Genomic DNA, 57,671 nt, shown 5'->3' with positions numbered 1-57,671 from the left:
TTCTTGTTTGATCTCCACAACTGTCATCGAAATCAACCCTTTCTGGATCAATCTCATTGTGATTTTTTGCATAAAAAAGCCCCTGTTTTTTGTCATTCTTTAACAGGGGAGAGTGTACGTTGCAGTGCATCCGGATCGTAAATCAAGATGCCTTTTCGATTGATGTCAAGCAACTGATCTTTTTTTAGCTGATTGAGCACACGGTTGACCGATTCCCGTGACATTCCCAACATATTGGCAAAATCTTGATGGGTTAACGGAATGGAAACAAAAACACCATCCTCCCTCTGAGTCCCGTATTCCTCTGCCAGCCGTAACAAGGTCACCACAACTTTTTGATGGACATCTCCCGAAATCACATCTTGCAAGCGTCTTTGCAAATAAAGAAGCCTTTGATCCATCATTTTCATGACTGATTTTGCGATGAGCGGATTTGAATCCAACAATCGATCGAAATCGTCCATTGATATCGCTAACAATTGGCAGTCCGTGACAGTTACGGCCGTTCCGGGATACGGTGAATCGCCGAAAAATCCCACGTGGGGAAACATATCCCCTTGTCGCAGAAGGCAGATGACCTGCTCGTTTCCGTTTTTCTCTACCTTTGTGACCTTGACGATTCCCGATTGAATGAAGTAAACCGTGCTAAATGGCTGCCCTTCCACAAAGATCGTTGAATTCTTTCGATAGTGCCGTAAAACCGCAATACGAACGATTTTTTCCAAATCTTCATCTGTCAATTCACTGAACAGCGGGACATATTTGAGAATCTCGAATTTACGGTCCATCCATACCGCCTCACTTTTTTGGGGGAGTGGCAGCAAAGTTGCAACCAGGTATCGTTCTTCCAAACAAATTTTTCCCAATAAAATTCAATACGATATCCCTCTGTGTAGTCAATGACAAAACTCCAACCGTAATGTTGACTTTCTGTGAACGATCGTGAAACATATCACATTCGCATTTTCCGATACCACTTACGTTAAGTATATCCGTAATGTAGATTTTCTGTGAACGACCCATTTTTTGTGAAATCCATCACATTACCTTTCTCCAACTCGGCTTACGCTGATGTACACAGGCAACATTTTCAGCATGATGATGGGAGTGTGAAACCTTTGAAAAACACATGGGGCCCTAATTGACGAGAGTGAGGGGTTGGCCGTATCCATCGCGGATGGTGACCGTGGTCATCTTCGCTGATATCCGATACGCCCAACCATTCTCCCGTCGCCCTAATGGCACAATCTTGGCGATCATGCTTTTTTGGGAGGTGCGATCTGAAGAGATGGTTAAAAAAATACTGGCCGCGGTTATACGGGACTTTGCGGAACCGGTTCGCATTGAGGAAGTGAATATTCCGGAACCCGGAGTGGGACAGGTTCGTGTAAAAGTCGAAGCCTCAGGATTGTGCCACACTGATATTCACGCGGCCAAAGGGGAGTGGCCGGTCAAACCGAAATTGCCCTTTATCCCGGGACATGAAGGGATCGGTATCGTGGAGGCGGTGGGAAAAGGAGTAACGGGGATCAAGGAAGGGGACCGGGTGGCTCTCCCTTGGCTGGGTTACGCATGCGGAAATTGTGAATATTGCAACTCCGGCTGGGAGACGTTGTGCCAGTCCCAGTTTAACACCGGTTACTCCATCGACGGCACCCACGCCGAATACACCATCAGCTACGCCAAACACATCGTCAAGGTGCCTAACGGCATCAACCCGCTGGATGCGGCGCCCTTGACCTGCGCCGGGGTGACCACCTACAAGGCGGTGAAGATGTCCGGTGCCAGACCGTCGGACCTCGTGGCCATCTTCGGCATCGGCGGGCTCGGCCACCTGGCCCTACAATACGCCAAAGTGACAGGGGCGACGGTGGTGGCTGTCGATCTCTTCAATAAGAAGTTGCAACTGGCCAAGGAGCTGGGAGCGGACTATGTGGTCAACGCCCGGTACCAGGACCCTGTGGAAGAGATCAAGAAACTGGGTGGCGCCGATGCAGCCATCAGCGTGGCTGTCTCGCCCAAGGCCTTTGAGCAAGCTTTCCATTCTCTGCGCCGCGGCGGCCGCCTCGTCCTTGTTGCGTTGCCAGCGGACAACTACGTGCAGCTTCCCATTTTTGAGACCGTTTTCAACGGTATCCAGGTGATTGGGTCCATCGTAGGTACCCGCACCGATCTGGAGGAAACGTTCCAATTGCATGCGGAGGGGCGGACAAAAGTCATCTATGAGACCAGACACCTTCATCAAGTGCACGAAGCCTTTGAAGAAGTAGAAAAAGCGCAAGCGAAAGCACGACTGGTCTTCAAATTTTAATTACCCCATCGCACCGTGTGACGGTGAAGATACGAGAAGGAGGTTATTTAGATGAAATACCGCAAAATGCCTGGCATTGATACGCTCGTCTCTGAAGTTGGTTTCGGCGTTTGGTCCGTTGCCACACCATGGTGGGGTGTCAAAGACGATATGCTCGGAAAACGCCTGTTGCGCATGGCATATGAAGATTACGGCATTACGTTTTTTGACACCGCGGACGTGTACGGCCAAGGCAAAGGAGAAACCCTCTTGGCGGAAGCGTTGGAAGGACTTCGCGACAAAGTGGTGATCGCCACCAAATTCGGCTACGATATCTATGCCAAACGGGGCGACCGACACGGCAGACACTCTGAATTGCCTCAGCGGTGGGATGCCGCCTCGATCCGTCAATCCTGCGAAGAGAGCCTACGCCGATTGAAGACCGACGTGATCGACATCTACCAATTGCATAACGCACGAATGGAAGCGATCCAGAGTGAGGAAGTGCTGGAAACGCTGGAACGTTTGAAGGAAGAAGGAAAAATCCGCACCTACGGTGTCGCTTTGGGACCGGACCTTGGCTGGCGGGACGAGGGATTGGCCACGCTCCGTGACAAGCGGTATGACATGGCGCAAATCATTCACAACTTGCTGGAGCAAGATCCTGCCCGTGATCTGATCCGGGAGGCCGAAAAGCTGAACAAATCCTTGATTGTCCGCGTTCCGCATGCATCAGGTCTCCTCGACGGCACCTATGATCCGGACAAGCATTTCGATAAACGAGACCACCGCTCCCACCGACCGATCGAGTGGATGAAAACCGGACTGGACGCGGTTCGACGGTTGAAATTCCTGTACGAAGGAACGGACCGGACCATCGGTCAAGCAGCCATTCTCTTCTCTTTGGCTAGCCCTGTGATCAAATCGGTCTTGCCCAATATCACCAGTGAAGAGAACTTGCGCGAATTTGCGGAGGCGACGGAGAAAACGCCGCTTACAGAAGAGGAACTGAAGATGATCGAAGAGTTGTGGGAAACTGGCATGAAAGAGCAATTGAAACAGCCGTTCTCCAACAGCAAAATCAAGCCGACACCCGTGGCGGCCCGTTAATCACTGCAGCGGGAAACGCAAATATCTTCTTGAGTTCGGGCGTGTCTGTTTATTCCGTGATAGGGAGAGGTTTTCCCGGATGAGCGAGTCTTGAGCCCAACCGAACGATGAACCGGTAAAGCGTGAGGATCGAATCACGGGTCATTTCCTCTATGAAGCGCACTTTGTCTTTCCGGTTCAGAGGCCATGGTCTGCTTCCGGGCAGGGTGCGGGCGAGCAAGCTGGGAAAACAATGCGGACACGCCCTGTTAAGTGACAAAATTGTAACCGCAATGTCGATATTCTGTGAACACCTCTTTCTTTTGTGACATCCATCACAATAGCTTAGCCCGATAACGCTTACACTCTTTTACACAGACAAAATTCAGTTTCACTATGAAATATGGTTTATGAGTGGTTAAGGACAAAACGATAACGAACGCCGGTATTCTGTGGACAGCCTTTTTGTGAAATTCATCACATTCACTTCGTCTGATACCGCTTACATCATTCCACAGACAAAAATTCAGTCTGACTATGGGAGTGTGAAACCTGTGAAGAAAACGGGGATATCAAGTCGGCTAAAACAAGTTCTTTTCAGCTTCGCTCTGTTATTCCTGTTGACCGGATGCAGTGACCGATTTGTCCTTCTCGATCCTGCCGGTCCTGTCGCGCGAACTGAAAATTGGAACATCATGATTACCTTTCTTTTGTCTATGCTAGTTGTGATTCCCGTCCTGGCCATTATGGTGTATGTGGTGTATCGTTACCGGGATCGTCCCGGGAACAAGGCACCTTACACTCCAAATTGGGATGATAGCAAAATTCTGGAAGTAATCTGGTGGGGCATTCCCATACTGATCGTCGCCATTCTTGGAGTATTTACCGTTCGTGATACATTTGCCCTGACCCGTCCGCCATCCAATCAAAAGCCAATGACCATTCAAGTGGTTTCGTTGGATTGGAAGTGGATGTTTTTCTATCCTGAATCGAACATCGCGACGGTCAATTACGTTGAAATTCCTGCTGGAGTACCTGTGCAATTCGTGTTGACGGCAGACGCACCCATGAACTCGTTTTGGGTACCGCAGTTGGGCGGACAGATGTACACCATGCCGGGAATGGAGATGTACCTGTGGCTGCAGGCAGACCGTCCCGGAGTATACGACGGTAAAGGAGCCAACTTTACTGGAAAAGGATTTGCGCACATGAACTTTCAAGTGGTCGCCAAACCGCAGGCTGAGTTTGAGTTGTGGGTGAAAAGTGTCAAAGCATCTGCACCTCCTTTGACGAAGGAAAAATACAATCAGCTCGTCAAGCCAAGCATTGCCGACAAACAGCTTTATTCCTCGTATCCGGCAACACTGTATAGAGAGATTGTCGATAAAAACGGTGGAATGTACTGGCGCATGCATCATGGAGAGCATGAGAGCCATGAGCACCATTAATTGTTTGTAGAAGAGAGGAGAAAGGTGGGAAATCAGGATGATCAATCAGATTGTGGAATATTTGCGGAATGCTGACCCGTTGATTCAGATGTCAGCGGTTGCCGCTGTTTTGACACTGCTGGGCATCATATTTGCGTTGACGTACTTCAAGAAATGGGGATGGCTGTGGCGCGAGTGGATTACCACCGTTGATCATAAAAAGATCGGGATCATGTATCTGATTTGCGCTCTGCTGATGCTGTTTCGAGGCGGCGTAGACGCTCTTCTCATGCGAACCCAACTTGCCTTTCCAAATATGAACTTTTTGGATTCACAACATTACAATGAAATCTTTTCTACGCACGGAACCATCATGATTTTGTTCGTGGCGATGCCTTTGATTTTTGCCATGATGAACATCGCGGTTCCTCTGCAAATCGGAGCACGTGACGTAGCGTTTCCTTTCTTGAACGCAGTAAGTTTTTGGTTGTTTTTCTTTGGCGCTCTGTTGTTTAACCTTTCCTTTATCCTCGGGGGTTCCCCCGATGCAGGATGGGTAAGTTATCCGCCACTCGCAGAGTTGTCACATAGCCCTGGTCCCGGAATCAATTATTACGTTCTGTCTCTGCAAATTTCCGGGATTGGAAGTATTGCAACGGGGATCAACTTTATCGTTACGATTCTTAAAATGCGTGCGCCCGGCATGACGCTCATGAAGATGCCGCTGTTTTGTTGGTCTGTTCTTGCATCTTGTATTGTCATTATCTTTGCCTTTCCCGCTTTGACTGTCGCACTTGCGCTTTTGGGAATGGACCGGATTTTCGGAACCCATTTCTTTACGATGCTTCATGGCGGAAATCCGATGATGTACGTCAACCTCTTTTGGGTTTGGGGACACCCGGAAGTGTATATTGCGATTCTTCCTGTTTACGGCATTCTTTCTGAGGTCGTCAGCACATTCAGCCGGAAACGGATTTTCGGCTACAAATCGATGGTTGCCTCTCTCATGTTGATCAGCGTGATCAGCTACTTTGTCTGGGTACACCACTTCTTTACGATGGGTGCAGGTCCGGGGGTAAATAGTTTCTTTGCGGTTGCTTCCATGGCTGTTGGCATCCCTACAGGGGTAAAAGTTTTCAACTGGCTGTTTACGATGTTTCGAGGTCGGATTCGACTCACATTGCCGATGCTCTGGTCGCTTACCTTTATCCCCTGTTTTGCGGTCGGTGGAGCAACCGGGATTATGTTGGCGTCGGCACCTGCAGATTACCAGTTTCACAACAGTTATTTTGTGATCGCTCACTTCCACCAGACCTTGATTGGTGGGGCGGTATTTGGGTTACTTGCAGGGATGTATTACTGGTGGCCGAAAATGTTTGGCTTCAAACTCAACGAAACCCTCGGCAAATGGGCGTTCTGGTTCTTCAACATCGGATTTTACGTTTGTTTCATGCCGCAATACGCGCTGGGATTCATGGGAATGACCCGACGTGTGTACACGTATCCCGCTGAAACAGGGTGGGGAACACTCAATTTTGTTTCAACCATTGGTGCGTATTTGATGGGGATCGGATTTCTCTTTATCGTCGTTCAAATCCTTTACAGCATCCGCTATGGGGAACGCGATACGACAGGGGATCCATGGGATGGCCGCACATTGGAATGGTCTCTTCCGTCACCTGTCCCACACTATAATTTTGCGCAAATCCCCACAGTAAATGAACGTGATGCCTGGTGGGAGATGAAACAACAGCGGAAAGAAGGCATTCTGCCGCCGACGAAAGAACCATTGAAACCCATTCACATGCCGAACAATTCATCTCTGCCTTTCTTCATGGGATTGGCGTTCTTTGTCGCCGGATTCGGTTTGGTCTTTAACCAATTCATAATCGCTACAGTCGGGCTGATCGGTGTGGTGGTGTGCATGCTGTGGCGTTCGCTTGAAAAAGATACGGGCCACTGGATTTCCGTTGACGAAATCAAGCAAATGGAAGCGTCATAAGGGGGTTGTAATATGGCTGAAGTAACCGGAAGCCCGATCTCCAATCAGCAGTTATTTGAACATGGCATGGAAGAAGAAGAAAAACACATCCTTGGTTTCTGGATTTTCTTGGCTTCTGATCTTGTGCTGTTTGCTTGTCTGTTTGCCACCTATCTCTTACTGCGCACGCATACGGATGGGGGGCCAACGGAGGCGCAGCTGTTTGACATTCCGATGTTTACGCTTGAAACCTTTATCTTGTTAACCAGCAGTTTTACCTGTGGACTGGCTGTGCGTGAAATGCGTAATGGCCATTTAGGACGGCTCATGGGGTGGCTGGCTGTGACCATCTTGCTCGGTCTCGCGTTTGTCGGGATCGAGGTCTATGAATTTATCACTTATTCGTTGGAAGGGGCCACGATGCAGCGCAGTGCGTTCCTGTCCGGGTTCTTCACTCTGGTGGGCACACACGGTCTTCATGTGTCCCTGGGGATCGTCTGGATGGTCTCTGTCGGGATCCAGCTGATTCGTGATCGGATCCAACCCACGACAGCCCGGAAATTATTCAACGCTGGATTGTATTGGCACTTCCTGGATGTGGTATGGGTGATGATCTTTACGGTCGTTTATCTCATGGGGGTGATGAAATGATGAACAAAGAACATTTATCAAAGAAGACTTTCCCTTGGGCGCATGTGATCGGCTATGTCGGATCCATTGTGCTGACGGTTTTGGCGCTGTGGTTCACTGTGAAAGCTCCCTTGTCCCAAGGGAGCATCATTACCATCTTATTGGCACTGGCCATCCTTCAGATCCTGATACAATTGATCTTCTTTATGCATATCACAGAAAGCCGCGGTCCGGCTTATCATTCCATTGCGATCGCACTCGGGTTTTTGTTTACGTTTGCCGTTGTTGCCGGATCGTTATGGGTCATGACTTTTAATTCCCAGGTTCAATGATCCCCAGTGAGGAGTGGGAAAGATGTCGGCTCCGTTGTTGGATTCTGTTCAATCACCGCCACGGACCTTTTTGATAGTGATGAAGAAATTTAAAGCATACCTTGCATTGACCAAACCGCGGATTGCGATCTTCATGATTTTTACGGCGATCTGCGCAGCAATCGTGGCCAAAGGAGAATGGCCCGATGTCTGGACAATGGCCGCAATGTCAATAGGTCTGGCTCTGTCTGCCGCAGGGGCGTCAGCGATTAACATGTGGTACGACCGTGACATTGACAAAATCATGAAGCGAACGATGGGTCGACCGCTTCCGACCGGACAGCTCCGGCCGCGATCTGCGCTGTTCTTCGGCATCGGATTGGAACTGTTGTCTCTGATTTGGCTCTGGGTGTTTGTTAACGGTCTGTCGTCGATATTGTCACTCGCCGGTTTTTTGTATTACACAGTGATTTACACCATGTGGCTGAAAAGAAAAACACCGCAAAATATTGTGATCGGGGGTGGGGCCGGCGCCATTCCGCCCATGATTGGCTGGTCGGCAGTGACGGGGAATATCGGCTGGCCGGCCGTGATCATGTTCGCGATGATCTTCTTTTGGACCCCTCCCCATTTCTGGCCGCTGGCGATCGTGAAAAATGACGAATATGTACGTGCAGGCGTTCCGATGATGCCGGCCGTTCGGGGCAAAAGGAACACGAAAAGACAGTGCTTGTTTTACACCTTCGTTCTTTTACTCACTACTTTCAGCCTGTATTTCACCGGTGCTGTGGGTGGATTTTATCTGACAGTCGCAATCCTGTCCGGCTTGTACTTTTTGTACTATCACTTGCGCATGTGGTATGAACCAGATGATCGCACCATGTGGGCGAAACGAACATTTTTCGCTTCCCTGTTTTACTTGGCGGTTTTGTTTGCCTCTATGGCGATTGATTCACTGCTTTAGTTCTTCGTTTTCTCCTGAAAAGGGGAGGGGGCTGTTAAGTTATGATAAAATCTGATGAGAAACCGACCAACCTCTTTCCATTGGCGCTCGTCACTCTTGTAGGGTTGTTTTTAGTCAATATCTTAGGTTTTATTGACACCCAAACCGGTTCAGAGCTAGGATGTGGGAGAGACTGGCCGTTTTGTAAGGGAGGGATCATTCCTGCCGAGTGGGATCTTCATACGGCTATTGAGTTTATCCATCGATTGATTGTGGTCATTGATCTCGTTCTTTTGGTCTTTCTGACTGTAGCCACATGGAAACGATACCGAACAAGAAAAGAGATCCGGGTTCTTATGGGAATCTGTTTTGCTGGCTTTGTAGGGGAAGCTGCTCTGGGAGCGATGACTGTTTTATTTGATAATCCCCCTTCAGTGCTAGCCCTTCATATGGGATTGTCACTCGTCTCATTTACCGCTTTGTATTTGTGGACGGCTATCCTTCGGCAGATCGAAACCGGAAAAGACCAAATGCTTGTCGTACACAAGACCGACCGTGTGAAACAGTTGGGTAAATGGGCATGGGGAACGTTCATCTACTGTTTTTTGGTCATCTATTTTGGTGCGTATGTTTCGTTCACTGGATCGGGAGTCTATTTCCAGGGATGGCCCTTTCCAACGGAGTCCTATAGTCAAGTGCGTGAAGCCTTGTTCATTGATTTGACTCACCGACTTATGGCTTTTGTGTTGCTGTTACTGATTTTAAGATTAAACCTCTTGGCTTATCGGATACGCTTAGAAAGAAAAGATTTATGGGCCGGGAGCCGTCACACTCTTCTTCTAGCTGTTCTGCAAATACTCAGCGGTGCATTGCTGATTATCACAAAGTTACACTTAATGGCGTTTCTCCTCCATGTATCGATCGTGACCCTTTTGGTGTGCTCGTTAAGTTTGCTGGGATTCAAAACAATGCTTTCCACAAGGGGGCTGACCACCCATCCGAGCGGGTAACCCTCAATAGGTTCATAACGAAAAATCAATCTCGAAAAGGAAGTGAAAAAAATGAGCCAAGCTGTAAGCACCTACGAAGGATGGTATGTCTACCATGATTTTCGCAAGATCGATTGGAACAAATGGAAATCAATCAACCCCTCAGAACGGGAACAAATGATTCAGGAGTTGCTTGAGACCATCCAGAAATGGTCATCGGTTGAGAACAACCGTAAAGGCAGCTTTGGTCAATATGCCATCCTTGGGCATAAAGCGGATCTTTTGTTTGTCCATCTTCGCCCCACAATCGACGAATTAAACGAAGTAAAGTTGCAGTTTGATAAACTGGATTTTGCTGATGTCACATCAACTCCCTATTCCTTTACTTCCGTTGTTGAACTCAGTTCTTACACGATTCCCCCGGGTACCGATCCTTTTAGTGATCCTGCTTTCCGGGAACGTCTCGAACCAATCCTGCCAAAGACGCAATATGTATGTTTCTATCCCATGAATAAACGGAGACTGGGGGACGATAACTGGTATATGCTCTCAGTGGAAGAACGCAGAAAAATGATGAAAAGCCACGGAATGATCGGCCGTTCGTATGCGGGAAGGGTTCGGCAGATCATTACAGGCGCAATCGGCTTCGATGATTGGGAATGGGGAGTCTCCTTGTTTTCTGACGACCCCTTGACTTTCAAAAAACTGGTAACTGAAATGAGATTTGATGAGGTAAGTGCGCGATTTGGAGAATTTGGCCCCTTTTATGTCGGTTGCAGGTTGACGAGTGACGGATTGACCTCTTTGCTCAGCGACAATATCAAGTGATCCATTTGAGAGAGGAAGCGAAACCCTCTTCTTGAAGTGATGGACAAACCCTCGACTTTTTCGAAAGAAATGGCCGAGGGTTTGGTATCTCAGGGAAACGAGCGACAATACCTAAGCCTGACGAGCATCGATTTGGAAAGCGCAGGAGCAAGCTCGCGGGCAACTTTCCTTATGAAGCGTAATTTGCCCGCGACCCGCTTCCTGTAGTACCTTTTTGTTTCCTGGCAGACACAGGAGAAGCGAGCGAGGATAGATTGCCCCTCTCTTAACTCCTTTTTATCATTTTAGTATATTTATGTTGACCAAAGTTCATATCTCCACCTCATGTAAGGAAACCTGATCGTTCATTTCGTTTTCGCAAGGAAAGGAAGGATGATCATGGGACTCCTTCATCATGACGTGACGTTGTTGAACTTTGGCGACGCTTATCCCTGGCAACGTAAACTGTCAGGTTTTGCTGACGAATGGATTGAGCTTACGGACATCTCGGAGGCCAATCTGTTTTGCGCAAAAAAGGCGTTGAAAGAAATTGGCCACAGGTTGTCCGACCGGACCAGTCGCGGGATCACGTTTATCGGAAACGGAAATTATCACTATGTCACATATCTTTTGCTCAGCGAAATCAACCGGCCGTTCAGCCTCGTCTTGTTTGATAATCACACCGACGCGAAGCTTTCGGACGACATGTCCGGGCTGTTGTCGTGCGGATCGTGGGTGGCCGAGGCGGCAGCGCGTTTACCGCATCTGCGGAAAGTGCTGATTGTCGGGGTTTGCGCGAAGCAAAATCTCGATTCCCCTGAATCGCATGGTAAAATCGTCCTCTGGCCAGACACAGGTGAACCGCAGAAGCTGCTTTCCTCGATTCCGACCGAAGACGTTTACATCAGTATCGACAAAGACGTATTGGATCGTGCTTTTGCCGTAACCAACTGGGATCATGGAAATATGCATCTGCGGGAGCTGATCGTATCACTGCAAACACTTGTTCGGCAGAAGAACGTCATTGGAATCGACGTCTGCGGCGAACTGCCGGTCCCCCCTGCTGATGTCTGGCGTCACACCGATCAACTCCGGCTGAACGAACAGACCAATCTGGCGATCCTCCAATCTGTACTGTGCGCGTAGTCCATCCCCCAAAATAAACACCACGATACGGACGATGAAATGAAGTTCGTGATAATATAATATTGGAATTGCGGCGGATACCCATTTTTCGAAAACTTTCATGGGAAGGTGATCGAAAATGAAGTACCGTCGACTCGGAAACTCCGGACTGAAAGTGAGCGAAATCAGTCTGGGAAGTTGGCTGACGTACGGTGGCTATGTCGGTAAGGAACAGGCGATCTCCATCATTGACAAGGCTTACGAACTGGGAATCAACTTCTTCGACACGGCCAACATTTACATGCACGGCGAAGCGGAGAAGATCGTTGGCGAAGCCCTGCGAAAGTATCCCCGCGAATCGTACGTGCTGGCGACCAAAGTTTGGGGACCGATGGGCGAACGTCCCAACGATCGGGGATTGTCCCGCAAACATATCATGGAACAGTGTGAAGCCAGCTTGAAGCGGCTTGGCCTCGATTATATCGACGTATACTATTGCCACGCATTTGACTATGATACCCCCATGGAAGAAACGCTGCGGGCGATGGACGACCTCGTCCGGCAAGGCAAAGTGCTGTACATCGGCATCAGCAACTGGACAGCGGCGCAAATCGCCGAAGCCGTATCGATTGTCGACAAATATCTGCTGAACCGGATCGTGGTGAATCAGCCGCTGTACAACATGTTTGCGCGGGAGATTGAGAAGGAAATCATCCCGCTGTGCGAACGGAACGGTATTGGACAAGTTGTCTACTCGCCTCTTGCCCAAGGCGTACTTGCCGGCAAGTACAAAGCAGTGAACGATGCGCCTGCGGGCAGCCGGGCGACCGACAAACACGGTACGGAAACGGTAAAATCCTGGCTGAAAGAGGAGAACTTGCGCAAAGTGGAACGTCTGCGTCCGATCGCAGAAGAACTCGGACTCTCCTTGGCTCAGCTTGCACTGGCCTGGACGCTGCGTCAACCGAACGTTTCCAGTGCGATTATCGGGGCGAGCAGGCCCGAACAGGTGGAAGACAATATCAAAGCCTCGGGAGTTGTGATCCCGGACGAGGCACTGGCGAAGATCGACGAGATTTTGCAGGCATCCTAATACCCAGACTCAGACAGTATCGGGCAGTTCAACAAATGCAACAAGCCGGTTCCCCTATGAAGAGGGGAGCCGGTTTTTTCGTTGTAAGTCTGGATATGGAAGACGAAATATTTTTCGTATTTCGGTAACGAGAATCTGCAATCCGCATCTATCTTTCGAGATATGCCGTGCATTGGCCTTCTTAACCGACTTGTGTTTTTCCACGAATTAGTATATAATGAGATTGTCGTTGTTATCAGCCGCTTGATGTGAGTGCTAACAACCTGCTGTCAGTCGGTGATTTCGGCAGAAGACTTGAGCAGCGCTGCAAACTGTCTTGCTGTCCGGGATGCCACTCTCTTTCATTTACCATTCTTCTCGCTTTGGTCATAGATTCCATATCTAGCCAAATGGGGGGATGTAAATGAAAGCACTGTTGTTAGCTGGCGGATTGGGCACACGTTTGAGACCTCTGACTGAACGCCTCCCCAAGCCCATGGCTCCGGTCGTCAATCGGCCATGGCTGGAACACCTCATCCTACACCTCAAATCACAAGGCATTTCTGAGTTCGTCATCGCTGTCAAGCACAATGCGGATATCATTCGGAAACACTTCGAAGACGGGTGCAAATTCGGCGTTCGCATCGAGTACAGCCAGGAGCCTGAGCTGCTAGGTACAGCTGGGGCCATCAAGCATGCGGAACAACTGTTGACGGACCGGTTCATCGTCGTGAACGCCGACATCATCAATCATGTTGAGCTCTTGCCGTTGCTGGAGTTCCATCAGACGAACGGCGCGCTGGTCACGATTGGGTTGACGGAAGTGGAAGACCCCTCTCACTACGGCGTAGTCCAACAAACCATGTCGGGACGGATCATTCGCTTTGTGGAGAAACCGCCCCGTCACGCCGCACCTTCCAACCGTATCAATGCTGGAATTTACGTGATGGAAAAAGAAGCGTTGAAATGGATCCCGGCCGGTCGCGAGGTGTCGATCGAGCGTGAGACATTTCCGACACTGATTCGTAAGGGTTTCCCCGTCTACGGCTGGCTCGTGCGTGGCTACTGGCTGGATATGGGGACGCTCGACCGTTATCTCGCGTTGCACCGGGACGTTCTCGATGGCAAGTGCGCTCTTCAACCTTCTTACCCTGCGCAAAAAGAAGGAATTTGGACAGGCGAGGACATCGACATATCGGACGACGTGACGCTGGTTCCACCCGTGGTGATCGGAAACGGCGTAAAGGTTGGGCGTGGTTGTGTCGTTGGGCCCTACACGGTACTGGGTGATAAAGTGACGGTTGAACCCGGCAGCTCTTGCTCTCACTCCGTCGTCTTGCCCGGTGCTCGCCTCGAGGGTAACCGTACAATCAGTAATGCTATCGTCGGCCCGGACTTTTCCGTCGAAGTGCAGTCTCCTGTTTATGAAGCGAAAAAGAAGGTGGTTCATAGATGAGTCATGTTGCGTATGTCAGTACGTATGTACCGAAGCGGTGCGGCCTTGCCACCTACACCAGCCATCTCCGTCAGTACGTCCAGAACGCGGAGCAAGGGTGCAAGGCTGACACCGTGATCGCGATGGTCGACCAAAGCGAAGACTTGCAGGCGTACGACCCGTCACTATGGTTCCTCCGCCGCGATGTCCGCGAGGATTATCGCAAGTTGGCCCAACGCGTAAACAACAGCCCAGTCACCGTGGTTTCGCTTCAGCACGAGTTTGGGATATTCGGTGGAAACGCCGGCGAATATGTACTGGATTTTGTGCGTGAGTTGCGCAAGCCGTTGGTCACCACGTTCCACACGGTGCTTGAGTCTCCCCAAGATCCCCTACGCAGTGTGCAAGAAGAAATCGCGCAGCGCAGCGACCGCATTGTGGTGATGAGCCGACGCGCTATTGATTTGTTGGCCAACCAGTACCGGTTGCCGAAGAGCAAGATCGTGTACATCCCGCACGGCACCCCGGTACCATCGCCGGACCGGCGTGAACCGATGCGCAAGCAACTCGGCTGGTCTGACAAGCGAGTCGTGATGACGTTCGGGCTGCTCAGCCGAGGCAAGGGCCTTGAACTGATCCTCAAAGCCTTGCCGGAAGTGGTTCGCCGGGTTCCGAACGTTCTGTACGCCATCGTTGGCCAAACCCACCCGGAGGTGAAAAAACACGAAGGCGAGGCGTATCGGGAACAGCTGAAAGAGATGATCCGGGAGCTCAACTTGGAGCAACACGTTGTGATGATTGACCGCTACCTCTCCGAGGACGAGTTGGTCGACCACATTATGGCTTGCGATCTGTATGTCACACCGTATCCCGGCATGCAACAGATCACGAGCGGAACGCTGGCCTACGCGGTGGGACTCGGCAGACCTGTTTTGAGCACGCCGTACGTGTACGCGCAAGACTTACTCGGTGAATTTGAGGATCTGCTCATCCCGTACGGAGACGTGGACGCTTGGGCGCAGACCATCAGCCGTCTCTTGTCCGATACCACCACTTTGCAGCAATGGGAGCAGCGAATCCAGCAGATTGGGCGTGAAATGTCCTGGCCTCGAGTCGGAGAGTCGCACGCCCGGTTGTTCGGTGAGCTGTCACAGAAACACCGGAAGATTGAATCTGAAGGAAATGCCGTTGGGTCCGTTTCCCGTTAAACTGACCCACCTGCGCCGGCTCACCGACGACACGGGAATCATCGAACACTGCATCGGGAAAATCCCACGTCGAAAGGAAGGCTACTCCACGGACGACAACGCCCGGGCACTTTGGGCCTGTGTCGAATGGAGCCGATACGCCCATCGCACCGGGAACAACGAAGCAGGCGAACAATTGGCCAACCTGGCCGACACGTACTTGGCGTTCTTGGCTTGGGTACAAAAAGATGACGGCCACTTCCACAACAACGTTGCGTACGACCGCCAATGGGAACCTGAGCAGCCGTCAGATGACTGCCTGGGACGCGTGCTGTGGGCCACTGCAACTGCTGCGGTGTGGGATCTCGACCGCGATCGTGCCCGTGTAGCCCAACGTTTGTGCCAAAACGGGTTTCGTGCGATCGGCAGTCTCCGGTTTCCGCGCGGCATGGCGCACGCGCTGTCAGCGGCAAATCTGCTTGTGCGTGAAGCGGAAGCGAATCCTGAACTGGAGCAACCGTTCCGAGACTGGGTGCTGCGTGAGCTGCCGACTGTTGCTCAACAGCTCGGCGAACGGCTGCTCGATCAATACCGGCGCCACGCCCAACCGGAATGGCGGTGGTTTGAGGACACCATGACTTACAGCAATGGCGTCTTTCCCTGGGCGTTGTTCCACTTGCATGCAACGTTCCCGTCCAGCGAGGCGGAACAGACGGCCAAGGACAGCCTCGATTTTCTGATCGAAAAAATGACGGGATCAAACGGCGTGATCCGGCCGATCGGCAACCGCGGATGGTGCACGCCGCAAGGCATCAGCCAGTGGGATCAGCAGCCGGTGGAAGTGATGAAGTTGGCCATGGCCTGCCAACAAGCGTACGAAGTCACCGGGGATCAGGGTTACCGGACGGTGCTGAACAAGTGCCGGGCATGGTTCCACGGCGATAACGACCTCGGTGTACCGATGGCCGACGTGTCGGACGGCTCCTGTTGTGATGGACTGACCGAGAATGGCCCCAATCGCAACCGAGGTGCCGAATCCACATTGGCCTACTTGATCACGGAAGCGATTTTCCATCAAACCAAGGAGGGGGATGACGATGAGTGTGCTGACGAATAAGGATAACGCGATTGCTTCGCATGTATTTCGGGAGTATGACATCCGGGGAATCGTCGGCGAAGAAATCCACGAGTCATTCGCCTACTGGTTGGGTCGGGCGTTTGCCCGCCGGGTGCGCGCGGCTGGCCAACGAACGGTGGTCGTCGGCCGTGACAACCGGCAGAGCTCGCCCGCGCTTGCCCGTGCGGTTGCCGCGGGGCTGAGTGACGAACAGTGTGAAGTGCTGGACATCGGGGAAGTTACCTCGCCAATCTTCTACTTCAGCCTTGAACACCTCGATGTCCCGTCCGGCATCATGGTCACGGCGAGCCACAACCCTCCCAACGAGAACGGATTCAAAGTGGCGCAGAACAAGACGACCCTGTTCGGCGAATCTGTCAAAAGCCTGTACAAGGAAATGGTGGCTATAGCTGAAGAAACCGGCGCCAAACCGGTCATTCGGCAGGACGTTCCGACGAAAGCGGTTGACATTCGCACCCCGTACCTCGACATGTTGCAACAAAAGATCCAATTGGGCGACCGCAAGTTGAAAGTGGTCGTAGACTGCGGTAACGGTACCGCGTCTTCGTTCGCGCCGGAGGCACTGAAGCGTTGGGGATGTGAAGTCGTGCCCCTGTACTGCACGTCGGACCCGACGTTCCCGAACCACCATCCAGACCCCGTCGATCCAAACAACCTCAAGGACCTCATCCGGATGGTCAAGGAGACAGGGGCGGACCTCGGGATTGCATTTGACGGCGATGGCGACCGCCTCGGCGTGGTGGACGAGACGGGCAGCATCCGCTGGGGAGACCAGTTGATGATTCTTTACTGGCGGGAAATTCTGCCCAAATATCCGGGATGTGATGCATTCGTCGAAGTCAAATGTTCGCAGGCGCTGGTCGAAGAAATCAAGCGGCTCGGCGGAAAGCCCCAGTTCCACCGTACGGGTCACTCGCACATCAAGGCCACTCTGCGCAGGACCAACGCGCCGTTTGCAGGGGAAATGTCGGGGCATCTGTTCTTCAACGATGAGTTCTACGGCTTTGACGATGCGTTGTATGCAGCAGGGCGGCTTTTGCGGATCCTGTCTCGGGACACGCGGCCACTCTCCGCTATGTTTGCAGACGTTCCGCAGTACCACGCGACACCGGAGACGCGCGTAACCTGTGAGGAATCGCAAAAGTCGTTGGTAATCGAGCGGGTGAAAGAGCACTTTGCGAAGCGGTACCCGATCGTCGACGTGGACGGAGCGCGTATCCAGTTCCCGTCCGGGTGGGCGTTGGTGCGCAGTTCGAACACGCAACCCATTCTTGTGTTACGGGCCGAAGCGGACAGCGCCGAGAGCCTGGAGGAGATTAAGCGTGAAGTAGAGGACGTCGTGCGGGCCAGCGGCATCACCTCCACCATCCCGTGGTAATGCCGCCGGCATGCACAGTGGACAACCTTGGATCGGGCATGATGGTAGGTGAATCTGATGAACAAATATGAACCTGTCAAATTCACCCCCATCGCCGTGCCGCGGATCTGGGGTGGACACTCGCTGAAATCTTGGTTCGACACCGACACCGACCAACCGATTGGCGAATACTGGGTGGTTTCCAGCCATCCGCATGGCACGAGCGTCGTTGAACAGGGGGCGTTCAAAGGGAAGACGTTGAACGACTTGGTGCGGGAGCACCCGGAAGCATATCTTGGCGACAGCCCGCAACCGCGGTTCCCGCTCCTCATTAAATTTATCGAGGCAGCACAAGATCTTTCCGTTCAAGTGCATCCGGACGACGAGTACGCTCGCAGGGTGGAGTCGGATTTCGGTAAGACCGAGGCGTGGTACGTGCTGGATTGCCCGGATGATGGGCGCGTCATCTACGGTCATCAGTTCAAGTCGCGCCAAGAGTATATGCAGGCTGTCGAAGAGAAGCGCGTAAAGCCGTATCTTGAGTACGTGCCGATCTCGCCGGGGCGGCTGGTGTTCGTACCGTCGCGGACGTTGCACGCGCTGTTGGCCGGTACGATGGTGCTCGAGATCCAGCAAACCTCCGACGTGACGTACCGCGTCTACGATTGGGATCGCGTGGATGAACACGGACGGAGCCGTGAGTTGCACGTAGAAAAAGCAGCCGACGTCCTGCTGTATGGTCCGCAGCCTACTCCCTTCCCAGCGGCACAGGAAATTACTGCTGCAAATGGCATGCGAGGGTCTCGCTTGGTCTCCTGCCCATACTTCACCATTGACAAGTGGAACTTGCAGTCTGGACGACACTCCTTGGAGCATGGGCGCAAGGGCAATCCGGACATCGTGATTGTGACGAACGGGCAAGGTACTCTGCACTGGCCTGACGGTGACATGCCACTGAGTCGCGGAGACGCCGTAATCGTCCCCGCCACGTTGTCCGACTACGCAGTGTCCTGTGCGGGCGAGATAGAAATGATTCGCGTGTTTTATTAAGAGCGAGCGGGAATCAGGGTTGGTATGATAGCGAGTGTCGGATACGGGAGGGTTTCAGCCCTCCCGCATCCTACATTTTTTGTATAAAAATCCATTATCAGGTTTTCCAAGACGTAGCCAAGCGGTTGGACAAAGCATTTCAAGCGTTTTTCCGTCGTCTCGACCGCGGGGAAAAACCGGGCTCCCCTCGATTTCAAGGTAAGTACCCATATAACAGCTTCACCTATCCTCAAACTGGATACAAACTGGATGGGAAAGTATCTGAAACTCTCCAAAATCGGCGATGTGAGAATCAAACTGCACCGCCAGATCGAAGGAAAGAGCAAAACTTGCTCCATCAAGCGAAAAAACGGCAAGTACTACGCTTGCTTCACATATAAGGTGGAGGTAGAGCCTGCAAGCCAATCAGAGAAAAGACGCTACTCACAAAATCAGCTGATATTTGGTGGACAACTATGATCTGATCGCCTTTCAAGACTTGAACATCCGGGGAATGGTGAAAAATCACCGCCTTGCCAAGAGCATTGTCGACACAGGCTGGAGGATGCTGGTTTAATTGACGGCTTACAAGGAGTAGACCGGTAAGCAAGTGAAGCAGTTGATCCCCGCAACACGTCGCAAGTTTGCTTGGAATGCGGTCAGATCGTAAAGAAGACCTTAAAAGAACGTACTCATCGTTGCTCATGCGGATATGTGACTAACAGAGATGTCAATGCCGCAAGAAATATCCAGCTTCGAGCGATGGGATACGTTCCTGGACCGAGATACGAGCTATTAGAACTAACACTTTTCTAGGATTAAGCCATCGCGGATGATGTGGGTTGCCACGCCAGATGAAGCGAGAAGCCCATGGCGAACAAAGGGAGAGACTCAGGTAATTGAGCCGTGTGGAGCAAGACGATACTCCGGTGATGGAGAAAAGTGCCTAAATTCGAGGATTGACATCATCAATCTCAAAAACATCATCCGTTTTTAAAAATAGCTTCGACTTAAAACACAAACGGAATCAAGAGCCAGGAAGATTCCCGATACCGCCGGTACGCCTCCCCGAATTGGTTCTCCAGCATCTGTTCCTCCACGCTCACACGGTAGGAATACGCGGCCAAGTACACTATCAGATTGGCTATCACCGCCGTTATTGACAATGTGGATATGGCAAATCCCAAAAAAACCAACATCGTCCCCAAATAACCCGGATGGCGAATGTATCGGTACCATCCACATTGCACCAAGTGATGTCCCTGTTGAATCCCGATGAAACGACTGAAAAATCTACCCAAGGTGTGCATGGCGGAAGCTCTGATCCAGACACCCGACAAACCGATCATGATCCCAAAAACAAACCATGGATTTCCTATTGTCGGCTTCGGGTCCATAAAGTAGATCGCGGTAGGTGCAACCACCAACAAAAAAAGCGCCAACCCTAGAATGTAAGTGGATAGACAATAATGGCGTATTTCCTTTACTGGCGGTTTCCGTAACCATTCCAACCCCACATACAGTACGACCGGCAAATAAGCAAACGCGATCAAGAAACCCTCTCCCCTGAAATTTCTTTCGGTGTATTTCAATAATATGCATCATGAAGAGGGCTGGACAGGGATAAGAGGAGACCGTCAACGGCGGAAATTGTCTCTTTAATTATGAGAAACATTACATAGCGCAATTGTCCTTTCCAGTTTCACAGCCCTTCGCCGATATGGTATTGGGCTATCAATAAATGTTTGTATCGGACGTAGTCTAGAATGGCACATCCTCCACCTCCCCAGGCAGTATCGACAGAGGGCATTAGTAAAATAGTGACTATGTCACCAACGTTTCAAGGCTCACCTTTAGCTCTAGCTGTACGTGTGCTCTTATAAAGAGCGAGCGGGAAAACCCAGCCCTTCAGGTTTGGGATGAAAGCGAGCGTCGGACGAGGGAGGGCTTAAGCCCTCTTGCAAGTCCGACAGAATTTTGGTACAATTATGTAGAAAAGTGCGAAAACACTTAAAACTACTTTGCGATCGAAATCTCGATAAACTAAACTCACTAGGCTTGGACGAAGCCATCGTGGATGGATGTGGGTTGCCACGCCAGATGAAGCGAGAAGCCCACGGCTTTAGCCGTGTGGGGCAAGTCACGAACTGACCGAGAAAGGGTTACAAATCGCTCGGGATTGGTTGCGGGATATGCTTTCAACACCGGCCCAGGAGTTCCCAGAATTTCCTGCAGCGATCTCCCTATTACCTTTGCTTATCCCCGAACGGATTACTTGGAGCGAAGAGTGGCTTCGCCAGTTCATCGCCTCTGATACAGAGATTGACACTGGGGAATAAGTCCACTCCTTTTTTATATGGAGGAAGTGATATGTCCAAAAAAGCCCAAAAGGGTTATAAGGGAATTGGAATGGACGGTCCCATTGCCACGTGGTACGCGAAAAGTACTCAGAACAACATTGAGGAATACAAAAAAGATGCGGAAAAGGTGGCTGCATGTGTCCCGGAAGAAGCCGCTGTTCTTGAGCTTGCCTCTGGCCCGGGATACTTGTCGATCGAACTTGCAAAACTCGGTAATTACAAAATAACCGGTTTGGACATCAGTAAAAAGTTTGTGGAAATTGCGCGGGAGAAAGCCAAAGAAGCGGGTGTGGAAATTGACTTTCGTCAAGGGGATGCTGCCCGAATGCCCTTTGATGATCAAACATTTGATTTTATCGTCTGTCGAGCGGCCTTTAAAAACTTTTCACAGCCCGTCGCTGCCCTTGACGAGATGAATCGAGTGTTGAAGGACGGCGGAAAAGCTGTGATCATCGATTTACGGGGAGATGTTTCCCCGGAAGCAGTGGACAAACACATAGAAGAGGAGTTGGGTTTGACAGGATTTCAATACCTCCTGACAAAATGGATATTTCGATTGATGCTCATCAAACGGGCTTATACGAAAGAGGAGTTTAGGCAGTTGGTATCAAAGAGTAAATTTCAGACATGCAAGATTCAAGAGGATACGATCGGATTGGAGGTATGGCTTGAGAAGTGACTATCAGTTTACGCGTGATTCGGTCGACATGCTGGTCCCCTAAGGGGGCTTTTTTTCTTGACCTTCCAGTAACTAGATGCATTCGGGGCATGGTGAAGGAGATCGAGATGATTGCTGGAAATAGAAAACACAAGTTGTAGTATTGATCATAAAAGACTCATACAAGGTATGGTGTTTGAATAGATCCCCCGTCATTCATTTTTCGTCTGTTTTTGGCAGATAAAGAAGTTAGACAATGGGAAAACCGATAAGATACAATGAACCTACTTTTGGACAACGACATACCGTGGGAAAAGGTGGAGTGGTTTGTCCACTCCCGAAGAGGGAAGCCGGTGAAAATCCGGCGCGGTCCCGCCACTGTGAATGGGGAGCCGGGCCGTTTGTCACTATCGAAAGACGGGAAGACACGGCCATCAGGGGGCCGGGGGATGTAGCGAAACAGGAGCGAGTGGGAAACAAGATTCCCGGCATCAACCTGTTTTCGAGACATCCACCAGCAGCCCCCCATGCGATGATCCATGAGCCAGGAGACCTGCCTTTTCCGACAACACCGTTGACCTACGAGGATAGGGAGGTGTTTGATGTGCCGCGTGTCGCGATCGGTGTGATCGGCTTGTGCGGGTCGTGCCGTTTTTGTGTTCACGGCTGGATTGGTGTCCCATCAAACACTTCCCTTGTTAGGGAAGTGTTTTTATTTTATCCGCATCTGAAATGGAGAGGGTGCTTGTAGATGGTACAAGTAGAGATGAAGAAAGAATTGGACTGGGAGTCGCTCGTTCGCTCGGTGTGCCTAGAGACGGGGGATCTCGATGCCCAATCACTGATCGTCGTTGCCCGAGCGTAGCTGCGGGAAGGGATGTCGGAGCGGGAGATCCTGCGCACTTTGGCGCAAACGGCGGTGGAACAAACCAGCGTAGAACAACCGGGCTGGCAGTTTGTCGCCGCCCGTTTGCTGGCAGAGGAATTGTATCGTGCGGCGGCGCACAACCGGGGATATGACCGTAAACAGCGGGCATATGGCGATTTTTACGACCTGCTCCAAAAGTTGACGGCGAAAGGGTTGTACGGTTCTTATCTGATGGAACACTACACCGAGACGGAAATCCGTGAGCTGGAAGCCTCAATTCGTCCGGAGCGAGACCGGTTGTTTCATTACATCGGATTGAAGATTTTGGCGGACAGGTATCTCGTGCGGGATTATGACGGTGCGGTGATGGAGTTGCCGCAGGAGCGGTTTATGGTGATCGCGATGCATCTGGCGATGAAAGAGAAAGACCGGTTGACGTGGGCCAAACGGATGTACGATGTGTTGTCCCGGTTGGAAGTAACGGTGGCGACACCGACGATGAGCAATGCGGGGCGGCCGTTGCACCAGCTCTCTTCCTGTTTCATCGATACCGTGGACGATACGCTGTGGTCTATTTACAATACCAACACCGCCACCGCCCAGGTGTCCAAACACGGCGGCGGTGTGGGCATTTATCTGGGAAAAGTTCGCTCCAAAGGGTCCAAAATTCGCGGGCACAAAGGCGCTTCCGGCGGTGTTATCCCCTGGGTGCGCAATTTCAACAATACTGCCGTGGCGGTGGATCAACTGGGTGTGCGTAAAGGGGCGTTCGCCATCTATTTGGACGTGTGGCACGCGGACATCCTGGACTTTTTGAACCTGAAAACCAACAACGGGGACGACCGGTTAAAAGCGCACGACATCTTTCCCGGCGTATGCATTCCCGACCTGTTTATGCGTCGGGTGAAAGAACGGGGTATGTGGTACCTGTTCGACCCGCACGAAGTGCGTGAAGTGATGGGGTTCAGCCTGGAAGACTCCTGGGGAGATGAGTTTGAACGGCGGTATGAGGCGTGTGTCAACCATCCTGAACTGAGCCGTAAGGAAATCCCGGCGATTGAAGTGATGAAGCGTATCATGGTGAGCGCCTATGAAACCGGGACACCGTTTCTGTTCTTCCGCGATACGGTCAACCGACTCAATCCCAACAAACACAAGGGAATGATCTATTCTTCCAACTTGTGCACGGAGATTTGCCAAAACATGTCCCCGACCGAGCTGATCAGTGAGGAGTTGGAGGACGGTGTCATCGTCACTAAGCAAAAACCGGGGGACTTCGTCGTCTGTAACCTGTCGTCTATCAATTTGGGACGGATCACAGACCTGGCGGATTTGGCGCGTATCATCCCGGTCCAGATGCGCATGTTGGACAATGTGATCGATCTCAACCTGTATCCGGTAAAACAGGCGGAAGTGACCAACCGCAAGTACCGGGCCGTCGGATTGGGTACGAGCGGATACCATCAATACTTGGCACAGAAAGGGATCGATTGGGAATCGGAAGAACATCTGGCCGAAGCGGATCGGTCGTTTGAGGAGATCGCTTATCAGACGATCCGGGCCTCGATGGAACTGGCCAAGGAAAAAGGAGCGTATCCGGCATTTGAAGGAAGCGAGTGGCAGACAGGCGCGTTCTTTGACCGGTGCGGTTACACCGGAGAGCGTTGGCAAACACTGCGGGAGGAAGTGAGTCGATACGGGGTGCGCAATGCTTGGATGATCGCCGTCGCACCGACGGGGTCTACCTCGCTCATCGCCGGTTCGACTGCCGGGATCGATCCGGTGTATGCCAAGTTTTTTGTCGAGGAGAAACGGGGAGCGCTGATTCCGCAGACCGCCCCCAATCTATCGGAGAAAACCTTCTGGTATTACAAAGAGGCGCACCGGATCGACCAGATGTGGAGCATTCGTGCTGCAGGCATCCGTCAACGCCACATCGACCAGTCGCAGTCGTTCAATCTGTTTATCACGCCGGACACCAACGCCAAGGCATTTTTGTCCATGTATTTGGCCGCGTGGGAAAACGGGTTGAAAACCGTCTACTATGTGCGCAATCAATCGCTGGAAGTGGAAGAATGCGTCAGCTGTTCGTCCTGAAGTGTGTCCTAACGCTGAGACTGCGGGTGGATCGATTTTGCCCGGATGAGTGACGAGGGCGTGTCAGGTCATTCCGTAAGGGAGCAATGTGGACAGTATTCACCGACACACCCGAATCCAGCTCTGCTTATGCTTGATCGGTAGGAGGAAAGAGATATGGAGAAACTGCAACGAAAAAAGATTTTCAACGAACACGGTCAACGCGGCACCCAGCGCATGATCAACGGCAACACCACCAACCTGCGGGAATGGAACCGTATCAAGTATGATTGGGCGTACAAACTGTATCGCACGATGCTGAACAACTTCTGGATTCCCGAGGAGATATCGCTGACCGGTGATGTCAAACAATTTGAGGAGCTGACACCGGCCGAGCGGCGCGCTTTTGACAAAACGATTTCGTTTCTCAACTTTTTGGATTCCATTCAGTGCGAAAACCTGCCCAACATCCGGGAGTACGTCACGGCACCGGAAGTGGCGTCACTGCTCAACATCCAGGCGTTTCAGGAAGAGATTCACGCCCAATCCTACAGCTATATCCTGGATACCGTCTGTTCGGCGCAGACCCGGGAAAACATCTATGACGAGTGGCGGAACGACGAACACCTGCTGCGCCGCAATCGGTTCATCGCCGATCTCTATCAACAGTTTGTCGAACATCAGGACGACTGGCAGTTTGTCAAAACGTGCATGGCCAACTTCCTGCTGGAATCTCTTTACTTCTACAGCGGATTCACCTTCTTTTATTCGTTGGCCCGGCAAGGAAAAATGACGGCCACAGCCACGATCATCAAATATATTCAACGGGATGAGCTGACCCATGTCGTGCTCTTCCAAAACATGATGAAAGAGATGCAAAAGGAGAACCCGAACTTGTTCACGCCCGAACGGATCGAAGAGTTGCGTGACATGACCCGTACGGCCGTACAGCATGAAATCGGGTGGGGGCAATACATCACTAACAACGAAATCGACGGGTTGAGCAATGAGCTGATTGAACGTTACATCAAATATTTGGCCAATGAGCGGATGAAACGGCTCGGCTTCGGCATTCTGTATCCGGAACAGACAGAACATCCCTTGCGCTGGGTGGAGCATTTTTCCAACCTGAACCAAACCAAAACAGATTTCTTCGAGCAAAAGGTAACCAATTACGCCAAAGCGGGCGGATTGGACTTCGGTGATTTGTGATTCTCATTGATTTGGTGGCGGAAACATGGTGAAATGGAAAGAGAATCGGTCCATGGGCTCAGGTTGTTGACAAAAAACGGGGATTCGCATTTCCCGTCTTCGCTTCGTAGCGACGGCTAGAGTCGCTCAGGATATTCGGACCCGCTCCTCTAAACGAGGGTGTCCGTTTTTCCAAGAGTAATGAATGGTTTCTCAGGCAGGGCCCGATGCCCTGCCTTTTGGCGAATACACATCAATTGGGGAGGGGATCAGTTTGTCCCGGTTGGAACGTTATGGTCATGGTGGCGACAGAGTGACGGCATCTGAGTTGTTCGGTCGTGACCCCGATTCGTTCCTGGATTTCAGCGCCAATATCGTGCCTTTCGGTCCTCCGCCGTCGGTGAAGCAGGCCTTGAAAGGAATACTGGAAACGGAAAGATTACCGGTGATCACCCAGTATCCAGACCCCCGGTCGCGAAGGTTGAAGGCGTTGTTGGCAGAGCGGCACAATCTGACGCCGACCCGGATCGCCATTGGCAACGGTGCGGCCGAGTTGATCGAGCTGATTCTGGATGTGGTGCGGCCGTCGGTTGTCGGGATCGTGTATCCTGCATTTTCGGCTTATACCAGCAGTGCCAAAAAGCGTGACATCGAGATTGTCCCACTGTATGGGGAGGAAGAGAGTCATTTTTTGCCGCCGGTGGAACGCCTTTGCGAACTGGTGCGCAAAACAGATCTGGTGTTTCTGGGCTATCCCAACAATCCGACTGGACTTCGCATCTCCTTTGACGAGCTGAAACAGGTGGCCGAAGAGGCGATACGTTGCCAGACGGTACTGGTGGTGGATGAGGCATTTCTCGATTTCATTCCCGACGGGGAGCGCATGTCGTTGATTGGCCAAATCGAATCGTACCCTAGCGTGATCCTGCTCCGCTCTCTCACCAAATTCTATGCGTTGGCAGGGGTTCGTCTCGGCTATGCGGTGGCCAGTCCCAAGTGGGTCAAACGATTGGAACAACGTCAGGTTCCATGGAGCGTCAATACGGTCGCACAGGTGCTCGGCGAAGCGGCCCTTCAGGATCAGGAGTACGAACAGAGGGTTCGTGAATGGGTACAGCAGGCGCGGATGTCTTTGCGCATGCAGTTGAGCCGAATCCCGGGGTTGAAAGTGTACCCGAGCGAAACCAACTATCTCATGGTTCGTCTTGAACGGGAGGGAAAAACAGCGGCATGGTTGCAGGAACAACTGGGACGGCAGGGGATTCTGATTCGTAACTGTGCTGATTACCCCGGACTGGACGAGCGTTATTTCCGCGTGGCCGTGCGGACGGACGAAGAGCATGAACGGTTGGTGAAGGTCCTGAAACAATGTCTGGATCAGGATGAGGAGGCGGCTTCTTCGTGAGCGTGGTGATGGTGACCGGCGGAGTTCGTTCCGGCAAAAGCGCCTTCGCGGAAGAAATCTGCCGGTCTTGGGGAGGGCGTGTCCTCTACGTTGCCACGGGTGGGACTCCCCGGGATGAAGAGATGCGGGCGAGAGTGGAGCTTCACCGCCAACGTCGCCCGCACGATTGGGGATTGATCGAGGAGCCGCTGGAACCGCAAAAGTGGCTGTCCCATCCCGAACCCTACGACATCGTACTGATTGACTCCCTTTCCTCATGGGTGGCCAACCGGGTGATGGGTATCGACGAATCAGACCGGGAGAAATTTCGCCGATTGCCTGAAGAGCTGGAAACGGAATGGAACCGGTTCCTTCCCTGTTTTAGCCGACAAAAAACGGTGATCGTCACCGATGAAACGGGATTGGGCGGTGTGGCCCTGTCACCGATGGGGCGGTTGTTTCAGGAAGCGTTGGGGAGAGTCAACCAACTCACTGCCCGATTCGCCGATGAAGTGTGGATGGTGGTTTCGGGGATTCCCTGGAGGTTGAAAGGATGAGAGGATTTTGGTCCGCATTGGCCTTTTTGACGCGTATACCCATCCCCGCCCGTTTGCTTCATTCGGACGGATGGAGAAGCAGTCCAGTGTTCTATCCTGCGGTGGGCGGTGTGATCGGGTTGTGCCTCGCCGGGTTCAACTGGTTGACGGAGCCTTGGCTGCCTCCTTGGATTCGCACCGTACTGGTTGTGGGGGTGTGGGTGCGACTGACGGGAGGCCTTCATCTGGACGGATTGATGGATACGGCGGACGGGATGGGGGCCAACCGGGACCGTGAACAAACCTTGACCATCATGAAGGACAGCCGGGTCGGGGCGATGGGCGTTTTGGCCGCATTGTTTGTGATATTGGTGAAAATGGCTGCGGTGCATGATATGGGTCTTAGCGCCGCAGCTGCGCTGTTTTCCGCCCCCGTGGCCGGTAGGATGGCAATCCTGTCGGCCATATATTTCTGGCCGTATGTTCGGCAGGACGGGGTTGGTTCCCAGTTGAAAGCAGCGCTAACAGGGTGGCAGGTGGCCGGTGCGTATGCTTTCGGCATCATCCTGCTCGCGGTGGCAGACGGTTGGCTTGCCATGTTACCGTTGACCATCACCCTGGTGGTGACGGTGTGGATGGCCAGGCGAGTGATCCGCAGGATCGGTGGATTGACGGGTGACGTGTACGGCGCGATCGTGGAAGTAACGGAGGCGACGGTGTTGGTCGCATTTTGCGTGTGGAGGTGAGGGTGTGCGGCTGATCTGGGTGCGTCACGGAGAGACGGAGGGCAACCGGCAGGGACGGTATGTCGGCCATTGGGATGATCCAATCAATGAGCGGGGGAGACAACAGGCGCGTATGGTGGCGGAGCGACTTTCCCGGGAACGGGTGTCGGCGATCTACACCAGTGATTTGTGTCGCGCCAAAGAAACGGCATCCATAATTGCTGCTCATCATCCGTTGGTGCGGCTTACGATCACACCTTTGTTGCGTGAATGTGGCTTCGGAGAATGGGAAGGGCGAACGTACGACGAGATTGCGGCGAACGAAGAAATACATTTGCGGCGCTGGTATGATGATCCCTGGTGTGTGTCACCGCCCGGCGGAGAATGTTTGCAGGAGATGGAACAACGCATAAGCCGATGGTTGGAAGCAGTGGCCGTTTGCTACGGAAGTGGGGATACATTGGTGGCGGTTGCCCACGCAGGCCCGATTCGCCTGTTTCATGCCAAGTGGGTGAAACGGAATCCGCGTGCACTGTGGGATTTTTCCCTGCCGCACGGTGGAGTGTTGGCGGTTCGCCGAAGCAGAGACGGATGGGAGGAAGAGCCGTGGAACCCGTCATGATGCCATGTGTAGGGATTGCTTTTCGTTTCGGGATGCCATATTCCATTACAGATGTGTCTACCATTTACGTAAATATGGCGTGGAGGTAACGGGGGAATTCATAGTGTTGGATTTGAAACGGTCATGATTGTGCTGTACATCATTGCTAGTTCGATGGCGATGTGGTTGGGTGTTTGGATATTCAAAAATGTTCTTTTAGGAAACAGCCATTTTCAATGATCATTTGTCTCCCTTCACAAAAAACCATCTCCCCGTTGTCGTGGCAACCATGGTGGGCGTCAACGTTCGGGACGGTTCACTCCAATCGATCATGGGGAAGCTCAGTTCCTTCATCATGTAAGTATAGCAGGATTGTCGCACGTCGGCGGGGATACCTTTTCGCTTGATCAGTCGAACGGCCTCTTTGAACTCCCCCTGCTTTACTAACATGCGGAAATAGGGAGGGATCACTTCCTGCAGGGAGCGCTTGAACTGCAATTTGGAACGGTTTCCCCGTCCCCCGCCGGATTTCCAATATATCAGCCCCTCGTCGCTTTCGGTGTGGGCCGTTTATTTCGTTTACCCGAAAGTGGTTTCTGACTGCTCTTTTTGAAATACACATTTTCGTCCGGATTCATCGGTCATATGCTATGTGTCACTATCGCGTTCAAGGTCAAATACTCTTGTAATGAATCGATATTTCAGAAATAGACTCAGGAAGGGTTAACCGTCGTTCGTGTGGAATTATTGTGGAGGAGGAGTCTGAGGAGCGGGTCGCGTTCCTTTCTTCGTCATCTGGCGGAGAAAGGAGGTGATGCTTGTGGCGGAAACGATCTCTTTGCTATCGCTGGTCTTGCAGGTCATCGCAACGACCGTATTGGTGATACAAGTCATCGTTCACGTCGTGACATCACGAAAAAAGTGACCCGTGGGCCGGCAAGCTTCGGGGTCACTTTTTCGTGATCTGAGTTTGTTTGAACGCGGCCCTTACCAAGGGCTCCTCCTCTTCTTACTCATATTATACGCACATTTTGCCGAAAAAATCAAACTGATTTTGGGATGAGAAACGAACGGTAGGAGTGTATTAGCATCTTCTCAGATTCCCCCTTCGCCAGTCATTTCGATTGATCGAGACCGTGTGCGAAGGGGGGGCATCTTCTCAAAGGTTCGGTGAGGGTGCGACCTGCCGGATTTTTGCTTTCTCCGCGATTTTTTCAGCGTTCAGTCCGGCCATCGCATCGAAGAACCGCCATTTGAAACTGCCCGGTCCGTCTGCCGATTCTCCGCCGATCTCTCCGCCGATCTCTCCCGCGATCGTGTAGGCGGTGACGGCGGCGACAGCAGCGATCCAAGGATCGTCAGCCACCGGAGCAAAGCAACCGAGGACGGAGGCGCCCATACAGCCAGTTCCGGTAATGCATCCCATCATGTGATGCCCGTTGTCAACGCAAGCGGTTCGGGTACCGTCAGTGATGATGTCCGTTTTCCCCGTTACCACCACCACGGTGCTTAGTTGCCGGGCCAGTGTTTGTGCCGCCTGAATGGGATCAGCGGCCACTTCGCCCGCGTCCACACCGCGCACTTCGGCCCGCTCCCCCGCCAATGTGGCGATTTCCGCAGCATTTCCCTTGACGATGGTCACTTGAACCTCTTCTAGTATGCGCCGGACACTTTCCGTTCGAAAATGGGTCGCACCGGCGCCCACCGGGTCCAATACCACGGGGATGCCGCGACGGTTTGCTTGTTTCCCCGCCAACAGCATGGCCGCCACTTGAGACGACGTCAACATGCCGATGTTCAGCACCAAGGAGGACGCCAATCCTACCATTTCCTCCACTTCTTCCGGCGCATGCGCCATGACGGGAGCACCGCCGGTGTGCAGGGTGATATTGGCACAATCGTTAATCGTCACCGTATTGGTGATGTGATGAACCAACGGGCGCATTTCTCTCACGCGGTTCAACAGTTCTGCGAATGTGCGGATTTCCATAACAAATCCTCCTCATGATACAAAGTTGAAAAGGGTTTGCCGCACCCGGACTCACGGATGATGTCCTTTGAACCATTTGTGTGTCTTCTTCTTCACTTGACAATTGTAACATTTTCTGAGAAACTCACATCCGCATTTGGATGGAAAAACCATCCTTTCCCTTCTGTTCATCCGTTTCTCATTTTATTTTCATGTTTTCGTGTTTAACTGAAGGTCGGATCTTTACCCCGTTTCGTTTTTTTGAACTGTGCGTCCAAGATATGGAGTGGTGGTGAAACACTTTGCTACAATAGGCGTTAGGTATAGATGCTGGGGGTGTGTCCGGTCATTGTTGATACCTGTGGGAGGGCGTCCTCAACCCTAAGGCGACCTTTGAGTGAATCCAAACCAGGAGCAAGAGGGAAAAGGCCACCCGGACAAAGGGATTTGTCAGACACACCTCATAGGACACTAACCGCTTTGGACACAGTTTCGGGAAACGAAAGGGTGGTGCTGGGATCGGTTCTGGTATAACGTTGAAGCAACCAACGGAAACGCCATCAGCAAAGAAAACGAACATGGAGTTGAAACATCATGCCGGATATCATCATCGGTCTTATCTTGGGTATGGTGGAAGGGTTGACGGAGTTTGCACCCGTTTCTTCCACCGGTCACATGATTTTGGTCGGTCATCTGCTCGGATTTCAAGGTACCGATCGTGCTTCCACGTTTGAAGTGGTCGTTCAGCTCGGATCGATATTGGCTGTTGTGGTGGTCTTCTGGAAACGAATCCTCAATATCGTGGGATTGTACAAGTTACCAGAAGAAGGGACCGATGGGCAAAAGGGACATCTCAACGCTCTTCACATCTTGTGTGGGATGATTCCTGCCGTCGTGGTGGGTGGATTGTTCCATGATTATATTAAACACAAATTATTTACTGCCAATACCGTACTGATCGGTTTGGTTGCCGGCGGGGTGATCATGATCTTGGCAGAGGTGTTCCGCCGGGCGCGGCCCAAAGCCACCAGTCTGGACCAGGTAACATATGGACAAGCGTTTTCGGTCGGCCTGTTTCAATGCTTGGCCCTGTGGCCCGGATTTTCGCGGTCCGGTTCGACGATCTCGGGCGGATTGTTGGTGGGCATGAACCACAAAACCGCTTCGGAGTTCACGTTTATCCTCGCCGTGCCCATGATGGTGGCCGCTTCGGCCAAAGATTTGTATGAAAGCTGGGACAAACTGTCTATTCACGATCTTCCGCTGTTCATCACGGGATTTGTCACTGCGTTCGTGGTGGCGATGTTGGCGATCAAATACTTCCTCAAGCTGATCGACAAAGTCAAGCTTACCCCGTTTGCCCTCTACCGTTTCGCCGTTGCGGTAGTGTACGGTCTGCTTGTACTGTAATATCGAAAAACCTGTTGGATTTGTCCAACAGGTTTTCCTTTTTTCATCATGCCATCGTCTTCCTCTCTCATTTCCGATATGATAGAAACGAACCAAGAAAAATCCGGAGGTTAACATGCATTCAACGCAGATACGACAATGGACGGAAAACGGCGTTTCCTATCGCATCGGGGCAGATTATGTTTCCATTCGGATGGAGCGGGAGTGGAGCGTACTCAGCAATGCACCGGTCAACGGCGGTTGGCGCCAGACCAATCATCTGGTGAACCGTCACGTACCGCATGGATATTGTGAAGCCGACCCCATCCGTGAGACAAAAAAGTGGATGGCGGATCACGGATTTGATGCGGATCGGACTGTTGCCCTGTTGACAGCAGCATGGACGGACCGCGCTGCTGTGGTGAAGCGGTCGGAAACAGGGGTGACGGTGACGGCTGTGGTGACGGCGGGGGTGAGCAATGCAGCACGGGCGGGCAAACCGGGGCCTATTTATAGGGATGTGCCGTCGCCGGGAACGATTAATATCCTGCTGTTGGTGGACGGGCGGCTGACCGAAGCCGCCATGGTCAACACGGTGATCACGGCGACCGAAGCGAAATCGGCTGCATTGCAGGTACTGGGCGTAAAAGACCGGGACGGGGATCAGGCAACGGGAACAACCACCGACGTGGTGGCGGTGGCGGCTTCCCAACGTACCGTAGAAGGTGTGGTGCATCATTATGCAGGTTTGGCCACCCCTCTGGGACAAGCGGTGGGACAAGCGGTATACCGCGCGTTGACGGAGGCGTTGAGCGGATGATGACCGCATGGATGTTGCTGGCCGCGTACATATTGGATCGTTTGATCGGCGATCCCCGTTGGCTGCCGCATCCCGTCGTCGGAATGGGGAAAGTGATTGCGGCGACGGAAAAAAGGTTGCGACGCATCATGGGTAGATGGAAAGAGAGGGCAGCCCTTACACCGACGCGCGTTCGTTTGCTGGGGATCGTTTTGCCGGTCGTAGTGGCGGGGGGAGCGTTTGCCGTTACTTGGTTGCTGGTGATATTGGCAGAGGCTGTCCACCCATGGTTGGGGTGGGGACTGGAAACGGTACTTGTCGCCACCACCATCGCGACGAAAGGATTGGCGGACGCGGGCAAGGCGATCTGGTCACCGCTGGTCAAAGGGAATCTGGCAGAAGCGAGGCGCGCGTTGTCCATGGTGGTAGGCAGGGACATCGAGCGGTTGGATGAAGGGGAAATCGTGCGCGGGGGGGTGGAGACGATCGCCGAAAATATCGTGGACGCGGTAACCGCGCCGTTATTTTTTGCGGCGATCGGCGGTGCCCCGCTGGCGATGGCGTACCGGGCGGTCAACACGCTGGACGCCATGGTCGGGTATCGGGATGAGCGGTATCTGTATTTGGGATGGGCTTCCGCCCGGCTGGACGATGTCGTCAATTGGTTGCCAGCTCGTTTAACCGTATGGCCCATGTTGGCGGCTATGGTCTTTTTACGTTTGGATGGGCGTCATGCATGGCAAATAATAAGGAGAGACGCACATCGGCATCCCAGCCCCAACAGCGGTATTCCCGAGGCCGCGATGGCAGGCGGCTTGGGCATTCGGCTGGGTGGAACCAATTGGTACCGGGGTGTGCCTTCTCACCGGGGGTATTTGGGCGATCCCAAGGAGGCGTTGCATCCGCGTCATATTTGTGAATCCATCCGTGTATTGTATTGGACGACGGGGTTGTATGTCTGTATACTGGCAGTCGCCATCATCGGGATCGACGTTGCCGCCAGGTAAAACCCCATCGCCACAACCACATCATCAACAGAAGCGTAACTGTCGTGACCACGTAAAAAATGAAAATGATATGGTGCCCAAGAAGAATGCCGCGCAAATACGAGCCCAGCGGTGCGGCAATCAACACTGTTAGCCCCACGCGCCAAGTTACGGAAAGAAAACGGGTCTGTACATCCGAGCGGTATAGCCCCATCAACGGGGCGATTACCAGCCAAGCAAGCGCAAAAGGAAACGTGGTCCAAAGGATGGCACCAACATTCAAAGGCAGGTAATGACTGATTCGACCGATTACGGTGAACAGCACCAATACCAACAGATCACCGGCGATCATACTGATCATGGACGTGCTTCTTTGCATCGTATCCCTCCTTTTCCCCGTTTCAGTATAACCGAAAGATGGGGAATCTTGGACCGATGTGACCGAAAAAAAGGCGGCGGCCCGCGTGAACGCAAAATGTCGTCGCTACAAAACGCGAGCTTTCAACCAGCGAGGAGGGCCTGGATGTTTTGGAAACCGGTTGAACCGCTGTTAGAGCAAATTGAATTGGAGTACAACCCGGAAAATGAGCCCGTCACTGTCAAGTTTTTGCCGCCGCCGTTGAAGTTAATCGGCGTTGGTACGGATGCAGTGGTCGTACAACATCCGGAATATCGGGATATTGTGTTCAAGGTGTACACGAAGGAACGGGTGGACGCCAAAGAGGACGAATATCGGGCATATCAACGGCTGGCCGGTTCCCCTTACTTTGCCGTGTGTCACGGTGCGGGAGACCGCTATCTCGTTTTGAGCTACGAGGAAGGCATGACCTTGTACGATTGTCTAGTCCAGGGCGTTAACATCCCCGAAAATATCATCGACGAAGTGGAAAAAGCCCGTCAGTATGCACGGAGTGTCGGCTTGAATCCGCGTGATATTCATCTGAAAAACGTGCTGTTGCAAGATGGTCATGCCAAACTTATCGACGTGTCTGAATATGTGAAACCGGGCAATGACGGACGTTGGGATCACCTCGTTCAAGCCTATCATTTGTACTATCCGTATATCGCAGGGAAGAAGATCCCGATTTGGATGATGGAAATGGTAAAGCGAGCCTACTATGCACAAAAAGCGGCCGGGAATTTCTCCGTGCAAGAATTTGGACGTCAATTGTTGAACGCACTCTTGAAAAAATGGATGAAAAATTAAAGGAACGATCTGATGAACGGCGGAGGGCGTCTACCATGTGTATGTCCGGTAGACGCCCATGAAGCTTTGTCAAGCAGACCCGATAGGTCTGCTTGATGTTTGTTATTGATGGGATTGATATTGTCCTGGACGTTGCAGGGTGTGTCTGATCCAGATCATCCGCATTGATCCCCATATATATCATAAAATTAATTTTATTTTGAATAATGTTCTGGTTATTTAAGCCAGTGGTGATCAGGATTTTGTCGTTAAAAATTGTTTTCCGTAATCTCCATGATCATGAATAGCAGGATGTTCGGTTTGGATGGTCGAATGTTGAATCCCATATTTTTCTTTGAGGATATGATTGATTTCCTGGATCACCTCAAACGGTTGAACATCTTCGTGTATGAAAACATGCGCCGTTAAAGAGTAATGGTCAGTGGAAACAGCCCACAAATGCAATTCATGGACATCCTTTACCCCTTCCACCTTGCTGATTTCTTCGCGGATGGAATCAAGATCAAATTTGTCAGGCACAGCTTCCATCAAAATCAGAAAGGATTCTCGGATAATCTTTGCCCCCCCGTAGAAAATGATCCCACCAATGATCATACTGATCAATGGATCAAAAATGGAATAACCTGTAAGGTAAATTAGAAAGGAAGAAACAATAATCCCGACGGAACTGAGCAAATCTCCGATAAAGTGCCAGAGTGCACTTTGAATGTTCAAATTTTCTTCTTCCTTTGAGCTTCGACTGAGAATGGTGGTGAGAACAATGTTGACAATCAACCCCACTATAGCGATCATCAACATCAATTGCATGTGAATGTCTCGCGGCTGAATCAATCGGTGTATACCCTCAATGAATATGCCAATGGCAATTACGACGAGTGCCAGCCCATTTAGGAATGAAGCAATGATCTCAAAACGAAGGAAACCGAATGTGTATTTCCGATTTGGGTTTCGTGTTGCCAGATAACTGGCAGTTAAGCTCAATCCCAGAGCGAAAACATCCGAAATCATGTGAGCCGAATCGGACAATAGAGCGAGAGAATTGGATAACCAGCCACCTACAATTTCTACGACTGTAAAAACTAGAGTCAGCAATAGGGTAATCCATAATGTTTTCTTTGATGATTGCTGTTCTTTTACGTGATTCAGGTGATGGTAATCATATGTTTTCACATTATTTCCCTGCCTTAATTAGAATAATTATTATTAAGTAGCTGTTATAATCGTACACTTCTTTTTCACAAATATCAAGTGAACGTTGTATGGATCATACAAATGATTTTCATTTGCGGATTTGTTTGGTAGGCATAGCAGCTTCGTGGGAATAAACACACTTCTCCAAAGGAAGTCATTGCTTGGATTCGGTTTGGTGAGATTCCGACATGATCCTAGGGGTATTTTATGCGAACAGGAATAGGGAAATGGAAAAAAGGGAATCGAAATGGGGGATAACTTTACCGTAGGTTATCAGTCAACCTTTACCTCTTTTACCGGTTTCGATTGGCTACAGCATCCATAACAACTTACCTTTTACAATCTACTTCACTTTCCGATGATATTTTTGCTATGATAAAAAAGTACGGCACATTCGCGATGGAGGAGTGGAAGAAGCGATGGCGGGTTTGTTCGATCCTATTACGTTACGGGGGATGACGGTTAAAAACCGCATCATGATGTCTCCGATGTGTCAGTACAGCGTGGACACTTTGGACGGTCATCCCAACGACTGGCATTACGTTCATTATGTTTCCCGGGCTGTCGGCGGAACGGGCCTGATCATGATCGAAATGACGGACGTACATCCGGACGGTCGCATCACTGACAGGGATCTGGGAATTTGGTCGGATGAACATATTCCGTCGTTCCGGCGCATTGTGGAAGCGTGTCACCAATATGGAGCCAAAGTAGGTATCCAAATCGCACACGCAGGTCGAAAAGCGGAGTCGGAAAGCCTTCGTCCCCAGGCGCCGTCGGCCATTCCGTTTTCGGAGCGGTTTCGTGTACCGCATGAGTTGACCACCGACGAAGTCAAGGAGTTGGTAGAGGCGTTTGGAAAGGCCGCAGAACGGGCAGTGGCCGCCGGATTCGATACGATCGAATTGCACGGTGCTCATGGGTATTTGATCCATCAATTCCTGTCCAAGCTTTCCAACCGTCGTACGGATGAATACGGAGAACCGGAACGGTTTGCCGCCGAGGTGATTCAGACGGTTCGCCGACGGATTCCTGACGATATGCCGCTTTTGATGAGGCTGTCGGCTGTGGAATATACGGAAGGCGGGTACACTTTGGAAGATACGATCGAGCGTTGCCGTCTGTTCCATGAACTGGGGGTGGATGCGTTCGACGTAAGCAGTGGCGGTGAAAGCCCTGTGGCCCCGCCGATCAAGACGGGTGTACCGGGTTACCAGGTACCGTTTGCCGCCGCCATTCGGGAAGCGGTGGGGGTGCCGGTGATCGCTGTTGGCGGTTTGGATGATCCGAAAGTGGCGGAAATGGTGTTGCAAAATGGGCAAGCCGATATGGTGGCTGTTGGAAGGGCCATGCTGCGCGATCCCTATTGGGCCAATAACGCAGCGTTGGCGTTGGGACGGTCTCACGTGTTGCCTCAGCAGTATGCGCGGGCGTTTTAAGGAGTGAGGTGAATCGGGAAACACCCTCCTCTTCATAAACAGGGTGCTGGAGGAAAAACGGGCATTGACCCCTGCATGAACTTTATCAATCATTTGTAGCCGGGCAAACCCTAACAAGGGGGAACCCGGCTTTTTCTATGCAATCTTCCTTTTTCAGGTTGTTGACAAAGTCACGCGAGTTCCGATTTCCCGTCTTCGCTGCATACTCGACGGGAAATCGCGTACCCGGAATTGCGCTACTCCAACCACTTTGTCAGGCAGTCTCTTTTCTTTTTTTCTCCCCCGCTGAATAAGGTGGTAGGTAGCAGGGAGAAAGAACGGAGGGGGAGAGACATGTCTTTGATGGAACGGGTGGAAGCGACAATCGACCGTTTGCGTGAAACCTTGCTACGGTGTCAGGAAGCCGACGGCCGGTGGATTTTTTGTTTTGAAAGCGGCGTTATGACGGATGCCTATATGATCTTGCTGATGAAGTTGTTGGAAGTGCGGGATAAACGGTTGGAAGAGGGATTGGTGGAGCGGATTCTGGCCAGACAGGACAAAGACGGGATTTGGCGGGTGTACGAAGATGAGACCGAAGGAAATTTGTCTGCGACGGTGGATGCCAGTGTGGCCCTGATGTATGCTGGCGCCTGGCAAAAGAGGAGCTGGGACGCGAGACGGGTACGCGAATACGTCCTGCACCGAGGCGGCTTACGACAAGTGGGTTCACTTACCCAAGTAGTCCTGTCACTATTGGGGCATCTCCCTTGGGACCGGTATCCCAGGGTACCGATAAAGTTTTTACTGCTGCCCCTGTGGTTTCCCGTCAATCTGTTTGATTTGGTCGGATTTACCCGCGTTCATGTGGTGCCCATACTGGCGGCGGCGGATCGGAAGTATGTGGCCTGGCTTCCGGAACGGCCCGATCTGTCCGGTTGGGAAGGGATGAAACCGGATGATCTCCCGTCCATCCTGTCGGATTCGCCATTGAACGAGTGGGTAAACGGCGCTTTCGCATCGTATCCCGCCGGAGCATTCGGAACATTGTCCAGACGCGAGGAAGCGTTGAAATGGGCGGAGGCGTTCATGCTTGGATGGTTGGAACCCGACGGCACGCTGTATAGTTACTTTACCTCGACGTTTTTGATGGTGTTTGCTTTGTTGGCGCTGGGTTATCCCAAGGATCATCCGGTCTTGGTGCGGGCGATGCAGGGATTGCGAGCGTTTGTCTGTCCGTTGGATGAGGGTCTTCATCTGCAGGAAACCACTTCCATTGTATGGGATACATCCCTGATCACGTATGCATTATTGAAAAGTGGCTTGAAGCCGGATCATCCTGCCATCGAGCGGAGTCTCCGTTATCTGTTGTCCCGTCAACAGACGAAACGATCGGACTGGGAGCTGAAAAATCCGGGTGTGCCTGCGGGAGGATGGGGTTTTTCCGATATCAACACCCTGAATCCGGATATGGACGACACATCGGTTTGTTTGCGTGCATTGACGCCAGCCGCATGTCAACTGGGAGGAGAATACCGGTCAGCGTGGGAGCGCGGCATGACCTGGATGATTTCCATGCAGAACCAGGACGGCGGCTGGGCGGCATTTGAAAAAAATACGGACAAGAAATGGCCGCGTTGGTTGCTGCCGTTTCACGACTCCCGCACGGTGTGGACCGACCCGTCCACGGCCGACCTGACCGGCCGAACACTGGAGTGTGTGTGCCGGTATACTGGGTTGGATCGCCGTCATCCGGTGATCAGAAGAGCCGTCACATGGTTGACGGAACATCAGCAGTGGGACGGATCGTGGTTCGGCCGTTGGGGGATCGCGTACGTGTACGGAACGTGGGCGGCATTGACCGGTTTGGCCGCAGCGGGTTGGGATTTGCGTCACCCGACTGTACAACGGGGCGTTCGTTGGCTGTTACGCGTGCAACGCCCGGACGGCGGCTGGGGGGAATCTTGTCGGAGCGATCAGGAGCGGCGATATGTACCGCTTTCCTTCAGTACTCCTTCCCAGACGGCGTGGGCCCTTGATGCACTAATAGCTGTACATGATCGACCGACGCCGGAGATCAAGGCGGGTGTCCGTTGTCTTCTGGAACTGCTGGAAAAGAAAGATCCCCGCGTCTTCCGATATCCTACAGGTGCTGGCTTGGCTGGGCAATTTTACATTCATTATCACAGTTATGGCTACATATGGCCGCTTTTGGTCTTGTCCCACTACCGAAACAAATACGGTCATGCCGACAAATAACGACAGGATTATTCCGTACAAGATCGAAATGTGAAGGTGTCATGCCTGATGGATGTACCAAGCATGGCCTGGAGCGTGTCTGGTCATCCGTGAGGGAGCAAATGCTTTCCCAGGTGTCGACTACAAGTCCTGCCGAGCGAAGACCCGGAAAAGCAGGAATGAAATCCCTGGCAACTTCCTCTAGGCGAAGCGAATTTTGCCCACGGCCTGCGCTCCGGGTCTTAAGCGGCCATGCCCTACTTCCCTGAGGGTGCAGGCAGTGCGAACCGGGAAAGCAATTGGACAGTATTCACCAGATACGCCTTAGTTTAGACATTTGCGCAAGAAGCAGAGGGGGGAAACGTCTATGCCTCAAATCGGACTTCAACTGTACACCTTGCGGCGGGAAATGGGACAGGATATGGCGACCGTGCTGCACACCATTGCCCGGATGGGTTACCGCGGGGTGGAATTTGCCGGATTTTACGGAAAATGCGCAGAGGAGATCCGGCAGTTGCTGCAGGAGACCGGATTGCATCCGATCGCCAGTCATGTGGGATTGCAGGAGCTGAAAACATCTCTCCCGGACGTGATTTCCTTTCATCAGACCATCGAATGCGACACGCTGATTTGCCCGTGGGTGGAGCCGGGGCGGTTCACCCAAATGGATGAGGTGCAAGCGTTGGTTCGCGATCTGATTGACATTGCCCGTGTATGTCGGGTGCACGGTTTGCGGTTTGGTTATCATCACCACGACTTTGAACTGGAACAGCGGGTGCAAGGCAGACCGGTCGGAGGCAGGGGTGAAGGTTGAACTGGATGTTTATTGGTTGAAAAAAGCGGGAATTTCGGAAGTCGAGTATATCCATCGCTATGCCGGTCGCGTACCGTTCATACATCTGAAAGATATGGAGGATGCACCTGATCGCTTTTTCGCCGCCGTCGGTTCCGGCCTACTCGATGTGGGGGCGGTGATGTCGGCCGGGACGGAAGCGGGGACAGAATGGTTTATCGTGGAACAGGATGCGTGCAGGGAAGGAGTTTCCCCAATGGAGGAAGTGAAACGGAGTGCGGCTTATCTCAAAGCCGGAGGATGGCTGGTATGAAGGTGCGATTGCGTCCGTCCACGGACGCAGATTTCGAATTTGTGTTTGCGCTGAACAAAACTAACATGCGTCGGTACGTGGAGCGTTTGCGCGGATGGGATGATGCCGCCGAACGGGCGGACATGAAACGGAAATTCCAACCCGGAGTGGATCAGATCATCGAGGTGGACGGACATCCTGCCGGTGTTTTCGCTGTGGATCGTCGGGAGGATGAGTGGGATCTGCGTCATATCGAGCTGTTGCCCATCTTCCAAAACCGCGGGATCGGCACGACACTGATCCGGCAGTTGCTGGAGGAAGCGTACCAGCAGGGGGCGGCTGTCACACTGCAGGTGCTCAAAATGAACCCCGCCCGACGTTTGTACGAGCGACTGGGGTTTTACATTGTGGGGGAAACGGAGATCAAATATCGGATGAAAGCAAAGGAGGAGAGAAACATGCGAATCGCCCTGTTTTCCGACATTCACGGAAACGTAACGGCCCTGAAGGCGGTGTTACGGGAAATCCGTGAGCGGGGACCGTTTGATGCCGTGGTGTGTGCGGGAGATATCGTCTTTCTGGGTCCTTCCCCGGAGGAAGTAGTGGATCTCTTACGGGCGGAAGGCGTCGCGATGGTGCGCGGCAATTGCGATGATATGGTGACAGGACAACTGCCGATCGAAACGGAAGCCGCTTCCGATCCGGTACGGATGGAACGGTTTCGTGCCCATCTGGAGTGGAATCGAAGACGGTTGGGTGAAGAACGGCTGGACTTCCTCCGCTCGTTGCCGGTGACGCTGACATTTGATCCCGCTCCCGGTCAAGCCTTGTTGGTATGCCACGCTTCCCCGGTATCCACGCACCGACCGTTACCCCGGCCGGATCTGTTGAGAACGGAAGGTGAAAAATATTACGGTGAAACGGAAGCACGCGTCATCGCTGCCGGTCATTGGCATCAGCCTTCCGTAACGTTGTTGGGAGATCGGATCGTGTTGAACGTTTCTTCTGTTTCCATCCCCGGGGACGGACGGCCGATCGCCTGTTACACGGTCGCCGAGTGGCAGGACGGTATATGGAGCTTTGAGCAATATCGGGTTGACTATGACCTTGCACCGGAAATCCACCGGATCCGGGAACGAAACATGCCCCAGCCACCGTGGCCGAAGCTGGAGGAATGATAGATGAGCGGAAATCATCTGGGTTGTGGTGCAAGAGTCATCATGGGAGCGGTAAAAAGGAGGGCTGTGGGATCGATCGCTTCACACCGCACAAGGGATGGGCACATCTCGTTCGGTGATGAATACAACGATCAATCCACAGCTCCTCGAGCGGGGAGGTGAAGGGGACAATGGAAGCGGAATCATTGTCCTTACTTCTATTATTCCTGGGATTTTCTCTGTTGAAAATACAGAAAAATATTCCATCCAGAAATTGATACAGATGGAGGCATTGGGGTGTCCGAAAGTGAAGCGGGTGTTTTTTGCCTGCTCCTGCGGTATAGTAAGTGGTGAATCCAGATCAAATCGTTTGATTTACCAGACAAGACCTTTGTAAAGGAGCGGTTGTGATGCATCAAAACCCGAGTGATGCCGAGCGGCGCGAAATTTTGTCATCGGCCCGAAACATCGCCGTCGTCGGATTGTCCGACAACCCGGAGCGAACCAGCTATATGATCGCCAAAGCCATGCAGGATGCCGGTTATCGGATTTTTCCCGTCAATCCCAATCTGTCCGGTCCGGTGTTGGGAGAAAAGCCGTATGCTTCGCTGTTGGAGATCAACGAACCGATCGATATCGTCGATGTGTTCCGCCGCAGTGAGCATGTGATGCCGGTTGCCGAGGAAGCGGTGAAAGCGGGGGCTAAAGTGCTGTGGTTGCAACAGGGAGTTGTGAATGAGGAAGCGGCCGATTATGCCAAAAAACACGGCATGACCGTCGTGATGGACCGTTGCATCAAGGTGGATCATGCCTTGTTGGTGCGTTGACGCACAGGAGGCACACTCAGATCCCAATCACAAGCTCCTTGATTTTTCCCTGATCAAATTGGGTGACCTATGGTTGCAACACGTCGTGGCCCGCTTCATAATAAAGTTAAGGAATGGTTAACAGTCAGCACATCAACGAACACCGAAGAGGTGATTCAGGTGGAAACAATGAAGTTGTCCACGCTGGTACTGACTGTTTCACCCGATCTGTACGATCTGTTGAAGGAAGAGGAGCTGAACTCCCACATCGTTATCCGGGGAGACGTGTCTTCCATCGGCCCGGAGGACCTGAATGAAATCATCGCTCGCACGATCGAGTATCACCATAGCGCCCCTTATCACTAAGGGGCGCGTTGTTGTGTTCATTCGTATTTCTTTTGCATCTCCTGCTGTTTCTGTTCGATAAATGCCTGCAGCTTGTCTCTTTTCTCGGTCAAGATTTGGTCCAGCTCATCATACCGCTGTTGTCGGTAGGCTTCCAACGCATTGTATCGATCGCTGATTTTGCTGCTCAGGTCGGAATACTGACCGTCCTGCAGTTTGTTTTTGCGATCCAGAAATGACAGTGCGCTTTCAAGATGCTGTCGCTCTGTCTGCAGTTTGTTGGCGAACTGACTGCCGGAAAAACCGGCAATCAACTGCAGCCGTTGCCATTTGGCATTGTATTGATTGTTGACATCAATCCAGTTGGTGTTGCCCCAGTTGGTCCAGGCCAACCACATTTGGGTGTATTGCTGTTCCAGATACATCTCCAGCTCCTGTTGATCCTGGGCTGTCGAAAATTCCCCGCCACCGGCGTCGGCCACCGCCTGCAACGCTTTTTGCCCGGCATTGTCCACATCAAATCCGATAATGTTGACCACTGCATGGATGTTGGATTGATGCAAAGACTGTGCCGCAGCCACCGGATCGCCGCCACAGGTTTCGATGCCGTCGCTGACGATGTAGACGATATTCTCCGTGTTGGGGCCGTTGTTTGCGACCAAGTCCGATTGGGCATCACGGATGGCCTTGGCGAGCGGTGTCCATCCCGCCGGACGGAAACGTCCCAGCGCTTGTTGGAATCGGGTGGCATCATAGGCACCGGAGGGATACACCACTTCGCTGCTCTTGCAGGACATCGCTTTGTCCTTGGCTTGGTTGGTCCCTTTGTGGCCATAGACCCGCAGGGAAACGGTGGTCCCGTCCGGAAGTTGGGAGGCAAACCGCCCGATCGCCTCTTTGGCCTGTTCCATTTTGGTTTTCCCGTCGATTTTCCCGGCCATGCTGCCGCTCGCGTCCAGTAGGATGGCGACATTCAGCTTTTTGGCGTCCGGGGCGTGAACGCGCAAGTCATCCGGTGTTTTGTTGCGGATTTCGAAGGAAGTGTCGAAGTGGTCCAGCTTGTCCACGATCGGTTTGTAATTCTCAGCCAAATAATAGATCAGCTGGTTGTACAATTGATCGGTGGAAAGGCCGTTCGGCAATTTGGCCAATTCACTTTGCAGGGCCGCCGCGTCATAGTCGTAACCCGCATATTTGCCCGGCCCTTCCTTGACCATTCCTTCCGGCGTTGTGGCTGCGCGGAAATCTTCGGGCTTGATTTTTTGCCAAGGTTTCAGCGGTTCTGTTTTTTTGGATTGAGGTTTTGTCTGTTCAGGTTTGGTTGTCTGTGCCGCTTGTATCAACAAAGAGCATCCCGAAAGCAACAAAATGGAAAAAATAATGACAAGGGACAACCACTTCTTCACATGATCACCTCGGATGGGTTGAGTTGACAAGTTTCATGGTACAACACGGTGAAATGAAAATCACTACGAAAAATGTTTTAAATGTAAGAGGTCATCAAAACGGAAACGAATGCTGCCGATCGGCGGGAACCGACTTCGCCGAGCGCAACAACCGGGGCAGGCGGATGCTCATGATCATAGCGTAAAGGATCAATCCGGCACCGGAGACGATAAACACCTGGCTCACTCCGATCCACTCGGCCAGCCAAGCGCCGACCATCGGGGCGATCAGGATGGCGGCGTTTTGTACGGCGGTGACAACACTGCTCACCCGTCCCATCAAGTGTTCCGGGGTTTCGGTCTGCAACAGGGTACTGAAGGAAACCGTGGAAAATGGGTTAGCAAAACCGACGATGCCCCACACACAGGCATACAGAACCAAATCCCGCGGCATCCATCCCAAACTTCCCAGTCCGTTGATCATTGTCAACAGCCCGAACACCACATGGGAACCCAGGATCAATCCCAACGGGTGCGGGGCTTTTCGCCATGCTCCCACCACGATCGAACCGATCACGTTGCCGCAACCGACCACGGCCACCAGCGTACCGTAGGCGGTGGAAGGCATTCCCATCAAGCGGGTCCAAACGGAACCCAAGCCCTCGATCAAAAAGATCATCCACATGGCGATGGAGGAACAAATCAGCCCGAACAGGAGAACAGGCCGTGCTCCGATGTGACCGACTCCCTCTCGAAATTCCAACCAAAAGGGTTGTGTTTTCCTTCTGATAGTACCGATCTTGTTTTCGGTAAAAATATCAAGGAACAAGCGGATAATACGAAACCGACCGCTTCCACCAAAAAGGCCGTTTGTGGGGATGTCACCGTCAAAAGTGCCGCTCCCAGTGAGGGGCCGAGCACTTTGGTGGCGGTCAGCACCGTCTGACTGAGTGCGTTGGCTTGTTTCAGCAGATCTGCCGGAACGGTGCTGCGGATCATCCCTTGCCGTACGGGATCGAACATCGCGCCGCATGTACCCTTCAAAAAGACAAGCAACAGGAGCAAGTAGAAGTTGTCCACCCAATACAGTCCCAATACGAGCAACACCCGGGCGATGTCACAGCCGATCATGATCGTCTTGCGCGGATAGCGATCACTCCAAACCGCCAGGAGCGGACCGCACACGATCCACGGCAACCCGAAGACGACGAGAAATATCCCCATTTCACCCGGACCCATTTTCCACTGAAACACCAAAATGGCGTTTAATGCGATGAAATCCAGCCAATTGCCCAAATCGGAAAAAATTTGACCGGTGATCAACAGACGAAACGGACGGACTTTTAGTGGCAAGAACAGATGGACTTTCATCGTAAGCTCCTTTATCATCAAAAATGAGATCACCCTGTTTTCCTATCCCATTGTATCAATTTTGGAGCATTATATTAGCAATATTTTAAAAATAACATTTCAGATCAGTCCTGACTCTGGCTTGCGCGCTGGTGCCATGGTTGGGGATGAACCTTCTGGTGATGGATTCCGCTGTCTGTTGTCACCCCAAACATGTTATACTTAACGTGAAGCCAACGATATGGATGATTCTTCAAGGGGGTACTCGCAACAGCATGCCTGCCGAGCAGACCAAAGAGTTGTGTGTGTTGACTCGCGAAAAACTGAAAGAAGCCAAGACGATGTTGGAGTCCTTTCTGAACTACACCAGTGTTCCGCAGCTATTGGAAGAGACCGATGACCGAGAGGGGATGGAGGAATATTACCGGGAATTTCTGAGTGATCTCCGGCACCTGAGCGTAGCCTGCGAAATCGGTTATGAGAAGGTCAGCCTCGTTCTCCGTCGTGCCAAGTTTAATCAGGATTTCGCGGAAAAAGTCCTCAGCGAAATTGTGCACACATGTGTGTACAATTTCTACTATCCCCGGAACGAGGTGTACGAAGAGGACGGACGGTACTGCTACACCAGCATGGACGCGATTTCGTTTCGCAGGAAACCGGCGGAGTCGCTTAGGCAGCTCGTGCTGACACTATCCAAAATCTTTGAGCAGCTTCGTGATGAACTGGAATATTACGAGACGGACTACATCACGCGGGTGCGGATGCAGAAGCACATCACCAACGTATCATCCGCAACGTAAATCATATGGGAAAAAATGAGCGGGAGAGAAAAATCCCGCTTTTTTTCGTGAAAAATTTGTCGAAAAACCGTGACAAGATTTGTCGAATACGATACAATCAAAGCGTTATTTCCGTGGCACGGTTGTGATCGGTATAGGTGTGAAATACTTCGGATCGAGCAGAAAAAGGGAAGAGGAGGAATCTTTGATGGCAGGCTCCGGCACGGCTCTGGGGTCCGATTGGTCTTTTCAGCCTTCGGACAAGCTCTGGCTCTGGGGTCCGATTGGTCTTTTCAGCCTTCGGACAAGCTCTTGAGTTCCCTTGATTACCGTCGTTCCCGCGCGCGTTTGTTGCGTCGCATCGCATCGGATCCGCAAGCCTCTCACTATCTGGAATTGGCTTGGTTGGAATATCGGAAGCGCCACTATGAAGCGGCGAAAGAGACGGTGGAAAAAGCGCTTCAACAGATGCCGCAATCAGCCGAAGCACATTTGCTTCTCGCCATGATTTTTGAACGGTTGGAGAAAATGGAAGAAGCCGGAGAGATGTACCGCAAACTCCTGCGGGAACATCCCGATTTCAGCCCCGCTTACCGCGAGTACGCCCGGTATCTGCTCGCAACGGAAGGTACGATGCAAGCTGCCGAATCGCATTTGTTACGCGGTTTGGAGTTGAATCCGCGAGACGGCCTGGGACACGCCCTGTTGGCGGAGGTGTATGCCGGGACAGGTCGGCGGCGGCAGGCATTGTTGCATTTGGAAATTGCCAACTGGTATCACGAAGGGGACACGCTTTTGCACCAGCGTTGTGCCAAAGTGTTGATGCAAGTGGGGGAATTTCATCAAGCCGTAGAACACCTTCGGTTGGCAGTCGAAGCCGACCCGAGAAACAAAGAGATCCGTTCCCTGTTTCGCGTTGTGAAACGTTCGCAGGAAAAGAAACGTGCATTTTTGTTCCCGGTGTTCCCGTTCTTTCGTAAAAGGCTTCGCTCTTAGACGAATATCCTTTTCATCAAGAAAAATTCAAGCAAATATCGACAAAATTCGGGAATAATGGTACAATGTCCAACGAAGGTGAACGATGTTCATCTTCCTTGCTCAATCGTGCCGGTCATCGGTGCAACGATCCCATGACACCCACGCATGGGATCAGGCTGGCAACAGCCCGTAGCTTTAAGCTACCACGCTTCTTAACTCCTAATCTTGACCCTCTTTCATGTGGCCAGGAATCTCCTGGTCTTTTTCTTTGTGAGTGGGGGTATTGACCGATCCGACAAATTCAGGTATCCTATAACCGATATTGAGAATCAATATCAATTAAGAGTTTGATCCTTCCCTTTTGATGGAATGTGCATGGAACCCCTTTTGCCTGCCCGTCCGGCGGGCTTTTCTTTTTTATCCGTTGCAGAAGGTCGGTTGACGAGGTATCTTCAGCGGGTTAAGCTGAGAGAAAACCAAGTGCACCCTACGGGCACGGGTGAGGTGAAGGGAATGGTGCCTTCGGGCGAGTGGTCCGCCATATGCGGTCGTGTGGTGTTGGCGGATGGAATATTGGATGACGGAATGGTGGTCTTTCAAGGGGAACGAATTCTGTATGTAGGCCCGTACTTGGAGGAGTATGGGAAACGAGGACTTGTGCAAAAAACGACCGGGTTTATCTGGCCTGGCTTGATCGATGTACATGTTCACGGTGCGGGTGGGGCGGATGTGATGGACGGAACGCCGTCATCACTTCGCACCATGGCGAAAACATTGGCACGTCACGGGGTTACCGGCTTTTTGGCTACGACCATGACGATGGATCGCCCACGTCTGGAGAGGGCGTTGGCCAATGTTGCCGCAGAAGCTCCACGAATGCGAGAAGGGGCGGAAATATTGGGTGTCCATCTGGAAGGACCGTGGATTTGTCCGCGTCATCGTGGCGCGCAAAACCCGGCGTATATCTCAGATCCCCGACCGGAGGATGCTGAATGGGCGTGGAATGCCTCTGACGGATGGCTACGATGGGTGACACTGGCCCCGGAACGGCCGGGAGCGCTGGAGTTGATTCAGCTTTTTGCCGACCGCGGTGTGGTGGTTTCCGCCGGTCACACAGGTGCGACATATGAGGAAATGCAGGATGCCATCACTGCCGGGGTGACACACGCCACACACTGTTTCAATGCCATGACCGGTCTTCACCACCGTCAACCGGGGGCAGTCGGGGCGGTGTTGACGGATGATCGCTTGACAACGGAAGTGATCGCTGACGGTTTTCATGTTCATCCCGCAGTGATTCGCTTGTTGGCCAAGGTGAAGGATAAGGACCGTCTATTGCTTATCTCCGACGGTATCCGTGCCGTGGGGCTCCCGGATGGCAGATATGAGCTGGGCGGTTTGACCGTGTATGCCAAAGAAGGGAAAGCGACACTGGAGGACGGCGGATTGGCTGGAAGTTTGCTGACGATGGACGCAGCGGTTCGCAATATAGCACGTTACGCCCATATCCCCCTATGGAAAGCAGTCCGGATGGCATCCCTCGTACCGGCGAAAAAACTGGGATTGGATGATCGGATGGGCAGTCTGGAAATCGGGAAATGGGCCAATATCGTGATGACGGACGAAAATTGCCGGGTTCTTCGCGTATGGGTGAAGGGGCGCCTGATCGCAGAAGCGGAGGAAAGGGAGTGAAACAAAGCACCATGGGTTTTCATCCGCTGTATCTTACTTTTTTCTCACACTATTACGCCGAAGAGTATTGGGAGGCGCACGAAGTGCTGGAGGAGCTGTGGCAAACCCAGCGGCACAACGACTTTTATCATGGACTGATTCAAGTGGCTGCGGTGATGCACCAGCTGAAACGGGGAAAAATCCGCGGCGCCCGCAAGCTGGCCCGCTCCGCGATCGGGTATTTGTCGACGTTTGCCCCTGAGAAGGACGGTGTCAATGTGAGCCGTGTGCTGGAGTGGTTGCAGCAGTGTCTGTCTACGCTTCCCGAAGAACCGTCGGTCCTCGACCCTCAGGAAGTGGAGGCGCTGGGTCTGGGTGTCTGTCCCCTGCCCGCCCTTCACCAGCAGAACCGAAATGAATCGAAAGATGAAAGCGACACAAACGCTTAAGAGCTAGATCTGTTATACGACCGGTGTGTTTCCATCGCCGCCGACTGGAGTAGGAAACTATTTCGGATAGGAGTATCCGGTCGTTCATAGATCCGAGGGAAAGGTGACCACTTACTGGCTAGCGACCTTTAAGTTCATTGAACAGGTGCGAGAGGAAAAAACTCAACCCAGATGCGTCCTAGTCAATCAGCAGAAAAAGTCCCCCATGTTTTGGGCGGACTTTTTTTTTGAAAGACAAGATAACGGTATGCACCATCCGGCCGGGTTCTCAATAAGTTAGAGATAGAATGAGGCAAAGGAGAGAGAACGATGAAAGGGCGCCGATGGACGGAAGAAGAAGATCGTTTGCTGGTAGACACGGTCCTCCGTTGTATCCGGGAAGGAGGATCACAATTGAACGCGTTCGCTGAAGTTGGCGGAAAGTTGGGTCGTACCCCCGGTGCCTGCGGTTTTCGGTGGAACGCGGTATTGAGAAGAAAAGAAGTGGCCGCTTTTCAGGAAGCCAAGCGGCAGCGTGTGGCCAAACAATTGAAGAAACGACAAGCCGAGGAGCCGTTCCGCTTTCAGGACATCCTTTTGTTTCTCCAAAAACATGAGGAAGAGTGGAAACGGACTCGTATGCGTGTAGAAGAGCTGGAACGCAAGAGAAAAGAACAAGAGCAGGAGCTGGCCCGACTGATGGCGGAGCGTGAACAATTCACTCAACCCGTTTTTAGCGGGGATTCGATGAACCGGTTGCTGAAGCAATATCAACAACTGCTGAAAATGTTGCGCCCGTTGGACCCGCACGGATCGGAAACGGGAGAACGGTCGACGGTACCTGCCAAACCGACGGAAGCCAATTCTTTATTGGATAAGACGAGCGTGGATACGAACAGCGACTCCCAGTCATAAACTGAGATAGAGAGCAGCCGAGAAAGAGGTGCAGTCGTTGTCCCGCTCGTGGAGTGAAGAAGAGGACCGAATGTTAATCCATTGGGTGACTTTGTGTCAAAAGGTGGGATTGACCAGAAAAAAGGTCTTTGAAAAAGCTGCCGAAAAAATCGGGAAAACGCCGAACGCTTGTTATGAACGATGGAAGCAGATTCAAAGCACCCACCAGGAGATGTCATGGATCTCGTCAAAAAAAATTCGAAACCAATGGGAACGGGAGCAAAAGCAACTGAAAGAACGGATCGATAAGTTGGAAAAAGTGATCGAATCCCAACAGAAACAATACGAAACATTGTTAAAAGAAAATCACAAGCTAAAAGGGGACATGAAGTTTTTCGAGATAATGCTGCTGGAGGAATACCAATTGTTGCTGGAGTTGTTGGGCAAACGAAATCATGCGCGCATTCATGGTTTTTGATTGCGAGTGGTATGGTCCGTGTCGGCAGCCCCCTTTTTTTCAAAGAGGGGGTTTTTACCGATACACGAATAAAGGGCCCACAATAGGGCCCTTTGCAAAAACGATGGATGGAAAAGTCCCCTGGGAAACAGGGGAGAATCAGGTCACCACCCGTAACCGAAACCGACGCCAGCGAAGACGAAGATGGTGGCGATGACCAGCAGGAAGATCAGCAGTCGACGCAAACCGATGCCGAAACCGTAACCGTAACCGTAGCTCACGCGATCATCCCCTTAAACAGAGTTTTCGTAATGCCTTCGTCCTTAGTAGCCGAAACCGACACCGGCGAAGACGAAGATGGTGGCGATGACCAGCAAGAAGATCAGCAGTCGACGTAGGCCGATGCCGAAGCCGTAGCCGTAACCGTAGCCGTAGCCCATTTTCTCCCCTCCTTTCAATGGAATCAGGGAATGTTGTTTAGCAATAGTAGCCGAAGCCGACACCAGCGAAGACGAAGATGGTGGCGATGACCAGCAGGAAGATCAGCAGTCGGCGAAAACCGATGCCGAAACCATAGCCGTAACCGTAGCCCATGAATCGTACCCCTTTTCTTCCTTTCTATACTTACGATAGAGCTTACAAGTGTAACTGATGCCGACACCGGCGTAAACAAAGATGGTGGCAATCACCAACAGGAAAATCAGGAGGCGGCAGAGGCCGAGACCAAATCCATAGCAGGCATTTTGGCTTCCTCCCTTTGTTCCTGGTTGCTATACCTTATGCTCCGCAGATTTTAGGTGTACAGGCGAATACCCGTGGGCGAAAGGACCAATTATGGGATAACATCCAAAGCACCGACAAACCAGAAAATCGTGGCGATGGTCAAAAGGTACAGCAATAGTACTCTGTAAGCAACGTCGTCGTAGTATGGAGAGAAATCGGACAAGGGAAAACACCTCTTTTTTGCTACGCTGAGGGTGATGTTTTTAGTATATGTCGTTTTACTGCTGACGGTTTGGTCTGTTGCCACGTTTGAGAAGCTGAGGGGATTTGGGCACCAAAATGGGGCGGCTGTCCGTTCCGTGCCCGGTGTGCCGACATAAGGTGAAGGAGAGGATATCAAATGATGGAGGGATTGGATATGGCGGGAAACGCGCCGTCGATCAAAGAGTTAACGCAGATGATTAACTCCATTTTAGGCCAACAGGTATTGAGCGAACGGCAATTGAAGGGCATTCTGGAGGGGGCCAGAAGAGCGGGGGAAAAAGGCGGCATGAGTGCCGTGTTGGATTATTTGCTCAATGTGACGCAAGCTGATGTGGACAAGAATGAATTACACCAATTCGCTGATTCGGTTCGTACTAATCCACAGATGGGTATGGACATCTTGCACGGCAAACGTAAAGGTCCCGGTGGCGGGGGAAAACGGTAACACTTTTTTTGAGAGGAATAATAGGGTTTTACATGATTCAGGACGCGGAACGCTGTCGGCAATTTCGACGGGTCTCCCGTCTTTTTTCTTTTCTGCTTTTTTTCGTCGGCCACTGGTATAGCGATGATCATGAAGATCAGACTAATGATATGAAGAAAAGTAAGTATAGGATTGGAGAATAAGGTGAGGTTTGATGCAAATCAAAGCGGTGGAAACTTACCCGTTGTTTTGGCGGCTCTCGGAGTCTTACGGTGATGCAAATGGATGGAAAAATTATCGGGCAAGTATGTGGTTTCGGATTTGTACCGCTTCCGGCCTCACGGGGTGGGGAGAGTGTACCGACTGGCTGCCCACATTGGTGAAGGGTTTCGAAGATCGTGTCATTCCTTATTTGCTTGGTAAAAGTTGTCTCAACCGCGGGGAGCTGGTGACCACCGTCCGCAAGTGGCATCCGCGCATCGCGGCGGGTCTCAGCATGGCGTTGACAGAGATCGTAGCCAAGCGGGCAGGGTTGTCAGTTTGCGATTTGTGGGGTGGGCGGAGGAGAAACGAGGTGCCGGTTTATGCCTCCTTCCAATCCTACACAGATCGGCCCGACTGGATTGACCGATCGGTTCACATGGTGAAACAAGCGGTGGACGAGGGCGGATTCGGTCTGGTCAAGGTAAAAGTAGGCGGAAAGCCGATCAAAGAGGATCAACAGCACATTGCCGCATTGATCTCCACCCTACGAGGAGCCGTGAAATGGGCGGTGGATGCCAATCAGAGTTACGATTTGGCTGCAGCCAGTCAGTGGATCAAAGTATTTAGCGAAAGCGATCACTGGTTGTGGTTTGAAGAACCGCTTCCATTGGATTCGGTTGCCGCTTACCGGATGCTCAGGTCTCGATGTCAGATTCCAATAGCAGGAGGAGAAAACGGTTCAAAACCGCAGCGCTTTCTATACTGGTGGCATCAGGGTGCCTTGGATGTCATCCAACCAGACCCGGCACATCTGGGTGGAGTGGGAAATTTCCTCGATACGCTCCGGATGGCCCGTCATCTCGGAGTGCGCGTGTCTCCGCACGCGTTTGACGGGATATTGTCCCGGCTATACGCCGTACTGGCGCAAAGCTGTCTCCCGCCATGGAGTAAAATGGCGGGCGAGGAGGTGGAGCCGGTGGAGTGGGATGCAATGGAGAATCCGTTATCAAACCTGTTGCCCGTTCAACCGGTCGGAGGACGGGTTCGCGTACCGGACGGCCCGGGGATCGGGGTGGAGATCGAACCTCGTTCACTTCAACAATATGTGTGGGACGGTACGATCTATCATTAGGATGGCAGGGATCGTACATACGTTCGTGGAATGAGTAAGATGTGCAACCAAATCAAAATGTTGACAGATGATTGGAGGGATTGAACTTGATCGAGAAACTAACGCATGTCACCGTGGTGGTGGATGATTATGACCGAGCCCTGACCTGGTACACGGAAAAATTGGGATTCGAGGTACAGGACAATGCCGAATACGGTCCCGGTTACCGCTGGGTGACGATCCGTCCCCGGGAGCAGCAGGATGTCGTGATTGTGCTTCATCAACCCCATGAAACGGAAACGGCGCTGCAAACAGGTAATGTGTCCCACTGGGTGTTCAGCACCCGCGACTGTCGAAAAACGGTGGAGGAACTTCGCGGCCGAGGCGTGAAGATCGTGCGTGAGCCGGAGGAAGTGCCGTGGGGTGTACAAGCCATCTTTGAAGACTTATACGGCAACCACTTCGTGCTGGTCCAACCTGCTGAAGGGATATAGTGATCACAACTTGCCAACCCCCTCACACGTTCTCTATGCTGAAATGGGAGCAGGGAACGGAGAGGGGGTTTTTTATGCGGATTTTGGTAGCGGAGGATGATTCAGCTGTTTGTGAGATGCTGTCATTATTTTTTGATAAAGAAGGGTTTACCGCCCAATTTGTCCATGACGGTCAAACGGCATGGGAAATATGGAAAAGTCAACCGTTTGATCTGTTGATCTTGGATTGGATGTTGCCCAAAATGGACGGGATCACGATCTGCCAACGCGTCCGTCGGGAATCTGACGTTCCCATCATCCTGTTGACTGCCCGGACACAGGAGTCGGATCAGGTGTTGGGTTTGGAAATCGGGGCGGATGATTACGTGACCAAACCATTCAGCCCACTGGCGCTAATGGCCAGGATCAAAGCGATCAGACGGCGGTGTTACCTCAAGGAGGACGATACAGAAGGAGACTGGATCCGCACCCGGCATTTTGCCGTACGGTGTGAAACGAGGGAAGTATGGCGGGACGGCGTGAAGATCGAGCAGTTGACCCCCAGGGAATTTGATCTGTTGTGCCATTTTCTGCGTCATCCGCGCCGTGTGTTTTCACGTGAGGAGTTGTTGGATGCCGTCTGGGGATACGATTTCTATGGAGACGAGCGCACGGTCGATGCGCATATCAGGCGGTTGCGAAAAAAGATTGCCGTCCCGGGAAAGGAATGGATTCATACCGTGTGGGGTGTGGGGTACAAGTGGGAAGATGCCGAAGCTGATGAAAAACGGTAAGTTATTTCACAAGATGTTAGCCGCACAGATCGCGGTGTTGATGACGGCTGTCTTTCTGATGTCAGGGATCACATCGGTGGTGGTCCAAAACTTTTTGTATCAGCAAAAATGGCGGGAATTGAGGGAGATTGGCCAAACAGTGATTCCCAATACCTCTACGGATAGTGAATTGCTACGTCGATGGAGACAATTGTGGCCGGTGTTGAGCGCCAGAGACATCCATGTACTGCAAGTTGACGGACAAGGGCGGGTATTGTTTCCAACCGGGTTAAGGGGAAGCGGTGTCACGATCAGTTCCGATGTGAAAAACCGGTTGATGCATGGAAAAGTGGTAGTCGGACGGGAGCGGATCGGTAATCAACCGGTGACGTGGGTGATTTTCCCGGACAAAAATCAAACAGAATTGCGGGCGTGGATTCTTTTTTCACCAGTGGAAGGAATTCAGCGGGCGATCCGGCGGATCCGTGTTGGATTCCTGTTGGCTGCAGCGGTCGCGTTGGTGGTGGCGCTGCTGCTCAGTGGATGGTTCACGCGGGGATGGGCCCGTCGTATTGAAGCTTTGCGCAGGTTGGCCAGTGAGATTCGGCAGGGACGTTATCATGCACGTGCAGAGATGAAAAACGGCCCACTGGAATTGGTGGAGCTGACCAGAGATCTGAATGCCATGGCTGAGCGGTTGGCAGTGTGGGAGAAGGAGATCCGTCAATTCGAACTGCGCCGGCAGCAGTTTGTCTCCGACGTTTCCCATGAATTGCGCACGCCGCTCACCTCCATACGCGGGTGGTTGGAAGGATTGGAGTCAAGTTTGACAACGGAAGAGGAGCGGATGAGAGCGGTGGCATCCATGAAGCGGGAGACGATGCGGTTGATTCGTTTGATCAACGAATTACTCGATTTGGAAAAGATTCGGGCCGGGAAAATCGAGTTGAAAAAGGAGCAAATTCCGATCGCCGAGGTGTTGGAGATCGTGGCCGAACAACTGGGCCCCGCAGCCGAGGAAAAAGGGTTGCGGTTGGAAATCGACGCACCTCGGGATCTGATGGTCACCGCCGATTACGACCGATTGATGCAAATCCTCATCAATCTGGTGAAGAACGGACTCCAATTCACCGAACATGGATGGGTGCGCGTCACGGCAGACAAAGCCGACGACGGAACCCGGATTCGGGTGGAGGATACAGGGATCGGGATGACGGAGGAGCAACTGACCCGGATTTGGGATCGATTTTTCAAAGCAGATCCCTCCCGCTCACGACAAGGAGGGGAAACAGGACTGGGCTTGGCCATCGTCCGTCAATTGGTGAAGTCCCATGGTGGCCAGATTTGGGTGGACAGCACACCGGGAAAAGGCACCTGTTTCACCATTTGGTTACCGGATGGAAACAGGGGATGATTCGGATGTCCTTCATCATTTCTTCCTTGCAGGGCAAAGATAGAGCAAGCCGGGAAAGCGATGCAGATGATATTCCATGCCCCCGATTATGTTTCGTCGCAGCTTCGTCATCATTTCGTCATGATTTGTGGTTAAGATAATAGACAAAAGTTTGATGACGGGAGTGAGACACATGCTCAGACTGAAAACGGTGATCATCACGGGAACTGCGGCGGGATTGTTGATCAGTGGCGTAATGGGGGTTCAACATATCGCGCAGGCAAAGCAAAGCGGATCGACTCCGTTTTCGTGGTTCGCATCCACAGCCCGCACTCAGCTGTTGAGCAATGGGGAGACAACAACAGATGCGAAAAAAGACAAACAGCTACTGGTACAGCAGGTTGCGCAGTATCTGGGTATCAGTGTGACCGAAGTCCAGTCCCTGCTTGATCGTGGAACCCTCCCCAGACAGTTGGTACCGGCGGCAGTGATCGCCAAATTGAGCGGACAAAAAATCGAGACGGTTCTGGCAGCAAAAAAGGGGAAAACTTGGGGGCAAGTTGCG

General features: G+C 52.1%; 56 protein-coding genes, 1 pseudogene and 1 riboswitch (1 of these 58 cut by a window edge). Of the genes and pseudogenes, 47 read left to right on the top strand and 10 right to left on the bottom strand.

What is annotated here, in order from left to right; all coding sequences use genetic code 11:
* Nucleotides 1-92: 92 nt before the first annotated feature.
* Entirely contained in the window at nucleotides 93-788 is a 696-nt protein-coding gene (locus KI215_RS12515; protein ID WP_212773053.1) for a Crp/Fnr family transcriptional regulator, read from the bottom strand.
* 512 nt (nucleotides 789-1,300) lie between these two features.
* On the opposite strand from KI215_RS12515, the gene adhP reads away from it, so the two are divergent.
* From adhP to KI215_RS16360, 17 genes and pseudogenes are all read left to right on the top strand, one after another.
* On the top strand, nucleotides 1,301-2,311 hold the full coding sequence (gene adhP, locus KI215_RS12510) for an alcohol dehydrogenase AdhP (RefSeq protein ID WP_212775189.1): 1,011 nt from the start codon (nucleotides 1,301-1,303) through the stop codon (nucleotides 2,309-2,311).
* 51 nt (nucleotides 2,312-2,362) lie between these two features.
* Nucleotides 2,363-3,400, top strand: coding sequence for an aldo/keto reductase (locus KI215_RS12505; protein WP_212773052.1), 1,038 nt, complete (start codon nucleotides 2,363-2,365; stop codon nucleotides 3,398-3,400).
* A gap of 533 nt (nucleotides 3,401-3,933) precedes the next feature.
* A complete protein-coding gene (locus KI215_RS12500) occupies nucleotides 3,934-4,827 on the top strand; it encodes a ubiquinol oxidase subunit II (protein WP_246512110.1) in 894 nt (297 codons plus the stop codon).
* Nucleotides 4,828-4,864: 37 nt separating this feature from the next.
* On the top strand, nucleotides 4,865-6,808 hold the full coding sequence (gene qoxB / locus KI215_RS12495) for a cytochrome aa3 quinol oxidase subunit I (RefSeq protein ID WP_212773051.1): 1,944 nt from the start codon (nucleotides 4,865-4,867) through the stop codon (nucleotides 6,806-6,808).
* 12 nt (nucleotides 6,809-6,820) lie between these two features.
* Complete coding sequence (locus KI215_RS12490; protein ID WP_212773050.1) at nucleotides 6,821-7,438, top strand: cytochrome (ubi)quinol oxidase subunit III; 618 nt, start codon at nucleotides 6,821-6,823, stop codon at nucleotides 7,436-7,438.
* Entirely contained in the window at nucleotides 7,435-7,749 is a 315-nt protein-coding gene (locus KI215_RS12485; RefSeq protein WP_212773049.1) for a cytochrome C oxidase subunit IV family protein, read from the top strand. Before KI215_RS12490 ends, KI215_RS12485 begins: the two co-directional genes overlap by 4 nt.
* A gap of 22 nt (nucleotides 7,750-7,771) precedes the next feature.
* Nucleotides 7,772-8,692 carry a heme o synthase gene (locus KI215_RS12480; RefSeq protein ID WP_212773048.1) on the top strand — a complete coding sequence of 307 codons (921 nt, stop codon included), beginning with the start codon at nucleotides 7,772-7,774 and terminating at the stop codon, nucleotides 8,690-8,692.
* 41 nt (nucleotides 8,693-8,733) lie between these two features.
* Entirely contained in the window at nucleotides 8,734-9,681 is a 948-nt protein-coding gene (locus tag KI215_RS12475) for a COX15/CtaA family protein (RefSeq protein WP_212773047.1), read from the top strand.
* Between the two features lie 51 nt (nucleotides 9,682-9,732).
* Nucleotides 9,733-10,488, top strand: coding sequence for a hydrogen peroxide-dependent heme synthase (gene hemQ / locus KI215_RS12470; RefSeq protein ID WP_212773046.1), 756 nt, complete (start codon nucleotides 9,733-9,735; stop codon nucleotides 10,486-10,488).
* Between the two features lie 378 nt (nucleotides 10,489-10,866).
* Entirely contained in the window at nucleotides 10,867-11,613 is a 747-nt protein-coding gene (locus KI215_RS12465; RefSeq protein WP_212773045.1) for an arginase family protein, read from the top strand.
* 118 nt (nucleotides 11,614-11,731) lie between these two features.
* A complete protein-coding gene (locus KI215_RS12460) occupies nucleotides 11,732-12,685 on the top strand; it encodes an aldo/keto reductase family protein (protein ID WP_212773044.1) in 954 nt (317 codons plus the stop codon).
* Nucleotides 12,686-13,088: 403 nt separating this feature from the next.
* Nucleotides 13,089-14,120, top strand: a complete 1,032-nt coding sequence (locus tag KI215_RS12455; RefSeq protein ID WP_212773043.1) for a nucleotidyltransferase family protein — start codon at nucleotides 13,089-13,091, stop codon at nucleotides 14,118-14,120.
* Nucleotides 14,117-15,307 carry a glycosyltransferase family 4 protein gene (locus KI215_RS12450; RefSeq protein ID WP_212773042.1) on the top strand — a complete coding sequence of 397 codons (1,191 nt, stop codon included), beginning with the start codon at nucleotides 14,117-14,119 and terminating at the stop codon, nucleotides 15,305-15,307. Before KI215_RS12455 ends, KI215_RS12450 begins: the two co-directional genes overlap by 4 nt.
* Nucleotides 15,288-16,403 carry a glycosyl transferase gene (locus KI215_RS12445; RefSeq protein WP_212773041.1) on the top strand — a complete coding sequence of 372 codons (1,116 nt, stop codon included), beginning with the start codon at nucleotides 15,288-15,290 and terminating at the stop codon, nucleotides 16,401-16,403. Before KI215_RS12450 ends, KI215_RS12445 begins: the two co-directional genes overlap by 20 nt.
* Entirely contained in the window at nucleotides 16,384-17,802 is a 1,419-nt protein-coding gene (locus KI215_RS12440) for a phosphomannomutase/phosphoglucomutase (protein WP_212773040.1), read from the top strand. The genes KI215_RS12445 and KI215_RS12440 overlap by 20 nt, the downstream gene beginning before the upstream one ends.
* Nucleotides 17,803-17,859: 57 nt before the next feature.
* A complete protein-coding gene (locus KI215_RS12435) occupies nucleotides 17,860-18,831 on the top strand; it encodes a type I phosphomannose isomerase catalytic subunit (protein ID WP_212773039.1) in 972 nt (323 codons plus the stop codon).
* 603 nt (nucleotides 18,832-19,434) lie between these two features.
* A pseudogene (locus KI215_RS16360) lies at nucleotides 19,435-19,626 on the top strand (zinc ribbon domain-containing protein); the annotation flags it as partial.
* A gap of 194 nt (nucleotides 19,627-19,820) precedes the next feature.
* On the opposite strand, the gene KI215_RS12425 reads toward KI215_RS16360, so the two are convergent.
* Nucleotides 19,821-20,363, bottom strand: coding sequence for a methyltransferase family protein (locus KI215_RS12425; protein ID WP_212773037.1), 543 nt, complete (start codon nucleotides 20,361-20,363; stop codon nucleotides 19,821-19,823).
* Between the two features lie 817 nt (nucleotides 20,364-21,180).
* On the opposite strand from KI215_RS12425, the gene KI215_RS12420 reads away from it, so the two are divergent.
* From KI215_RS12420 to KI215_RS12390, 7 genes are all read left to right on the top strand, one after another.
* A complete protein-coding gene (locus KI215_RS12420) occupies nucleotides 21,181-21,849 on the top strand; it encodes a class I SAM-dependent methyltransferase (protein WP_246512108.1) in 669 nt (222 codons plus the stop codon).
* A 277-nt stretch (nucleotides 21,850-22,126) separates the two neighbouring features.
* A riboswitch (cobalamin riboswitch) is annotated at nucleotides 22,127-22,403 on the top strand.
* A gap of 302 nt (nucleotides 22,404-22,705) precedes the next feature.
* Nucleotides 22,706-24,793 (top strand): ribonucleoside-diphosphate reductase subunit alpha, encoded by a 2,088-nt coding sequence (locus KI215_RS12415; RefSeq protein WP_212773036.1) that lies wholly within the window; start codon nucleotides 22,706-22,708, stop codon nucleotides 24,791-24,793.
* Between the two features lie 156 nt (nucleotides 24,794-24,949).
* Nucleotides 24,950-25,984, top strand: coding sequence for a ribonucleotide-diphosphate reductase subunit beta (locus KI215_RS12410; protein ID WP_212773035.1), 1,035 nt, complete (start codon nucleotides 24,950-24,952; stop codon nucleotides 25,982-25,984).
* A gap of 253 nt (nucleotides 25,985-26,237) precedes the next feature.
* Nucleotides 26,238-27,368, top strand: a complete 1,131-nt coding sequence (gene cobD / locus KI215_RS12405) for a threonine-phosphate decarboxylase CobD (protein ID WP_212773034.1) — start codon at nucleotides 26,238-26,240, stop codon at nucleotides 27,366-27,368.
* Nucleotides 27,365-27,904 carry a bifunctional adenosylcobinamide kinase/adenosylcobinamide-phosphate guanylyltransferase gene (locus KI215_RS12400; protein WP_212773033.1) on the top strand — a complete coding sequence of 180 codons (540 nt, stop codon included), beginning with the start codon at nucleotides 27,365-27,367 and terminating at the stop codon, nucleotides 27,902-27,904. Before cobD ends, KI215_RS12400 begins: the two co-directional genes overlap by 4 nt.
* On the top strand, nucleotides 27,901-28,629 hold the full coding sequence (cobS, locus tag KI215_RS12395; RefSeq protein ID WP_212773032.1) for an adenosylcobinamide-GDP ribazoletransferase: 729 nt from the start codon (nucleotides 27,901-27,903) through the stop codon (nucleotides 28,627-28,629). Before KI215_RS12400 ends, cobS begins: the two co-directional genes overlap by 4 nt.
* A gap of 4 nt (nucleotides 28,630-28,633) precedes the next feature.
* On the top strand, nucleotides 28,634-29,230 hold the full coding sequence (locus KI215_RS12390) for a histidine phosphatase family protein (RefSeq protein ID WP_212773031.1): 597 nt from the start codon (nucleotides 28,634-28,636) through the stop codon (nucleotides 29,228-29,230).
* Between the two features lie 219 nt (nucleotides 29,231-29,449).
* Here the strand turns inward: KI215_RS12390 and KI215_RS12385 are convergent, their stop codons facing one another.
* Together KI215_RS12385 and thiM are read right to left on the bottom strand one after the other, a co-directional pair.
* On the bottom strand, nucleotides 29,450-29,752 hold the full coding sequence (locus tag KI215_RS12385; RefSeq protein ID WP_212775186.1) for an SgrR family transcriptional regulator: 303 nt from the start codon (nucleotides 29,750-29,752) through the stop codon (nucleotides 29,450-29,452).
* Nucleotides 29,753-30,368: 616 nt separating this feature from the next.
* Nucleotides 30,369-31,199, bottom strand: coding sequence for a hydroxyethylthiazole kinase (gene thiM / locus KI215_RS12380; RefSeq protein WP_212773030.1), 831 nt, complete (start codon nucleotides 31,197-31,199; stop codon nucleotides 30,369-30,371).
* 573 nt (nucleotides 31,200-31,772) lie between these two features.
* Here thiM and bacA point away from each other — a divergent pair.
* The 3 genes from bacA (at nucleotide 31,773) to cbiB (ending at nucleotide 34,373) form a co-directional block, all read left to right on the top strand.
* The gene (bacA, locus tag KI215_RS12375) at nucleotides 31,773-32,588 is read left to right on the top strand and encodes an undecaprenyl-diphosphate phosphatase (protein WP_212773029.1); all 816 of its coding nucleotides are present in this window, start codon (nucleotides 31,773-31,775) and stop codon (nucleotides 32,586-32,588) included.
* 115 nt (nucleotides 32,589-32,703) lie between these two features.
* Complete coding sequence (locus tag KI215_RS12370; protein WP_212773028.1) at nucleotides 32,704-33,387, top strand: adenosylcobinamide amidohydrolase; 684 nt, start codon at nucleotides 32,704-32,706, stop codon at nucleotides 33,385-33,387.
* On the top strand, nucleotides 33,384-34,373 hold the full coding sequence (gene cbiB, locus KI215_RS12365; RefSeq protein ID WP_212773027.1) for an adenosylcobinamide-phosphate synthase CbiB: 990 nt from the start codon (nucleotides 33,384-33,386) through the stop codon (nucleotides 34,371-34,373). The genes KI215_RS12370 and cbiB overlap by 4 nt, the downstream gene beginning before the upstream one ends.
* Here the strand turns inward: cbiB and KI215_RS12360 are convergent.
* The gene (locus KI215_RS12360) at nucleotides 34,345-34,731 is read right to left on the bottom strand and encodes a DUF3054 domain-containing protein (protein WP_212773026.1); all 387 of its coding nucleotides are present in this window, start codon (nucleotides 34,729-34,731) and stop codon (nucleotides 34,345-34,347) included. The genes cbiB and KI215_RS12360 overlap by 29 nt on opposite strands.
* 144 nt (nucleotides 34,732-34,875) lie before the next feature.
* Between KI215_RS12360 and KI215_RS12355 the strand changes: the two genes are divergently transcribed.
* Complete coding sequence (locus KI215_RS12355) at nucleotides 34,876-35,559, top strand: serine/threonine protein kinase (protein WP_212773025.1); 684 nt, start codon at nucleotides 34,876-34,878, stop codon at nucleotides 35,557-35,559.
* Nucleotides 35,560-35,793: 234 nt separating this feature from the next.
* On the opposite strand, the gene KI215_RS12350 is transcribed toward KI215_RS12355, so the two are convergent.
* The gene (locus tag KI215_RS12350) at nucleotides 35,794-36,729 is read right to left on the bottom strand and encodes a cation diffusion facilitator family transporter (protein ID WP_212773024.1); all 936 of its coding nucleotides are present in this window, start codon (nucleotides 36,727-36,729) and stop codon (nucleotides 35,794-35,796) included.
* Between the two features lie 440 nt (nucleotides 36,730-37,169).
* Here KI215_RS12350 and KI215_RS12345 point away from each other — a divergent pair, with 440 nt between their 5' ends.
* The 7 genes from KI215_RS12345 (at nucleotide 37,170) to KI215_RS12315 (ending at nucleotide 43,820) form a co-directional block, all read left to right on the top strand.
* Nucleotides 37,170-38,189, top strand: coding sequence for an NADH:flavin oxidoreductase/NADH oxidase (locus tag KI215_RS12345; protein WP_212773023.1), 1,020 nt, complete (start codon nucleotides 37,170-37,172; stop codon nucleotides 38,187-38,189).
* Nucleotides 38,190-38,522: 333 nt separating this feature from the next.
* On the top strand, nucleotides 38,523-40,427 hold the full coding sequence (gene shc, locus KI215_RS12340) for a squalene--hopene cyclase (RefSeq protein WP_246512106.1): 1,905 nt from the start codon (nucleotides 38,523-38,525) through the stop codon (nucleotides 40,425-40,427).
* Between the two features lie 346 nt (nucleotides 40,428-40,773).
* Entirely contained in the window at nucleotides 40,774-41,220 is a 447-nt protein-coding gene (locus KI215_RS12335; protein ID WP_212773022.1) for a sugar phosphate isomerase/epimerase family protein, read from the top strand.
* Complete coding sequence (locus KI215_RS12330) at nucleotides 41,210-41,512, top strand: sugar phosphate isomerase/epimerase family protein (RefSeq protein ID WP_212773021.1); 303 nt, start codon at nucleotides 41,210-41,212, stop codon at nucleotides 41,510-41,512. Before KI215_RS12335 ends, KI215_RS12330 begins: the two co-directional genes overlap by 11 nt.
* Nucleotides 41,509-42,669 (top strand): GNAT family N-acetyltransferase, encoded by a 1,161-nt coding sequence (locus tag KI215_RS12325; protein WP_212773020.1) that lies wholly within the window; start codon nucleotides 41,509-41,511, stop codon nucleotides 42,667-42,669. The genes KI215_RS12330 and KI215_RS12325 overlap by 4 nt, the downstream gene beginning before the upstream one ends.
* Nucleotides 42,670-43,058: 389 nt before the next feature.
* Nucleotides 43,059-43,475, top strand: coding sequence for a CoA-binding protein (locus KI215_RS12320; protein ID WP_420830133.1), 417 nt, complete (start codon nucleotides 43,059-43,061; stop codon nucleotides 43,473-43,475).
* Between the two features lie 159 nt (nucleotides 43,476-43,634).
* Entirely contained in the window at nucleotides 43,635-43,820 is a 186-nt protein-coding gene (locus KI215_RS12315) for a hypothetical protein (protein ID WP_212773018.1), read from the top strand.
* Between the two features lie 17 nt (nucleotides 43,821-43,837).
* Here the strand turns inward: KI215_RS12315 and KI215_RS12310 are convergent, their stop codons facing one another.
* From KI215_RS12310 to KI215_RS12300, 3 genes are all read right to left on the bottom strand, one after another.
* The gene (locus KI215_RS12310) at nucleotides 43,838-45,142 is read right to left on the bottom strand and encodes a vWA domain-containing protein (protein WP_212773017.1); all 1,305 of its coding nucleotides are present in this window, start codon (nucleotides 45,140-45,142) and stop codon (nucleotides 43,838-43,840) included.
* Nucleotides 45,143-45,299: 157 nt separating this feature from the next.
* A complete protein-coding gene (locus KI215_RS12305) occupies nucleotides 45,300-45,947 on the bottom strand; it encodes an MFS transporter (RefSeq protein WP_212773016.1) in 648 nt (215 codons plus the stop codon).
* Nucleotides 45,887-46,555, bottom strand: a complete 669-nt coding sequence (locus KI215_RS12300) for an MFS transporter (RefSeq protein WP_212773015.1) — start codon at nucleotides 46,553-46,555, stop codon at nucleotides 45,887-45,889. Before KI215_RS12300 ends, KI215_RS12305 begins: the two co-directional genes overlap by 61 nt.
* Nucleotides 46,556-46,809: 254 nt before the next feature.
* Here KI215_RS12300 and KI215_RS12295 point away from each other — a divergent pair, with 254 nt between their 5' ends.
* From KI215_RS12295 to KI215_RS12270, 6 genes are all read left to right on the top strand, one after another.
* A complete protein-coding gene (locus KI215_RS12295; protein WP_212773014.1) occupies nucleotides 46,810-47,334 on the top strand; it encodes a DUF3907 family protein in 525 nt (174 codons plus the stop codon).
* A 291-nt stretch (nucleotides 47,335-47,625) separates the two neighbouring features.
* Nucleotides 47,626-48,309, top strand: a complete 684-nt coding sequence (locus tag KI215_RS12290; protein ID WP_212773013.1) for a tetratricopeptide repeat protein — start codon at nucleotides 47,626-47,628, stop codon at nucleotides 48,307-48,309.
* Nucleotides 48,310-48,666: 357 nt separating this feature from the next.
* A complete protein-coding gene (nagA, locus tag KI215_RS12285) occupies nucleotides 48,667-49,983 on the top strand; it encodes an N-acetylglucosamine-6-phosphate deacetylase (RefSeq protein WP_212773012.1) in 1,317 nt (438 codons plus the stop codon).
* On the top strand, nucleotides 49,980-50,411 hold the full coding sequence (locus tag KI215_RS12280) for a DUF309 domain-containing protein (protein WP_212773011.1): 432 nt from the start codon (nucleotides 49,980-49,982) through the stop codon (nucleotides 50,409-50,411). Before nagA ends, KI215_RS12280 begins: the two co-directional genes overlap by 4 nt.
* Nucleotides 50,412-50,720: 309 nt before the next feature.
* Nucleotides 50,721-51,305, top strand: a complete 585-nt coding sequence (locus KI215_RS16130; protein WP_212773010.1) for a hypothetical protein — start codon at nucleotides 50,721-50,723, stop codon at nucleotides 51,303-51,305.
* 37 nt (nucleotides 51,306-51,342) lie between these two features.
* Nucleotides 51,343-51,762: a Myb-like DNA-binding domain-containing protein gene (locus tag KI215_RS12270; RefSeq protein ID WP_212773009.1), complete on the top strand. Its 420-nt coding sequence runs from the start codon at nucleotides 51,343-51,345 to the stop codon at nucleotides 51,760-51,762.
* Between the two features lie 302 nt (nucleotides 51,763-52,064).
* On the opposite strand, the gene KI215_RS12260 is transcribed toward KI215_RS12270, so the two are convergent.
* Entirely contained in the window at nucleotides 52,065-52,181 is a 117-nt protein-coding gene (locus tag KI215_RS12260; RefSeq protein ID WP_212773007.1) for a sporulation protein YjcZ, read from the bottom strand.
* A gap of 683 nt (nucleotides 52,182-52,864) precedes the next feature.
* On the opposite strand from KI215_RS12260, the gene KI215_RS12255 reads away from it, so the two are divergent.
* The 6 genes from KI215_RS12255 to KI215_RS12230 form a co-directional block, all read left to right on the top strand.
* Nucleotides 52,865-53,173 (top strand): hypothetical protein, encoded by a 309-nt coding sequence (locus KI215_RS12255; protein WP_212773006.1) that lies wholly within the window; start codon nucleotides 52,865-52,867, stop codon nucleotides 53,171-53,173.
* A 193-nt stretch (nucleotides 53,174-53,366) separates the two neighbouring features.
* Entirely contained in the window at nucleotides 53,367-54,488 is a 1,122-nt protein-coding gene (locus KI215_RS12250; protein WP_212773005.1) for a mandelate racemase/muconate lactonizing enzyme family protein, read from the top strand.
* An 86-nt stretch (nucleotides 54,489-54,574) separates the two neighbouring features.
* Nucleotides 54,575-54,961: a VOC family protein gene (locus tag KI215_RS12245; RefSeq protein ID WP_212773004.1), complete on the top strand. Its 387-nt coding sequence runs from the start codon at nucleotides 54,575-54,577 to the stop codon at nucleotides 54,959-54,961.
* A gap of 74 nt (nucleotides 54,962-55,035) precedes the next feature.
* Nucleotides 55,036-55,734, top strand: coding sequence for a response regulator transcription factor (locus KI215_RS12240; protein ID WP_212773003.1), 699 nt, complete (start codon nucleotides 55,036-55,038; stop codon nucleotides 55,732-55,734).
* The gene (locus KI215_RS12235) at nucleotides 55,721-57,127 is read left to right on the top strand and encodes a sensor histidine kinase (RefSeq protein WP_212773002.1); all 1,407 of its coding nucleotides are present in this window, start codon (nucleotides 55,721-55,723) and stop codon (nucleotides 57,125-57,127) included. The genes KI215_RS12240 and KI215_RS12235 overlap by 14 nt, the downstream gene beginning before the upstream one ends.
* Before the next feature lie 172 nt (nucleotides 57,128-57,299).
* Nucleotides 57,300-57,671, top strand: the 5' end (the start) of a protein-coding gene (locus KI215_RS12230) for a hypothetical protein (protein WP_212773001.1). It continues 501 nt past the right edge of the window; 372 of the gene's 873 nt are visible here — the first part of the coding sequence; its start codon is at nucleotides 57,300-57,302; its stop codon lies off the right edge, out of view.

This window comes from Polycladomyces abyssicola (assembly GCF_018326425.1).
In the GTDB taxonomy this organism is placed as follows: Bacteria; Bacillota; Bacilli; order Thermoactinomycetales; family JIR-001; genus Polycladomyces; species Polycladomyces abyssicola.
The sequence above is the reverse complement of the archived record's forward strand: the minus strand, read 5'-3'. Positions and strand labels throughout refer to the sequence as shown.

Coding starts and splice junctions, on each gene's coding strand:
- KI215_RS12480 (WP_212773048.1), top strand. CDS start 7,772: ATGTCGGCTCCGTTGTTGGATTCTGTTCAATCACCGCCACGGACCTTT.
- cobS (WP_212773032.1), top strand. CDS start 27,901: ATGAGAGGATTTTGGTCCGCATTGGCCTTTTTGACGCGTATACCCATC.
- KI215_RS12450 (WP_212773042.1), top strand. CDS start 14,117: ATGAGTCATGTTGCGTATGTCAGTACGTATGTACCGAAGCGGTGCGGC.
- KI215_RS16130 (WP_212773010.1), top strand. CDS start 50,721: ATGAAAGGGCGCCGATGGACGGAAGAAGAAGATCGTTTGCTGGTAGAC.
- KI215_RS12360 (WP_212773026.1), bottom strand. CDS start 34,731: ATGCAAAGAAGCACGTCCATGATCAGTATGATCGCCGGTGATCTGTTG.
- KI215_RS12355 (WP_212773025.1), top strand. CDS start 34,876: ATGTTTTGGAAACCGGTTGAACCGCTGTTAGAGCAAATTGAATTGGAG.
- KI215_RS12300 (WP_212773015.1), bottom strand. CDS start 46,555: ATGAAAGTCCATCTGTTCTTGCCACTAAAAGTCCGTCCGTTTCGTCTG.
- qoxB (WP_212773051.1), top strand. CDS start 4,865: ATGATCAATCAGATTGTGGAATATTTGCGGAATGCTGACCCGTTGATT.
- KI215_RS12345 (WP_212773023.1), top strand. CDS start 37,170: ATGGCGGGTTTGTTCGATCCTATTACGTTACGGGGGATGACGGTTAAA.
- KI215_RS12435 (WP_212773039.1), top strand. CDS start 17,860: ATGAACAAATATGAACCTGTCAAATTCACCCCCATCGCCGTGCCGCGG.
- KI215_RS12465 (WP_212773045.1), top strand. CDS start 10,867: ATGGGACTCCTTCATCATGACGTGACGTTGTTGAACTTTGGCGACGCT.
- KI215_RS12475 (WP_212773047.1), top strand. CDS start 8,734: ATGATAAAATCTGATGAGAAACCGACCAACCTCTTTCCATTGGCGCTC.
- KI215_RS12240 (WP_212773003.1), top strand. CDS start 55,036: ATGCGGATTTTGGTAGCGGAGGATGATTCAGCTGTTTGTGAGATGCTG.
- KI215_RS12325 (WP_212773020.1), top strand. CDS start 41,509: ATGAAGGTGCGATTGCGTCCGTCCACGGACGCAGATTTCGAATTTGTG.
- KI215_RS12255 (WP_212773006.1), top strand. CDS start 52,865: ATGATGGAGGGATTGGATATGGCGGGAAACGCGCCGTCGATCAAAGAG.
- KI215_RS12490 (WP_212773050.1), top strand. CDS start 6,821: ATGGCTGAAGTAACCGGAAGCCCGATCTCCAATCAGCAGTTATTTGAA.
- KI215_RS12235 (WP_212773002.1), top strand. CDS start 55,721: ATGAAAAACGGTAAGTTATTTCACAAGATGTTAGCCGCACAGATCGCG.
- KI215_RS12415 (WP_212773036.1), top strand. CDS start 22,706: ATGTCGGAGCGGGAGATCCTGCGCACTTTGGCGCAAACGGCGGTGGAA.
- KI215_RS12410 (WP_212773035.1), top strand. CDS start 24,950: ATGGAGAAACTGCAACGAAAAAAGATTTTCAACGAACACGGTCAACGC.
- KI215_RS12505 (WP_212773052.1), top strand. CDS start 2,363: ATGAAATACCGCAAAATGCCTGGCATTGATACGCTCGTCTCTGAAGTT.
- KI215_RS12295 (WP_212773014.1), top strand. CDS start 46,810: ATGCCTGCCGAGCAGACCAAAGAGTTGTGTGTGTTGACTCGCGAAAAA.
- hemQ (WP_212773046.1), top strand. CDS start 9,733: ATGAGCCAAGCTGTAAGCACCTACGAAGGATGGTATGTCTACCATGAT.
- KI215_RS12370 (WP_212773028.1), top strand. CDS start 32,704: ATGCATTCAACGCAGATACGACAATGGACGGAAAACGGCGTTTCCTAT.
- KI215_RS12335 (WP_212773022.1), top strand. CDS start 40,774: ATGCCTCAAATCGGACTTCAACTGTACACCTTGCGGCGGGAAATGGGA.
- KI215_RS12250 (WP_212773005.1), top strand. CDS start 53,367: ATGCAAATCAAAGCGGTGGAAACTTACCCGTTGTTTTGGCGGCTCTCG.
- KI215_RS12460 (WP_212773044.1), top strand. CDS start 11,732: ATGAAGTACCGTCGACTCGGAAACTCCGGACTGAAAGTGAGCGAAATC.
- KI215_RS12260 (WP_212773007.1), bottom strand. CDS start 52,181: ATGGGCTACGGCTACGGTTACGGCTACGGCTTCGGCATCGGCCTACGT.
- bacA (WP_212773029.1), top strand. CDS start 31,773: ATGCCGGATATCATCATCGGTCTTATCTTGGGTATGGTGGAAGGGTTG.
- KI215_RS12515 (WP_212773053.1), bottom strand. CDS start 788: ATGGACCGTAAATTCGAGATTCTCAAATATGTCCCGCTGTTCAGTGAA.
- KI215_RS12420 (WP_246512108.1), top strand. CDS start 21,181: ATGTCCAAAAAAGCCCAAAAGGGTTATAAGGGAATTGGAATGGACGGT.
- KI215_RS12485 (WP_212773049.1), top strand. CDS start 7,435: ATGATGAACAAAGAACATTTATCAAAGAAGACTTTCCCTTGGGCGCAT.
- KI215_RS12320 (WP_420830133.1), top strand. CDS start 43,059: ATGCATCAAAACCCGAGTGATGCCGAGCGGCGCGAAATTTTGTCATCG.
- KI215_RS12455 (WP_212773043.1), top strand. CDS start 13,089: ATGAAAGCACTGTTGTTAGCTGGCGGATTGGGCACACGTTTGAGACCT.
- thiM (WP_212773030.1), bottom strand. CDS start 31,199: ATGGAAATCCGCACATTCGCAGAACTGTTGAACCGCGTGAGAGAAATG.
- cbiB (WP_212773027.1), top strand. CDS start 33,384: ATGATGACCGCATGGATGTTGCTGGCCGCGTACATATTGGATCGTTTG.
- KI215_RS12440 (WP_212773040.1), top strand. CDS start 16,384: ATGAGTGTGCTGACGAATAAGGATAACGCGATTGCTTCGCATGTATTT.
- shc (WP_246512106.1), top strand. CDS start 38,523: ATGTCTTTGATGGAACGGGTGGAAGCGACAATCGACCGTTTGCGTGAA.
- nagA (WP_212773012.1), top strand. CDS start 48,667: ATGGAACCCCTTTTGCCTGCCCGTCCGGCGGGCTTTTCTTTTTTATCC.